General features: G+C 72.0%; 46 protein-coding genes (1 of these 46 running past the window's edge). 18 read left to right on the top strand and 28 right to left on the bottom strand.

Features of this window, described 5'->3' with window-relative positions; all coding sequences use genetic code 11:
* Nucleotides 1-1,491, top strand: the 3' portion of a protein-coding gene (locus IE278_RS32920) for a DUF8823 domain-containing protein (RefSeq protein WP_373312152.1). It extends 234 nt beyond the left edge of the window; the window shows 1,491 of its 1,725 coding nt (coding positions 235-1,725); its start codon lies beyond the left edge, outside the window; its stop codon occupies nucleotides 1,489-1,491.
* A gap of 151 nt (nucleotides 1,492-1,642) precedes the next feature.
* Here the strand turns inward: IE278_RS32920 and IE278_RS32915 are convergent, their stop codons facing one another.
* Entirely contained in the window at nucleotides 1,643-2,134 is a 492-nt protein-coding gene (locus tag IE278_RS32915) for a DUF6299 family protein (RefSeq protein WP_189777585.1), read from the bottom strand.
* A 256-nt stretch (nucleotides 2,135-2,390) separates the two neighbouring features.
* Here IE278_RS32915 and IE278_RS32910 point away from each other — a divergent pair, with 256 nt between their 5' ends.
* The 9 genes from IE278_RS32910 (at nucleotide 2,391) to IE278_RS32870 (ending at nucleotide 10,107) form a co-directional block, all read left to right on the top strand.
* Nucleotides 2,391-2,612: a DUF5999 family protein gene (locus IE278_RS32910; protein ID WP_189777583.1), complete on the top strand. Its 222-nt coding sequence runs from the start codon at nucleotides 2,391-2,393 to the stop codon at nucleotides 2,610-2,612.
* A gap of 245 nt (nucleotides 2,613-2,857) precedes the next feature.
* Nucleotides 2,858-3,700, top strand: coding sequence for a PaaX family transcriptional regulator (locus IE278_RS32905; protein WP_189777581.1), 843 nt, complete (start codon nucleotides 2,858-2,860; stop codon nucleotides 3,698-3,700).
* An 83-nt stretch (nucleotides 3,701-3,783) separates the two neighbouring features.
* Nucleotides 3,784-4,752 (top strand): sulfotransferase family protein, encoded by a 969-nt coding sequence (locus IE278_RS32900; RefSeq protein WP_189777579.1) that lies wholly within the window; start codon nucleotides 3,784-3,786, stop codon nucleotides 4,750-4,752.
* Complete coding sequence (locus IE278_RS32895) at nucleotides 4,749-5,159, top strand: hypothetical protein (RefSeq protein WP_189777577.1); 411 nt, start codon at nucleotides 4,749-4,751, stop codon at nucleotides 5,157-5,159. Before IE278_RS32900 ends, IE278_RS32895 begins: the two co-directional genes overlap by 4 nt.
* Entirely contained in the window at nucleotides 5,156-6,481 is a 1,326-nt protein-coding gene (locus IE278_RS32890) for a glycosyltransferase family 4 protein (protein WP_189777575.1), read from the top strand. The genes IE278_RS32895 and IE278_RS32890 overlap by 4 nt, the downstream gene beginning before the upstream one ends.
* Nucleotides 6,478-7,050 carry an adenylyl-sulfate kinase gene (gene cysC, locus IE278_RS32885; RefSeq protein ID WP_189777573.1) on the top strand — a complete coding sequence of 191 codons (573 nt, stop codon included), beginning with the start codon at nucleotides 6,478-6,480 and terminating at the stop codon, nucleotides 7,048-7,050. Before IE278_RS32890 ends, cysC begins: the two co-directional genes overlap by 4 nt.
* On the top strand, nucleotides 7,047-8,006 hold the full coding sequence (gene cysD, locus IE278_RS32880) for a sulfate adenylyltransferase subunit CysD (RefSeq protein WP_373312151.1): 960 nt from the start codon (nucleotides 7,047-7,049) through the stop codon (nucleotides 8,004-8,006). Before cysC ends, cysD begins: the two co-directional genes overlap by 4 nt.
* A gap of 2 nt (nucleotides 8,007-8,008) precedes the next feature.
* Nucleotides 8,009-9,292: a sulfate adenylyltransferase subunit 1 gene (locus IE278_RS32875; protein ID WP_189777571.1), complete on the top strand. Its 1,284-nt coding sequence runs from the start codon at nucleotides 8,009-8,011 to the stop codon at nucleotides 9,290-9,292.
* Nucleotides 9,293-9,654: 362 nt separating this feature from the next.
* The gene (locus tag IE278_RS32870; RefSeq protein WP_189777563.1) at nucleotides 9,655-10,107 is read left to right on the top strand and encodes an ATP-binding protein; all 453 of its coding nucleotides are present in this window, start codon (nucleotides 9,655-9,657) and stop codon (nucleotides 10,105-10,107) included.
* A gap of 65 nt (nucleotides 10,108-10,172) precedes the next feature.
* On the opposite strand, the gene argF is transcribed toward IE278_RS32870, so the two are convergent.
* Both argF and IE278_RS32860 read right to left on the bottom strand, forming a co-directional pair.
* On the bottom strand, nucleotides 10,173-11,180 hold the full coding sequence (gene argF, locus IE278_RS32865) for an ornithine carbamoyltransferase (RefSeq protein ID WP_189777561.1): 1,008 nt from the start codon (nucleotides 11,178-11,180) through the stop codon (nucleotides 10,173-10,175).
* Nucleotides 11,181-11,350: 170 nt separating this feature from the next.
* The gene (locus tag IE278_RS32860; protein WP_189777560.1) at nucleotides 11,351-12,583 is read right to left on the bottom strand and encodes an arginine deiminase; all 1,233 of its coding nucleotides are present in this window, start codon (nucleotides 12,581-12,583) and stop codon (nucleotides 11,351-11,353) included.
* A gap of 177 nt (nucleotides 12,584-12,760) precedes the next feature.
* Here IE278_RS32860 and IE278_RS32855 point away from each other — a divergent pair, with 177 nt between their 5' ends.
* Complete coding sequence (locus IE278_RS32855) at nucleotides 12,761-13,897, top strand: SPFH domain-containing protein (RefSeq protein WP_189777558.1); 1,137 nt, start codon at nucleotides 12,761-12,763, stop codon at nucleotides 13,895-13,897.
* The gene (locus tag IE278_RS32850; RefSeq protein ID WP_189777556.1) at nucleotides 13,894-14,889 is read left to right on the top strand and encodes a hypothetical protein; all 996 of its coding nucleotides are present in this window, start codon (nucleotides 13,894-13,896) and stop codon (nucleotides 14,887-14,889) included. The genes IE278_RS32855 and IE278_RS32850 overlap by 4 nt, the downstream gene beginning before the upstream one ends.
* Nucleotides 14,890-14,947: 58 nt before the next feature.
* Here the strand turns inward: IE278_RS32850 and IE278_RS32845 are convergent, their stop codons facing one another.
* The 4 genes from IE278_RS32845 to IE278_RS32830 form a co-directional block, all read right to left on the bottom strand.
* A complete protein-coding gene (locus tag IE278_RS32845) occupies nucleotides 14,948-16,783 on the bottom strand; it encodes an HEXXH motif domain-containing protein (protein ID WP_189777554.1) in 1,836 nt (611 codons plus the stop codon).
* A 77-nt stretch (nucleotides 16,784-16,860) separates the two neighbouring features.
* A complete protein-coding gene (locus tag IE278_RS32840; RefSeq protein ID WP_189777552.1) occupies nucleotides 16,861-17,088 on the bottom strand; it encodes a hypothetical protein in 228 nt (75 codons plus the stop codon).
* A 101-nt stretch (nucleotides 17,089-17,189) separates the two neighbouring features.
* Nucleotides 17,190-18,320: an effector-associated domain 2-containing protein gene (locus IE278_RS32835; RefSeq protein ID WP_189777550.1), complete on the bottom strand. Its 1,131-nt coding sequence runs from the start codon at nucleotides 18,318-18,320 to the stop codon at nucleotides 17,190-17,192.
* Nucleotides 18,317-19,501: an alpha/beta fold hydrolase gene (locus IE278_RS32830; RefSeq protein WP_189777548.1), complete on the bottom strand. Its 1,185-nt coding sequence runs from the start codon at nucleotides 19,499-19,501 to the stop codon at nucleotides 18,317-18,319. Before IE278_RS32830 ends, IE278_RS32835 begins: the two co-directional genes overlap by 4 nt.
* A 164-nt stretch (nucleotides 19,502-19,665) precedes the next feature.
* On the opposite strand from IE278_RS32830, the gene IE278_RS32825 reads away from it, so the two are divergent.
* Complete coding sequence (locus IE278_RS32825) at nucleotides 19,666-21,078, top strand: cation:proton antiporter (protein ID WP_189777546.1); 1,413 nt, start codon at nucleotides 19,666-19,668, stop codon at nucleotides 21,076-21,078.
* A gap of 86 nt (nucleotides 21,079-21,164) precedes the next feature.
* Here IE278_RS32825 and fxsT read toward each other — a convergent pair whose 3' ends face one another.
* From fxsT to IE278_RS32775, 10 genes are all read right to left on the bottom strand, one after another.
* Entirely contained in the window at nucleotides 21,165-25,802 is a 4,638-nt protein-coding gene (fxsT, locus tag IE278_RS32820; protein WP_189777544.1) for an FxSxx-COOH system tetratricopeptide repeat protein, read from the bottom strand.
* On the bottom strand, nucleotides 25,803-26,951 hold the full coding sequence (locus IE278_RS32815) for a MoxR family ATPase (RefSeq protein WP_189777660.1): 1,149 nt from the start codon (nucleotides 26,949-26,951) through the stop codon (nucleotides 25,803-25,805).
* 68 nt (nucleotides 26,952-27,019) lie between these two features.
* Nucleotides 27,020-28,561 (bottom strand): VMAP-C domain-containing protein, encoded by a 1,542-nt coding sequence (locus IE278_RS32810; RefSeq protein ID WP_246570996.1) that lies wholly within the window; start codon nucleotides 28,559-28,561, stop codon nucleotides 27,020-27,022.
* 159 nt (nucleotides 28,562-28,720) lie between these two features.
* The gene (locus IE278_RS32805; protein WP_189777540.1) at nucleotides 28,721-31,279 is read right to left on the bottom strand and encodes a polynucleotide kinase-phosphatase; all 2,559 of its coding nucleotides are present in this window, start codon (nucleotides 31,277-31,279) and stop codon (nucleotides 28,721-28,723) included.
* Entirely contained in the window at nucleotides 31,276-32,802 is a 1,527-nt protein-coding gene (locus IE278_RS32800) for a 3' terminal RNA ribose 2'-O-methyltransferase Hen1 (protein ID WP_189777538.1), read from the bottom strand. The genes IE278_RS32805 and IE278_RS32800 overlap by 4 nt, the downstream gene beginning before the upstream one ends.
* Nucleotides 32,803-32,957: 155 nt before the next feature.
* Complete coding sequence (locus IE278_RS32795; protein WP_189777536.1) at nucleotides 32,958-33,878, bottom strand: LLM class F420-dependent oxidoreductase; 921 nt, start codon at nucleotides 33,876-33,878, stop codon at nucleotides 32,958-32,960.
* 319 nt (nucleotides 33,879-34,197) lie between these two features.
* Nucleotides 34,198-34,659: a DUF6099 family protein gene (locus tag IE278_RS32790; protein ID WP_189777534.1), complete on the bottom strand. Its 462-nt coding sequence runs from the start codon at nucleotides 34,657-34,659 to the stop codon at nucleotides 34,198-34,200.
* Between the two features lie 323 nt (nucleotides 34,660-34,982).
* Nucleotides 34,983-35,309 (bottom strand): nucleotide pyrophosphohydrolase, encoded by a 327-nt coding sequence (locus IE278_RS32785; protein ID WP_189777532.1) that lies wholly within the window; start codon nucleotides 35,307-35,309, stop codon nucleotides 34,983-34,985.
* A complete protein-coding gene (locus tag IE278_RS32780; RefSeq protein WP_373312150.1) occupies nucleotides 35,306-36,553 on the bottom strand; it encodes an AAA family ATPase in 1,248 nt (415 codons plus the stop codon). Before IE278_RS32780 ends, IE278_RS32785 begins: the two co-directional genes overlap by 4 nt.
* Nucleotides 36,554-36,721: 168 nt before the next feature.
* Nucleotides 36,722-37,111: a cell division protein SepF gene (locus IE278_RS32775; RefSeq protein WP_107021571.1), complete on the bottom strand. Its 390-nt coding sequence runs from the start codon at nucleotides 37,109-37,111 to the stop codon at nucleotides 36,722-36,724.
* A 443-nt stretch (nucleotides 37,112-37,554) separates the two neighbouring features.
* Here IE278_RS32775 and IE278_RS32770 point away from each other — a divergent pair, with 443 nt between their 5' ends.
* From IE278_RS32770 to katG, 3 genes are all read left to right on the top strand, one after another.
* Nucleotides 37,555-41,736 carry a bifunctional nitrate reductase/sulfite reductase flavoprotein subunit alpha gene (locus tag IE278_RS32770; RefSeq protein WP_246571002.1) on the top strand — a complete coding sequence of 1,394 codons (4,182 nt, stop codon included), beginning with the start codon at nucleotides 37,555-37,557 and terminating at the stop codon, nucleotides 41,734-41,736.
* 240 nt (nucleotides 41,737-41,976) lie between these two features.
* Nucleotides 41,977-42,423 carry a Fur family transcriptional regulator gene (locus IE278_RS32765; protein WP_189777529.1) on the top strand — a complete coding sequence of 149 codons (447 nt, stop codon included), beginning with the start codon at nucleotides 41,977-41,979 and terminating at the stop codon, nucleotides 42,421-42,423.
* Nucleotides 42,424-42,455: 32 nt separating this feature from the next.
* Entirely contained in the window at nucleotides 42,456-44,687 is a 2,232-nt protein-coding gene (gene katG / locus IE278_RS32760) for a catalase/peroxidase HPI (RefSeq protein ID WP_189777527.1), read from the top strand.
* Nucleotides 44,688-44,793: 106 nt separating this feature from the next.
* On the opposite strand, the gene IE278_RS32755 is transcribed toward katG, so the two are convergent.
* From IE278_RS32755 to IE278_RS32705, 11 genes are all read right to left on the bottom strand, one after another.
* The gene (locus tag IE278_RS32755; protein WP_189777524.1) at nucleotides 44,794-45,138 is read right to left on the bottom strand and encodes a DUF3140 domain-containing protein; all 345 of its coding nucleotides are present in this window, start codon (nucleotides 45,136-45,138) and stop codon (nucleotides 44,794-44,796) included.
* Nucleotides 45,135-45,368 carry a hypervirulence associated TUDOR domain-containing protein gene (locus IE278_RS32750; protein ID WP_189777522.1) on the bottom strand — a complete coding sequence of 78 codons (234 nt, stop codon included), beginning with the start codon at nucleotides 45,366-45,368 and terminating at the stop codon, nucleotides 45,135-45,137. Before IE278_RS32750 ends, IE278_RS32755 begins: the two co-directional genes overlap by 4 nt.
* 140 nt (nucleotides 45,369-45,508) lie before the next feature.
* Nucleotides 45,509-46,522 carry a DNA topoisomerase IB gene (locus tag IE278_RS32745; RefSeq protein WP_189777520.1) on the bottom strand — a complete coding sequence of 338 codons (1,014 nt, stop codon included), beginning with the start codon at nucleotides 46,520-46,522 and terminating at the stop codon, nucleotides 45,509-45,511.
* 111 nt (nucleotides 46,523-46,633) lie between these two features.
* Entirely contained in the window at nucleotides 46,634-47,788 is a 1,155-nt protein-coding gene (locus tag IE278_RS32740) for a spore photoproduct lyase family protein (protein ID WP_189777656.1), read from the bottom strand.
* Between the two features lie 59 nt (nucleotides 47,789-47,847).
* Nucleotides 47,848-49,365 (bottom strand): cryptochrome/photolyase family protein, encoded by a 1,518-nt coding sequence (locus IE278_RS32735; RefSeq protein ID WP_189777518.1) that lies wholly within the window; start codon nucleotides 49,363-49,365, stop codon nucleotides 47,848-47,850.
* A 217-nt stretch (nucleotides 49,366-49,582) separates the two neighbouring features.
* Nucleotides 49,583-50,350, bottom strand: coding sequence for an ANTAR domain-containing protein (locus tag IE278_RS32730; RefSeq protein WP_189777516.1), 768 nt, complete (start codon nucleotides 50,348-50,350; stop codon nucleotides 49,583-49,585).
* A gap of 61 nt (nucleotides 50,351-50,411) precedes the next feature.
* Nucleotides 50,412-51,065 (bottom strand): ANTAR domain-containing protein, encoded by a 654-nt coding sequence (locus IE278_RS32725; protein WP_189777513.1) that lies wholly within the window; start codon nucleotides 51,063-51,065, stop codon nucleotides 50,412-50,414.
* A gap of 115 nt (nucleotides 51,066-51,180) precedes the next feature.
* Nucleotides 51,181-52,008 (bottom strand): glycosyltransferase family 2 protein, encoded by an 828-nt coding sequence (locus tag IE278_RS32720; protein ID WP_189777511.1) that lies wholly within the window; start codon nucleotides 52,006-52,008, stop codon nucleotides 51,181-51,183.
* Nucleotides 52,008-53,204 carry a glycosyltransferase gene (locus tag IE278_RS32715; RefSeq protein ID WP_189777509.1) on the bottom strand — a complete coding sequence of 399 codons (1,197 nt, stop codon included), beginning with the start codon at nucleotides 53,202-53,204 and terminating at the stop codon, nucleotides 52,008-52,010. The genes IE278_RS32720 and IE278_RS32715 overlap by 1 nt, the downstream gene beginning before the upstream one ends.
* The gene (locus IE278_RS32710) at nucleotides 53,201-54,307 is read right to left on the bottom strand and encodes a glycosyltransferase (RefSeq protein ID WP_189777507.1); all 1,107 of its coding nucleotides are present in this window, start codon (nucleotides 54,305-54,307) and stop codon (nucleotides 53,201-53,203) included. Before IE278_RS32710 ends, IE278_RS32715 begins: the two co-directional genes overlap by 4 nt.
* Nucleotides 54,304-55,440, bottom strand: coding sequence for a glycosyltransferase (locus tag IE278_RS32705; RefSeq protein ID WP_189777505.1), 1,137 nt, complete (start codon nucleotides 55,438-55,440; stop codon nucleotides 54,304-54,306). The genes IE278_RS32710 and IE278_RS32705 overlap by 4 nt, the downstream gene beginning before the upstream one ends.
* Nucleotides 55,441-55,628: 188 nt before the next feature.
* Between IE278_RS32705 and IE278_RS32700 the strand changes: the two genes are divergently transcribed.
* On the top strand, nucleotides 55,629-55,796 hold the full coding sequence (locus IE278_RS32700) for a hypothetical protein (RefSeq protein ID WP_189777503.1): 168 nt from the start codon (nucleotides 55,629-55,631) through the stop codon (nucleotides 55,794-55,796).
* A 262-nt stretch (nucleotides 55,797-56,058) separates the two neighbouring features.
* A complete protein-coding gene (locus tag IE278_RS32695; protein WP_189777501.1) occupies nucleotides 56,059-57,591 on the top strand; it encodes an FAD-dependent oxidoreductase in 1,533 nt (510 codons plus the stop codon).
* The last annotated feature ends 80 nt before the right edge of the window (nucleotides 57,592-57,671 follow it).

The raw sequence follows: 57,671 nt of genomic DNA, 5'->3' as shown, positions 1-57,671 counted from the left end.
CCCGGCACCGTGTACGGGCTCTTCTGGTACGGGGGCACGCACACCGTCAACTACAGCGTGCTGTCGCCTCCTTTGATGGCGGTGCTGGGAGTGCGTACCGTCTCCGTCCTCGCCGGGGTGGCCGCCACCTGGCTGCTGGGCGCGCTGCTGGCACGGACCGTGGCCAGGGCGCCCCTGTGGCCCGCGCTGCTCGGCGCGTTCGGGCTGTGGGCCAACGTCGCCTCGGGGCGTACGACGTTCGCCCTCGGACTGGCCTTCGGGCTCGGAGGTCTGCTCGCCCTGGCCGGTCGGCCTGCGCGGCGTAAGCGGCTGGCCGCGGGTGCGCTGGGTGCGCTGCTCGCCACCCTCGCGAGCCCCGTGGCCGGGCTGTTCCTGCTGGTGGCCGGCGCCGGATGGCTGTCGGACCGGCGGTACGCCAAGTGCCTCGTCCTGTCCGTGCCGACCGTCGCCGTCGTCGCGCTGACGGCTCTGCTGTTCCCCTTCGAGGGCGAACAGCCCATGGCGGGGGGCCGCGTGCTGATGCCCGTACTCCTGTCGGCCGCCGTGGTGTGGGCGGCCCCCCGCGCGTGGCGGGCGCTGCGGGCCGGGGCGGTCGTCCACGCCGTCGGCGTGGTGCTGACCTGGCTCGTCCCCTCGCCCATCGGCACCAACGTGGAACGGCTCGCGGCACTCTTCGCACCGGCCGTGCTGCTCGCCTGCCTCTTGAGCGGCACCGCCCCCCGTAAGCCCGGGTGCGGGTTCGGGTTCCGGTCCGGTGGCGGGGGCGTCGCGCATACCCTCGCGCTCGTCGTGTCGGTCGTCTGGACCACCATGTCGACCGTCAACGACCTGCGGGTCTCGACGTCCGTACCGGCCTGGGCCACCCACACCCACGGCGTCCTCAAGGAACTCGACCGCCTCGGCGCGCACCGCGACCGGGTCGAGGTGGTGCCCGCCCGCAACCATCGCGAGGCCGCCCTGTTCGCTCCGCACGCGCAGTTGATACGGGGCTGGAACCGGCAGTTGGACGTCGAGCGGGGGCGGCTGTTCTACGAGGGCGCCCTCGACGCGCCGCGCTACCACGCCTGGTTGCGTCACTGGGCCGTCGGGCACGTGGTCGTGGCGGACGGGAGACCCGACGGTCCCGCCGAGCACGAGGCGGCTCTGGTCGCCGCCGGACAGGACTGGCTGACGCCGGTCTGGCGGGACTCCCACTGGCGGATCTACCGCGTCCGGGACGCCGAACCGCTCGTCTCGCCGCCGGCCGACGTGGTGCGGGCGGGCGAGGCGGCCGTGGTGCTGAGGGTGCCGCGCGCCGGGTCGGTCACCGTACGGGTGCGGTACTCGCCTTGGCTGCGCGCCGACGGGGGCTGCGTGCGCCCGGACGGGCCCTGGACCCGGCTGACCGTGCCACGGGCGGGCCTCTACCGGCTGGACTCCAGCTATACGGCCAGGTCCATGGGTGGAGCGGGCTGCGCGCCGGGCCGGGACGAGGAGCGGCGGGGCCACTGAACCGGCCCCGCTCCTCCGGACCTCTCGCGGGGCCCGGAGGAGCGGCCAACTCGTGACGCGGACCGGATCACGAGGCGGCCGGGGCACGACGCCGGCCGACCTGAGCCGACGTCAGCCGACGTCGGCCCCTCGACGGCTTCGTGGACCGACGTCAGCTGACGAGCGTGACGTCCTGTTCCCGTGCCGCACGGAACATCGGCAGCGGCAGACCCGAGGAGCGCAGCTCCATGAGCGACGCCTCCACCTTCGCCGCGCCCGGCGCGAAGCGGCCCCGGTCGGTGTGTTCGGTGTTCGTCCAGCGGTGCTCGGCGCCGTCGCAGACCGCGGTGGTGCTGCCGATGCCCTTGCGCACACCGTTCCCGCCGTGGCCCAGGGACGAGTCGCCCTGGCTGAGGGAGGGTTTGTCCTGGCTCAGGGAGGAGCTGACGAAGACCGGGCCCGTACCGCCCTTGCAGCGGTACGTACCGGACAGGGTGACGGTGCCGTCCGCGGCGAGACGGGCCGTCGGGTCGACGGTCACCGTCTCCGCAAGGCCCACCGGCTCGGCGGACGCGGCCTGTTGGGGCAGCGCGCCCGCGGACGGAGCGGCGGCCAGCAACAGCGCCGCACCGGCGGCTGTGCCCATGACCTGGTGCAATCGCATCGGAATACCTCCTGGAGTGGGGCCTCCACAGGTACCGGCCCGGCGCGTCCGCAGGCGTGATCCTCACTCCTTTGGTGGCGAGTCCGCACCGTCCGTCCGTGGCGAGTCCGCACCGTCCGTCCTGGACTCGTCCGAGTGTTGTCCGCGTGTTGTCACGTTTCCCTTCCGGCTGTTCCGATGAGTTCGCGGCGGGCGCATGGTCTATCCATACGGGCGACGAAAACGCCGCCCGACTCCTCGCACGTGGAGGCCCACCATGTGTTCTCACCAGTCTTCGTGCCCGTCCGCCGCCCGCTCCGACCGCTCGGACGGTGCGCACCGCTCCGACGCGCACATCGTCTCCGCGCACCCCGAGCAGGGCTGGTACCTGCTGTGCGACGGCGCGATCGTCTTCGACGACACCGGCGCGCTCCTGCCCGACGGACGGGTCGTCGCTCCGCACCGGGTGCCGGTCGAGCAACTGGCCATCGCCGCCTGACCGTTCGGACGCCCCCACCGCATGACCGTTCGGACACCTCCACCGCCTGACCGTTCGGACACCCACCGCCTGATCGTTCGGACGCCTACCGCCTGACCGTCGCGGACCGTCAAGGACCACCGCGGGCTACCACGGACCGTCACGGGCTATCGCGGAGTGTTGACTGTCGTCATACAGTCGATACGCTCCCGATGCGACCCCCGCTGAGACCGGATGGTGATCTCGCGTGACGGTGACGATCTAGAGTGATCGACGTGTCCGAGCAGCACGCCCCCCGGTCCCTCATCGTCACCTTCTACGGCGCCTACGGCCGCTTCGCCCCCGGCCCCGTACCCGTCGCCGAGCTGATCCGGCTTCTCGCCGCGGCCGGCGTGGACGCCCCCTCCGTACGGTCGTCGGTGTCCAGACTCAAACGCCGCGGACTGCTCCTGCCGGCCCGTACAGCGGCCGGCGCCGCCGGGTACGTCCTGTCGCCGGACGCGCGACAACTCCTCGACGACGGCGACCGCCGGGTCTACGCGGCCTCGCCGCCCGAGGACGACACCTGGGTCCTCGCCGTGTTCTCCGTGCCGGAGTCCGAGCGGCAGAAACGTCACGTACTGCGCTCACGCCTGGCCGGCCTCGGTTTCGGAACGGCCGCCCCCGGCGTGTGGATCGCCCCGGCCCGCCTCTACGAAGAGACCCGTCACACCCTGGAACGGCTGCGCCTGGACGCGTATGTGGACCTGTTCCGCGGCGCGCACCTGGGGTACGCGCCGACCGCCGAGGCGGTCGCGCGCTGGTGGGACCTCGCCGGGATCGCCAAACAGCACGAGGCGTTCCTCGACCGGCACGCGCGCGTGCTGCACGAGTGGGAGAGCAGGGCCGACACCCCCGAGGAGGAGGCCTACCGCGACTACCTGCTCGCCCTCGACTCCTGGCGCCACCTCCCGTACACCGATCCGGGACTGCCCCCCTCACTGCTGCCCCCGGACTGGCCCGGCGCCCGCTCCGCCGCCGTCTTCCGCGCTCTGCACGAGCGGCTGCGCGATGCCGGGGCGGTCTTCGCGGGTGCGCCCGGGGACGCCCCCAAACCCGAACCCATGTGACGTGCGACACAAACCCAGTCGCTAAGGCAACGCTCAGGTCGCTCAGTCCCTCTTCTCATAATCCTTACTTAGCGTCGGGACGCATGAGTCTGATGGGCAATCTGAACCGGGCGCTCTCCGCCACCACCGGCCTTCAGGTGCGCCGGGCCACCCCCGCCGCGCCGCCGCAGCCGAACAAGGCCGGGGCGAAACCCGGCAAGCGGCCCACGCCCGTGTACCGATGTCCGGCCCCCGGAGATCTCGCCACGGACCGGTTGCTGCGGCGGCCGGTCTTCATCATGTCTCCCGTACGCTCCGGCTCGACGCTGCTGCGGATGCTCCTGAACGCGCACCCCCGGCTGCACTCCCCCCACGAGCTGCACATCCGCCGCCTCGAGGTCGACTTCGGCAGCAGGCTCTCGCGGCGCGCCATGAGCGCCCTCGACCTGGAGCGCGGCGACCTGGAGCATCTGCTCTGGGACCGGGTCATGCACCGCGAGCTGGTCAGGTCGGGCAAGGACGTCCTGGTCGAGAAGACGCCCAGCAACGCTTTCGTCCACCGGCGCATCCGGGACTGCTGGCCCGACGCCCGCTTCGTCTTCCTGCTCCGCCACCCGGTGTCCATCGCCCGGTCCTGGCACGAGGGCGACCCCGACAAGCGGACCTTCGACGAGGCCGCGGCCGACGCCCTGCGCTACATGAAGGCCGTCGACAACGCCCGCAACGCGGCCACCGCCGGCCACGGGGACCACGAGGACCACGAGGACCACGAGGACACTGACAGCCACGGAGGCAACGAGAGTCACGGGGGCCACTACACCCTGCGCTACGAGGACCTCACCGCCGACGCCGAGAAGGAGATGCGCGGCCTCTGCGCGTTCCTCGACGTCGGCTTCGAACCGTCGATGCTCGACTACGGCCGCCGCGACGACACCCAGGTCGTGAAGGGCCTCGGCGACTGGCGGGACAAGATCCGTACCGGCCAGGTGCAGAGCGGACGCGCGCTGCCCGCCGAGGACGAGATCCCGGAGCTGCTGCGGCCCATGTGCGCGGCCTGGGGATACAGCTCGTGAAGCCGCACGCCGAGATAGCGGAGGTGTGGCCGCGCGACGGGCGCGTGCGGCTCGTCGGCCGCATCCACGGACGGTCCGCCGAGGGCGACTGGCGGCTGCTGCTCACCCGCCGCGGCCACACCGGCCGCCCCCTCGACTACCCCGCGCATGTGAAGGGCGACCGCTTCGAGGGTGAACTGCCCATCGCCGACCTGATGACGCCGGACCCCGTCGGGATCGAGGAGTGGGACATCCATCTCACCGACGGCGAAGCCCGGTTGAGGGCCGGACGGCAACTCGACGACATCCACGGCAAGAAGAAGATCATGGTCTTTCCCGAGCAGCACGTACGCGGTCTGCGCGTGCGCCCGTACTACACGGTGAAGGACAACCTCTCCCTGGAGTGCCGTACCGGAGCCGCCTCATGACCGGCCATCAGACCGCCGGACACCGGACGGACGCGACCGGACGGCCGAAGGTCCGCTATCTCCTGCTGCACGCCTACGGCCGCGGCGGCACCATCCGTACGGTGATGAACCAGGCCAACTCCCTGGTGCAGGCGGGCTGGGAGGTCGAGCTGGTGAGCGCGCTGCGCCGCCGGGACGACATCCAGTTCCCGCTCGACCCGCGCGTCCGCGTCAGCACGGTCGTCGACCTGCGCGAGAGCGCCCACTCCCCCGGCCAGGGCGTGACCGGCCGCTGGCGGGACTGGCGCCGCGGGCGGCTGACCGAGCGGCCCGCACGGCACATCCCGTCGGGCGAGTTCGGCTACCGGTACTTCAACCGGTACGTGGAGCAGCGGCTGATCGCGTACCTCTCCTCGCTGTGCGACGGCATCCTCGTGACCACCCGGCCCGCGCTCAACTTCCTCGCCGCGGAGCACGCGACGGGCGGCGTGGTGCGGGTGGCGCAGGAACACATGAACCACGGCACGCACAAGCGTGATGTGCAGCGACGCATCCGGGAGACCTACTCGCGCTTCGACGCGGTCGCCGTCCTGACGGAACGGGACCGCGAGGAGTACGAGCAACTGCTGCCCGGAACCCGGGTGGTCCGCATCCCCAACGCCGTGCACTCCCTCGACCAGATCCCCTCGGACCACCGGTCGAAGATCGCGGTGGCGGCCGGGCGGCTGTTCCCGCAGAAGGGCTTCGACCTGCTGATCCCCGCGTGGGCGAAGCTCGTCGAGGCCTACCCCGACTGGCAGTTGAGGATCTACGGCAGCGGCGAGAAGAAGACCGAGCTGCGGGCGCTCATCGAGGAGCACCACCTCTACAACCATGTGCTCCTGATGGGTCACACGGACCGCCTGGACGACGAACTCGCCAAGGCCTCCTTCTACGTACTCAGTTCACGCTTCGAGGGACTGCCGATGGTGATGATCGAGGCGATGAGCCACTCGCTGCCGGTGGTGGCCTTCGACTGTCCGACCGGACCTTCGGACGTACTCACCCACGGCGTCGACGGCCTGCTGGTACCGCCCGAGGACCCCGAGGCGCTCGCCGCGTCCATGGCCAAGTTGATGGGCGACCGGGCGCTGCGCGCCGACATGGGCGTCGCGGCCGTGCTGACGGCGGCCTCGTACGGGCCGGACGCGGTGCACCCGCGCTGGGAGGCCCTGTTCAGCGAACTCGGCGGCAAGCCCGGCAACGGCCACGGTCACGGCCTCGCTCCCGGGATCTCCCCCGACTCCGACCTCCCCGAACCACGGCACCGCACCGCGGACGCCGCGAAAGGACACCACGCATGACCACCACGGCAAGGGGCCGTCAGAAGCCTCCCACCGCCCAGGGGGCCACGGTCTGGCTCACCGGGCTGCCGAGCGCGGGCAAGACGACGATCGCCCGCTTCCTCGCCGGCCGGCTGCGCGCCGAGGGCCATCGCGTGGAGGTCCTCGACGGCGACGAGATCCGCCGCTTCCTCTCCGCGGGACTCGGTTTCTCCCGCGAGGACCGCAACACCAACGTGCAGCGGATCGGCCTGGTCGCCGAGGTGCTGGCCCGCAACGGCGTCCTCGCCGTCGTCCCCGTCATCGCCCCGTACGCCGACAGCCGCGAGGCGGTGCGCAAGCGCCACGAGGCGAGCGGGACGCCCTACATCGAGGTGCATGTCGCCACACCCGTCGAGCTGTGCAGCGAGCGCGATGTGAAGGGCCTGTACGCGCGGCAGGCCGCCGGCCGGCTGACCGGGCTCACCGGGGTCGACGACCCCTACGAGCCCCCGCTCGACCCGGCGCTCGCGCTGGACACGCGGTCGCAGACGCCCGAGGAGTCGGCCGACTCGGTGCACGCGGTGCTGGCGGCCAGGGGGTTGGTGTGAGTACCACGACGACAGTGCCGGCGACGACGACTGTGCCGGCGGCAGCGGAGGCCGTGCGCCCGTACGCCCTGAGCCACCTGGACGCGCTGGAGTCCGAGGCGGTGCACATCTTCCGTGAGGTGGCGGGCGAGTTCGAGCGGCCGGTGGTCCTCTTCTCCGGCGGCAAGGACTCCATCGTCATGCTGCACCTCGCGCTGAAGGCGTTCGCGCCCGCCGCGGTGCCCTTCTCCCTTCTCCATGTGGACACCGGACACAACTTTCCGGAAGTCCTGGACTACCGGGACCGCACCGTCAAGAAGCATGGGTTGCGGCTCCATGTGGCCTCCGTACAGGAGTACATCGACCGTGGTGTGTTGAAAGAACGTTCCGACGGGACCCGCAACCCGCTGCAGACGCTGCCGCTGACGGAGAAGATCCAGGCCGAGCGCTTCGACGCCGTGTTCGGCGGCGGGCGCCGCGACGAGGAGAAGGCCCGCGCCAAGGAGCGCGTGTTCTCCCTGCGGGACGAGTTCTCCCAGTGGGACCCGCGCCGCCAGCGTCCCGAGCTGTGGAACCTCTACAACGGCCGCCACGCCCCCGGCGAGCATGTCCGGGTCTTCCCGCTGTCCAACTGGACCGAGCTGGACGTGTGGCAGTACATCGCCCGGGAGGGCATCGACCTGCCCGAGATCTACTTCGCGCACGAACGGGACGTCTTCCAGCGCGCCGGCATGTGGCTCACCGCCGGCGACTGGGGAGGACCCAAGGACGGCGAGACGGTGGAGAGGCGCCTGGTGCGCTACCGCACGGTCGGTGACATGTCCTGCACGGGTGCGGTCGACTCCGACGCCACCACCCTGGAGGCCGTGATCACCGAGATCGCCGCCTCCCGGCTCACCGAGCGGGGTGCCACCCGTGCCGACGACAAGATGTCCGAGGCCGCGATGGAAGACCGCAAGCGCGAGGGGTACTTCTAGCCATGACGAGCACCATCGAGCCCACCGAGCCCATCGAGCCGCTGTCGGTCGAGCAGCTGTCCGAGACGACGCTGCTCCGGTTCGCGACGGCCGGTTCCGTCGACGACGGAAAGTCAACCCTCGTCGGACGCCTCCTCCACGACTCCAAGTCGGTCCTCACCGACCAGCTCGAAGCCGTCGAGCACGCCTCGCGCAACCGCGGCCAGGACACCCCCGACCTCGCCCTGCTCACCGACGGCCTGCGCGCCGAACGCGAACAGGGCATCACCATCGACGTCGCCTACCGCTACTTCGCCACCGCGAAAAGGCGCTTCATCCTCGCCGACACCCCCGGCCATGTGCAGTACACCCGCAACATGGTCACCGGCGCCTCCACCGCCGAACTGACGATCATCCTCGTCGACGCCCGCAACGGAGTCGTCGAGCAGACCCGCCGCCACGCCGCGATCGCCGCCCTCCTGCGCGTCCCGCACATCGTGCTCGCCGTCAACAAGATGGACCTCGTCGGGTACGAGGCGAAGGAGTTCGACCGGATCGTCGAGGACTTCGCGGGCCACGCCGCCGAGCTGGACCTGCCGGGCTTCACCCCGATCCCCGTGTCCGCGCTGACCGGGGACAACGTGGTGGAGCGTTCCGCGCGCACGGACTGGTACGAGGGCCCCGCGCTGCTCGCCCATCTGGAGTCCGTCCCGGTCGGCGGCGATCCGACCGGCGCACCCGCCCGTTTCCCCGTCCAGTACGTGATCCGGCACGGGGAGGCCCGTCACTACGCGGGTCAGTTGGCCTCCGGCTCACTGCGCGTGGGCGACCGCGTGACCGTCCACCCCTCCGGCGGAACGTCCGCGATCGAGGGCATCGACGTACTCGGTGAAGAGGTCCGCGAGGCGTACGCGCCGCAGTCGCTGACCCTGCGCCTGGCGGACCACCTCGACGTCTCCCGCGGCGACATGATCACCAGTGGGCCGGACGCGCCCGCGCTCACCCGGGACGTCCGGGCCGCCGTCTGTCATCTGGCCGACCGTCCGCTGCGTGTCGGCGACCGTGTCCTGGTCAGGCACACGACCCGCACGGTGAAGGCGATCGTGCGGGAGCTGACCGCGGGTGAGGCCGGGCTGACCGCGAACGATCTGGGCCGGATCACCCTGCGCACCGCCGAGCCGCTCCCGCTCGACGACTACGCCGACTGCCGCCGCACCGGCGCGTTCATCCTGATCGACCCGGCGGACGGGGCGACGCTGACGGCCGGGATGGTCGACCTGGGCGGGGCGGACGCCGCCACGGTCTGACCACGATCCGAGCAGAGCCGTACGAGGCCGGGCACCGAGCGACAAGGTGCCCGGCCTCGCGCTGTCCCGGGAGCAAGGGGCTGCGGGGGCGCAAGAGGCTGCCCGGGGGCAGGAGACCGGTCACCCGCACCGGTCACCGAGTCACGACTCTTCGATAGCTCGGTAACGGCGGGAGCAGTCCGCGGGGGCCGAACCGTTCCCCTGGGTAGACAGCTCATCCGGGCAGACAGCCCATCCGGGTGGACGGCCCATCCGGATGGACAGCCCGAAACCGGGCCGAACGTCCTGAAAAAAGCCCACCGAGCGCCTCTGTCGGGATGCGACGTACCATTCCTAAAGTTGAAAGCAGGACATCCTGCTCCATGAACGGATCCGCCTTGCACGAGCCCCACGCCCCAGCCTCCTGGCGCATCGCCCTGCCGCACACCGTCGCGGCGGTGCCCGTCGCCCGCGCACTGGTCCGTACCGCGCTGGCGGAGATCGAGCTGACCGCAGACTGCGACACGGCGGAACTGCTCACCGCCGAACTGGTGGCCAACGCCGTGGAGCACACCAGAGGCGACGCCCCCATAGAGCTGGTCGTGGAGCTGCTGCCCACCGGATGCCAGGTCGAGGTGCACGACCCCGACCCGTCCCCGCCGGGCGACCTCACGATCCCCGATCCGTCGTGCGAGCCCGACCCCTGGCAGGAGCACGGCCGCGGGCTGCTGCTGATCCGCACCCTCAGCTCATCCTGCGGCCACCGCCCGACGGAGTCCGGCAAGGCGGTCTGGTTCCGGCTGCCGGTCGTACCCCACCAGCGCAGGCCCGCCTGACAGGGCACAGGACTCACAGCTCAGGGACCAGGCCCCAAGGCTCACGGCAGGGCCCGGTACGGGGTTCAGGACAGCGTCGCCACCAGGACCGCCTTGATCGTGTGCAGCCGGTTCTCCGCCTCGTCGAAGACGACCGAGTGGGCCGACTCGAAGACCTCGTCGGTGACCTCCAGGCAGTCCAGCCCGTGCCGCTCGTGGATCTCACGGCCGACCTTGGTGCCCAGGTCGTGAAAGGCGGGCAGGCAGTGCAGGAACTTGACGTCCGCGTTGCCGGTGGCCCGCAGGACGTCCATCGTCACGGCGTACGGGCCGAGGTCGGCGATGCGCTCGTCCCAGACCTCCTTGGGCTCGCCCATCGACACCCACACGTCCGTGGCGACGAAATCGACGCCCAGGACCCCCTCGGCGACCTCCTCGGTGAGCGTGATCCGCGCCCCGCTGCCCACGGCGAGCTCCCGTGCCTGCGCCAGGACCTCCTCGGCCGGCCAGTAGTCCCTGGGCGCGACGATCCGTACGTCCATGCCGAGCAGGGCGGCGGTGACCAGGTAGGAGTTGCCCATGTTGAGGCGGGCGTCGCCCAGGTAGGCGAAGGCGATCTCGTTCAGCGGCTTGTCGCAGTGCTCGACCATCGTGAGCACGTCGGCCAGCATCTGGGTCGGGTGCCAGACGTCGGTGAGGCCGTTGTAGACGGGCACCCCGGCGTGGGCCGCCAGCTCCTCGACGCCCTCCTGGCTGTCCCCCCGGTACTCGATCGCGTGGAACATCCGGCCGAGTACCCGCGCGGTGTCCTTCACGGACTCCTTGTGCCCTATCTGTGAACCGGACGGGTCGAGATACGTGGTCGACGCGCCCTGGTCCGCGGCGGCGACCTCGAAGGCGCAGCGCGTGCGTGTCGACGTCTTCTCGAAGATCAGCGCGATGTTCCGGCCCCGCAGGTGCTGGGTCTCCGTCCCGGCCTTCTTCGCCGCCTTCAGCTCGGCGGCGAGCTCGATCAGGCCTCGGAACTCCTCCTGAGTGAAGTCCAGCTCCTTCAGGAAGTGTCGGCCGGCGAGGGCGTACGAAACTGTCGCCATGAGGGCGCTCCAGGGTTACGTAAACAGGGACTCTTGGAATTCTATACGACGCCCCACATTTCTATACGGCCCCCTTTTCCGCACGACTCCCGCTTCCATGTGCCCCCGTTCCGTCCGCCCCCCTCCGTCCGACCCCGCTTCCGTCCGCCCCCCGCTTCCGTCCGGGCCGGTCAGCCCGCGGGCACGGCGTCCCGCTGGACCGGGCAGCTCATACAGCGCGGGCCGCCCCTCCCCCGTCCCAGTTCGCTGCCCGGGATCTCGATCACCTCGATGCCCTGCTTGCGCAGATGGGTGTTGGTGGTCTGGTTGCGCTCGTAGGCGACGACGACGCCCGGCTCGACCGCGAGGACGTTGCAGCCGTCGTCCCACTGCTCGCGCTCGGCGGCGTGCACGTCCTGGGTGGCGGTCAGCACCCGGATCCGGCTCAGCCCGAGCGCGGCGGCGATCGCGCGGTGCATGTGCTCCGGCGGATGGTCGGTGACCTTCAGCTCCTTGTCGCCGACGCCCGGTTCGATGGTGTACGAGCGGAGCATGCCGAGCCCCCCGTACTGGGTGAAGGTGTCGCCGTCGACCATCGTCATCACCGTGTCGAGGTGCATCAGGGCCCGCCTCTTGGGCATGTCGAGCGCCACGATGGACTGCGCCGAGCCGGTGGCGAAGAGCTTGTGCGCGAGCATCTCCACGGCCTGGGGTGTCGTCCGTTCGCTCATGCCGATGAGCACGGCGCCGTTGCCGATGACCAGTACGTCGCCGCCCTCGATGGTGGACGGGTAGTCGGCCTGCCCCTCGGACCACACATGGAAGGTCTCCGCACGGAACAGCGGATGGTGCCGGTAGATCGCCTCGAAGTGCACGGTCTCGCGTCTGCGCGCGGGCCAGCGCATGGCGTTGATGGAGACGCCGTCGTAGATCCAGGCGGAGGTGTCGCGGGTGAAGAGGTGGTTGGGCAGCGGCCCGAGGAGGAAGTCGTCGAGGTCCATGACGTGGAAGCGCACGGACGTCGGCTCGGGGTGCGCCTCCAGGAACTCCCGCTTGGTCATCCCGCCGACCAGCGCCTCGGCCAGCTCGCCCGCGGGCAGACCCTCGAACGCGGCCCGTAGGTGGTCCGTGGCGAGCGGCCCGTACTCCTTCTCGTCGAAGACCCTGTCCAGTACGAGCGACCGGGCCTCCGGGATGGCCATGGCCTCGGTCAGCAGGTCTCCGAAGAGGTGGACGGTGACGCCGCGGTCGCGCAGGACGTCCGCGAACCCGTCGTGCTCCGCGCGCGCCCTGCGCACCCACAGCACGTCGTCGAAGAGGAGGGCGTCCTTGTTGCTGGGGGTGAGCCTTTTGAGCTCAAGATCCGGCCGGTGGAGGATGACGCGGCGCAGCCGCCCGGCTTCGGAGTCGACGTGGAATCCCATGACTCCATCCTGACCACCCCGGGGCCGCTTGACCCACCGCTCGGCGGTTTCTTCGCCCACTCGTTCGCTTTCACGCCCTCACCACCCCCACCCCTTCTTTAATAGTCCTCTTGACTATAAAGAGGCGAACTGGTTATCGTCGAACAGACGACAAACGAGGGGGAACGAGGGAATCCGATGGCCGACATCACCCGGCGCCTGGGCTGGCGCCACCTGCGCGGCGCGCCGACGGCGCACATCCGGCACCACCGCGGCACAGAACTGCTGCACGACGGCCCCGGACTCAGCTTCTGGTACCGCGCGCTGAGCGCCGCGCTGTCCGAAGTACCGGTGGACGACCGCGAGTTGGCGATGACGTTCCACGCCCGTACGTCCGACTTCCAGGACGTCGCGGTGCAGGCGACCGTCACCTACCGGGTCAGCGACCCGGCGCTGGCCTCCGCGCGCCTGGACTTCTCCATCGACCCCGACACCGGGGTCTGGCGGGGCGCGCCCTTGGAGCAGCTGGGCACCCTGCTGACCGAGTCGGCCCAGCAGCACGCACTGGACGTACTGGCCCGTACGACCCTGGCGTCGGCGCTGGTCGACGGCGTGGCGGCGGTACGGGAGCGGGTCGCGGCGGGACTGGGCGCGGAGCAGCGGCTGCCGGCGACCGGCATCGAGGTGGTCGCCGTACGCGTGGTGGCGCTGCGTCCGGAGCCGGAGGTGGAGCGGGCCCTGCGCACACCGGCCCGCGAGCAGATCCAGGAGGAGGCGGACCGGGCGACGTACCAGCGGCGGGCCGTGGCCGTCGAGCGGGAGCGGGCGATCGCCGAGAACGAACTGGCGAGCCAGATCGAACTCGCGCGGCGCGAGGAGCAGTTGGTAGAGCAGCGCGGTACGAACACGCGCCGCGAGGCGGAGGAGAACGCGGCGGCGGACGGGGTACGCGCCGAGGCCGAGGCGGCCCGCACGGTGAAGCTGGCCGGGGCGGAGGCCGAACGGTCCGTGCAGCTGGCGGACGCCGAGGCCAGGCGGACCGAGCGGCTCGCCAAGGCGGAGGCCGAGCGGACGGTACGGCTCGCGGACGCCGAGGCGAACCGTGCCGTGCGGCTCGCACGGGCGGAGGCGGAGGCCGCGCGCGAGGTCGGGGAGGCGCGGGCGCAGGCCCAGGCCGCCTGGCTGCGGGTGCACGCCGACGTCGACGTCAGCACGTTGCACGCCCTGACCGGGTCGCGGCTCGCGGAGAACCTGCCGAGCATCGACAGCGTGACCATCTCGCCTGACGTGCTGACCGGCCTGCTGACCAAACTGGGTGTCCGGGACGGGACATGAGCCTCGCCCCACGGATCGTGCTGGTCCACCGCACCACGGAGTACGAGGAGTTGGTGGCCCACCACGGCACGCACGGACAGGCCGCCTTCTTCCTGTCCTCCCGGGGCCGGGACATCGAGGAGGTCGCCGAACGCCACCGCCGCACCCGGCGCGCGCTGACGGACGTGACCTCCGCGATCCCCCTGACATGGCGTCAGAGCCGGGTGGAGCGGGGCGATCTGGACCGCTTCCTGTTCGCACCGGAGGACGTGGTGGTCGTGGTCGGCCAGGACGGCCTGGTGGCGAACGCCGCCAAGTACCTGACCGGGCAGCCCGTGGTGGGCATCGACGCGGACCCCGGCCGCAACCCCGGCGTCCTGGTGCGCCACCGCCCGGGGGACGCGGCCAGGCTGCTGCCCGCGGCGCTGGCCACCGGAACGGGGGTGGACGAACTCACCATGGTGGAGGCGGTGGCCGACGACACGCAGCGACTGCTCGCCCTGAACGAGATCTACCTGGGCGCGGCCGGCCACCAGACGGCCCGGTACCGCCTGGGCGTCGAGGGAGGCGGTGCCTCCACGGGTGACGGGGGCGTCATGGAGGGAGGCGGGGCTTCCACGGGTGGCGCAGGTGTCGTCGAGGGAGGCGGGGCCCTCACGAGTGGCGCAGGTGTCGTCGAGGCGCAGGCCTCCTCCGGGGTGCTGGTGGGCACGGGGACGGGGGCGACGGGGTGGATCAGGTCGGTGTGGCAGGAGAGGGGCAACCCCCTGCCCCTCCCCCGCCCCACGGAGGACCGCCTGGTGTGGTGCGTCCGCGAGGCCTGGCCGTCCCCGACGACCGGCACATCACAGGTGGCGGGCCAGCTGTCGGCCACCTCCCACCTCACCCTCACCGCCGAATCCGAACGCCTGATCGCGTTCGGGGACGGGATGGAGGGGGACGCACTGGAACTGACGTGGGGGCAGTCGGTGCGGGTGGGGGTGTGCGGGCGACGGCTGCGGTTGGTGGGCTGAGCACGACTCGCCCCACTCGGCCGCGCACCTCACCCGGCCGCTCCCCGCACCGCACCGCTCAGCCGCTGGGCAGCGGCTGGAGGAGTTCCGGGCGGGCCAGCATCCGGCGCCCGGAGCGGCCCGGTTCGAGGGCGGCGCGGGCGACGATCCAGCCGGCGAGAACGTGCGGGTCGGCCGGGTCAAGGGCCAGGGCCTGGGCGTACGCGGCCATCGCGGCAGCCGGGTCCCCGGCGGCGAGGTGCTCGTCGGCGGTGCGGGGCACGCGCGGCCGGGCGGCGAAGGCGTGGGTGCGCAGGTCGGGCCAGGGATCACGGTCCGTACGGAAGCGGGACGTCTCCGCCCCGCTCCCCCTGCGCCACGCGGCCCCACCCTCCTGCGCCTCCCCGCCCTCGGGGGACGGTGCCTCGGGGGGCGATCCCTCGCGGGGCGGCACGACGTTGCGCAGCCGCCATTCGGTGCGGTGCAGCATGGCCGCGGTACGGGCGCGCGCCCGGGCCGCCGGGTCCACGGGTTCGCGCAGCCAGCCGTCGAGGGTCCGGGCGAGACCCGTGACGATCCTGCGGCCGGGAGCGGTGAGCCGGCCGCTCAGCTGCAGCGTGCGCACGACCAGGCGGGTCTGCGTGCGCCGCAGGGCGAAGTGGTAGGCGGCGACCGCTGCCTGCTCCTCGTGCTCGGCGTCCGCCATGCGGTCCCGCCAGAACCCGCTGACGCCGGTGAACGCGTAGACGCCGTGCAGCAGACCGGTGAGGTGGCGCGGGTCGGGCCGCCAGGGCGCGTAGTAACGCTCCTCCCGGTCGTCCTCCACCAGCGGGAAGAGGTGGAGGAGGGCGGCGAGTTTGCTGTGCTGGAACTCGTGGACGAGGATCTCGGCGAGGACCGGCGCGGTGGCGGGGCGTGAGATGTTCATGGCGCCGAAGGCGTCACCGCTAGACGCTGATCCCCGCACTCCCGGCCGCACCGGGGGCATGGTGCTGGTGCGGCCCCACGGTACGACGGACCGGATCACGGCGGGGTCGAGCCGCCCGGGGCCGTGCCCGCCGTCCGGGTTGGCGAGGATGCCGACGGCGTCGTCGAACAGTTCCTGCCACGCGGAGGCCTCGTCCGCGTCGAGCCTGGCCGGGGGTATCGGCTCGTCGAGGTCCCGGTAGGGATCCAGGTCGTCGAGGGGGATGGAGACGGAACCCGAGGCCGTGACGTGGGTGAGGGTACGCAGCGGAATCCAGTGCGCCTCGGCCGGCGCGGGGGCCCGCACGGGGGTCGACACTCCCTCGGCGGCTGCCGTCGAGGGGGGCGGTGCGTCCAGGACGCGCACGGGCACAGTGGCGGGCCGGCAGCGGACGGAGTCGGCCCGCCCGTCGGATTCCGTCCCGGTCAGGGTCAGTTCGCCCGCTCTCGTACGGGCCCGGCCGACGGTCGGACCGGGTTCCGCGGCGGGCAGGCGGACCAGGCCGAGGCCGGGCAGGTTCAGCGCGCCGTCGGTGAGGGGGACGAGGAGTTCCGCCTCCGTGCGCGCCCGTAGCGCCGCGGCGACGGCCAGAGCACTCAGGTGTCCGGCCTCCACCCACAGGGGCGGACCCACCGCGGTGCCGTGCAGACGGCGCAGCATATGGGCCAGCCAGCCGCCGGTGGCCGGTGCGAGCAGCAGTTGTTCGACCTGCTCGGGGGCCCGGCCGGCTGCCTCCTTGAGGGTGCGCCAGGCCTCGGCCGGCGGGTTCAGCGGGGTGGAGATCCCGTCGACGCTGGCGAGGAGGGTGCGCAGGAGCAGCAGTCGACGGGCCCGTTCGCCCCGTTCCAGGAAGGCGAGCGCCTCGGCCGAGCCGCCCCCGACGGCGAACTCGGCGAAGAGGCGGTCCGGCATCCGGAGGGGCCGCCCAGCGTGCTGCTGGCTCGTCATGCCAGGTGACCTCCGATGGTGAGTGCGTTCGTCCTTCCGTCCGGTCCGGCCTCGTAGGAAGCACCGATGCGGCTCGGCTACTCCGCCCTGCCCTGCGGTTCGCCGTCTCCCCAGATGCGGTCGCGGGAACGCAGCACCTCCGCGAGGACGCGTGCGGTGGGCCGGAGCGGGGAGAGGCTCTCCACGGCGACGAGCGGCACCGTCTCAAGATCCGCCAGATCCGACTCCCAGACGGGGGCGCCCGCGGCGGGGGCCGTCCCCAGGGCTGCGGCTTCGGCTTCGTGCGGAGCGAGCGACTGGTCCAAGATGCGTCCCCCTTCTCGCACGGTGGCACGCGATGCCCCGTGTCCTGTCCATCATGGCGAACCCTGCCCGTATGGGAAACCCGTACGATCACGCCAGTTGATCACCGGCGGCCGTGTCCGTGTTCGTCCGCTCCGCCCAGTTCCCTCAGGGCTTCGGCCAGTTCCCTCCCCAGGTCGGGATCGTCGTCCAGGGCCACGACGGCGTCGTAGAGCTCCCACAGCGCCCCGGGGTGACGGCGGGCGAGCCCGGTGAGGATGACAGTGGCGTCCGTGCGGGCCTTGGGGTGACGGGCGAGCGTTCCCGTGACCCGGGGGTTCAGCGCGGCGACCACGGCCTGCCGCTCGGTGGGGTCGTTCATCAACGGATAGGCCACCAACGCGTCCACGGCGCGCAGCAGTGGAGTGGCGGGACGTGCCTTCGGTGGCGGTGCGACGATCTCGGTCCGCTCGGGACTCTGCAGCCGGATCTCGGGATACTGCGCCGTGCGGCCCGCCTTTCTGAGAGCCGAGATCCGGGCCCTTACGGCCGGAAACAGCTCCTCCGGATCGGGCGGCGCGGGCAGCGTGCCCGAACGCCCGGCGAGCAGATCGAGAAGGATCTCCGAAAAGAGCCCCGTGGCGCGTGCGGGGTCGTTGGCCGCCTCCCGGCCGCGGCCCGCCGCCCGGAGCAGGGTCTGCCGGTGCACGAGGGTGCGATGCCCCGCGGGCAGCACGTCGGGCGGCAGCGGGTCGCGGAAGGCGAGCACTTCCTCGAAGGTCTCGCAGGCGTCCACGATCCACAGCTGTTCGGCGAAGCCGGGCACGGCGTCGCTGGCGTAGCGGGTCAGCGCGGACTCCAGGTCGACGGCCACCTTGTCGGCGGTGGTGGCGTCCGCGCAGAACAGCCGGGTGTGCCCGGCCCGGTCGAGCACACCGTGGCCGCCCCACCACACCCACAGCACGTCGCCGGGGTGCGCGGGCAGTTCGCGTACGAGAACACGGCGCAGGGTGGAGTGGTCGGCGGGGGCGTGCCCGGTGTCGGGCACGAACGGGGGCAGCGGGGCCAGATGCAGCCGCAGGTTGACGTCGGGAACCCCCGCCGCGCGCAGCAACCGGTGGAACGCGAGGGCGTCACGGGCCGGGCCCGGCAGGTCCCAGGCATGGCCCGCGTCGTACGTCTCGATCCCCACGATCAGGGCGTGGACCCGGGCCGGATCCACCTTCCGTGCGGTCCGCGGCTCCGGCGTGGTCATGGCAGGCGATCCACGATGTGCCGGTACACGACGGGGTTGGTCCAGTAGGCGCTGTGGGCTGCCGGGAACGGCTGACGGCTGTCGACGCGGACGTCGGTGACCCGGCCGGGGAAGAGTCCGCCGCCGAGGTAGCCGAGCAGGTCGCGCGGGTCGTAGAAGTTCAGCCAGTCCGGCATGTGCGGCGGCAGCGGGGCGGGGTGTTCGAGGGAGGGCAGCGCCCCGGACTCGTACAGGAACGGGCCTTGGGAGCCGGCTGTCACCAGGAGCTGTACCTGTGGGAGCGGGGTCGTGATCAGCGTGTCCAGGGCGATGATGCCGCCGAGGCTGTGGCAGACCAGGGTGACGGGCGGGTCGAGGTCGGCGAGCAGCGCGCGCAGGCCGGCGCGGAGCGCCTCGCCGCGGCTGAGGTAGCGCAGGACGTCCCCTGCGGCGGGATGTGCGGCCTCGGTCAGGGCGCGCCGTCGGCGCACGACGGCGCGGGAGGCGGCCGAGGTCCCCATCCTCAACAGCACGGCGCGCAGCCCGCGTTCCGTGCCCCGTGGTGGCGCTCCGAGCGCCCTGGCCAGCCGGCCGACGACGGCGTCGCGGGTGTCACCGGCCGGGACGAGGGGGCTGTCGGCGGCGAGTGCTTCGGCGATGAGGCGGGCGGCGAGCCACCGGGCCGCGAGAACCGCGAGGTCGTCGGGTGCGAGGGCGGCCGCGGCCGGGCCGAGCAGCGGGTGGCCGGCCAGTTCCGCGGCGGCACGCCCCAGTCCGGGGCCCAACTCCGCTGCCGGTACATCCCCTTGGGCGGCCAGTTCGAGCAGACACGTGCGAAGCCCCTGCTCCGGGACCGGGGAGCCGGGCGGCCGTTCGGCGTCGGGTCGCGCCCCGGCCGCGGCGAGTGCGAGTTCGGCGTCGGGGTCCGCGTACAGGACCGCCCAGGCCTGCGCGTCGTCCGGCTCGTCCGGACCGGCGCCGGGTACGGACGGCAGCTCCGCGAGTCCTCGGGAGGTACTCCCTTCGGGTGGCAGGCTCGCCCCGCCCGCGGCGAGTGCCGCGCCGTGCGTGTCTCCCCAGGAATACGGCACGAAACGGAGTCCCGCGCGCAGGGCGTTCAGACCGGCGGCCACCCGGTCCGTCAATATCGAGATGTGCGGTTCGCGTACACCTGTCCCATGGACGAAGACGACCGTCGACATGCGCCCCCCATGACACGGGGCCGAGTCCCCGTACGACTGCCGTTACGACTGCCGTCGCGGCGTCAACTCCACGATATTGCAGAAAAGTTGGTTCTGCCCGGAACCTGCGTACAGCGTTCGGGGCCGGCCAGGCTGTCCGACTTCTGCTCTATCGGGGGGACGCCGTGAGCCCTGACGCGATGATCACGCATTTCGTAGGAGCCTCGGCTCTCGTCCTGGTGGCCGCGCACGCCGCGGGCTGGCTGGCGCGCAAGCTCAAACAGCCCTACATCGTGGGTCAGTTGACCGCGGGGATCGCTCTCGGCCCCTCACTTCTCGGTGCGGTGGCACCGGGCGCGTACGCAACCCTGTTCCCGCCGGGCATCGGGCCCGCGCTGACCGGTTTCGCGCAGTTCGCCCTCGTGGTGTTCCTGTTCGCCGTCGGGTACGAACTGGATCTGAAGATCCTCGGGGCCAGGGCCCGCACCTCGGTGACCGTCGCGCTGACCGCGTTCGTGGTGCCGATGGCCGTCGGCAGCGGCTGCGCCCTGCTGTTCGGCGAACAGTTGCGGAGTCTCGGCATGCCACGCCATCTCTCCCCCTCGATGATCGTTTTCATCGGTGTCGCCCTGTCGATAACGGCGGTGCCGGTACTGACGGCGATCGTGCGGGAGAACGGGCTGGCCCGCACGGTGCCCGGGGTGGTCGCCGTCTCGGCCGCCGGACTGCTCGATGTGATCGGCTGGACGGTCCTGGCCGGCACCCTGCTGGAGAACGGACACGGCCAGGCGCTCGGCTGGCCGGTGCGGCTCGCCGTCGCCGTCGTCTTCGTGGCCGCGATGCTTCTGGGGGCCCGGCCCGCGCTGCGGCTGCTGCTGTGGCGCACCCGAATGGAGCCTTCACTCCGCCTCGCGCTGCTGATCGGCTTCGCCCTGGGGTCGGCCTGGCTGACGCACGCCATCGGTCTGCATGTGATCTTCGGAGCGCTGCTGGCGGGAAGCGTCGTCCCGCGCGAGGAGGGCGGGCGGCTGGATCCGGACCTGCTGCGGCCCCTGCACGGCGTCAGTTCGCTGCTGCTGCCGTTCTTCTTCGTGGTGTCGGGCCAGTCCGTGGCGCTGAACAGCATGGACGCGACGGGCTGGCTGGCGTTGCTGGTGGTGACGGCGCTGGCCGTCGTCACGAAGATCGGCAGCGGGACGGCCGCGGCCCGGTTCGGTGGTCTCGGTCGGCAGGACGCGTGGACGGTCGGCGTGCTGCTGAGCGCTCGGGGCCTGACCGAACTCATCGCCCTGAACGCGGGCCTCCAGGCCGGGCTGCTCAGCACTCAGCTGTACACGGTCCTCGTGTTCATGGCGCTGGCCACCACGCTGTTCACGCAGCCGCTCCTGCTCCTGGTACGACGGCCGCGGAGGGGTCCCACGGACCGCCGCACGGCCCGCCGAACAGACCGTCACGCGGCTCGCCCCACGGACTGGCTCACGGACCGCCGCGCGGTCGTCGGTGAGGCGGCGCACGCCGATGTGCCGTCCCCGGCCGGGGAACAGGATCTGTGGCATCCACCGGGTGACAGCCCGAGTCCCGTCCCGGAAGCGGGCTGACGCGACCGGGGGCGGCACCGGGTGCCACCCCCGCCGGGCCGTCGTCGGACCTGCCGGGGCGGCCCGGCGCCGCGTCGGCTCCGGTACTACATCGGCACCGGCGCCAGGTCGCACTCGATGCGGCGGCGCTGACGGGCCGACAGCAGCCACGGGTGGTCGCTCCGGACCACCCGGGTGAAGCCCTCCACCGCCTTGCGCTCCAGTTCGTCGGCCTCGGCCCTGCGCCCCAGACCTCGAAGATCGACGGCGAGGTTCGCGGTGCACGACAGGGTCAGCGGATGCTCCTCACCGGCGATCTCGGCCAGCAGGGGCAGGGTGGCCTCGTCGATCTCCCGGGCCAGGTCGAAGTCCAGTCCCGCGTACGCCGTGTTGGCCTGGCCGAGTGCGACCGTCAGGGTCGTCACATGGCGGGGTCCCAGGGTGTCACGGAGCCGGCGGGCCGTGTCGTCGTCGAGTTCCCGCGCCGCTTCCAGGGCGCCGAGGGCCCGCATGGTGGCGGCCAGGTTGGCCTTCGTGATCAGGGTGTAGGCGTGGTTCTCGCCCAGGCGGTGCTCGTAGCTGCGCACCGTGGCCTCGCCCAGTTCGCGCGAGCGGTCGAGGTCGTTCGTGAGGCGGCGGTCGACGACCACGTTGATCGCCGTCGACAGCGTGTCGTAGTGGTCGCGCCCGTAGCCCGGCACGAGACGGCGCAGTGTCTCCTCGGAGAGCTTGGCCGCCTCGGCGACGGCTCCGTCACGGCGCCTGCAGACGGCCAGGTTCCGCGCGACCCGCAGGGTGGTGATGTTCTCGTCGCCGAACAGCTCGCGCACCCTGCGGTAGACGTCCTCCTGGAAGTCGCGGGCTCCCGGGTAGTCGCCCGCCTCGCGCATGTCGATCGCGAGGCCGTTGAGGGTGTTCAGGGTCAGGCCGCTGTTGGGCCCGAAGAGCCGGTCACGCAGCCGGGCCGTCTCCTGGTCCAGCGGAACCGCCTGGGCGTACTCGCCGCACAGGCGCAGCGAGACGGTCCAGCCGTGCGCGGCGTTCAGGGTGCTGGGGTCCTCCGGCCCGAACAGGGTGCGGGCCCGCTCGGTGGCCTCCCGGTCCAGCACCTCCGCCTCCGTGAACCGGCCCTGGTGACGCCGTGCGGCGGCGAGCTGCGTCATGGAGTCGATGAGGTCCTCGGCGTCGACGTTCCCCCGGCGCGAGACTTCCAGGGCGCGCTCGTTGAGCAGGATGGACTCCTCGACCTCACCGACGACGCGCAGCACGAAGGCGAAGATCTTCGCGATCCTGATGACGTGGATGTCCTCCTCGCCCGAGGCGGCGAGCCAGGTGCGCCAGGCCTGCCGGGCCAGTTCGACCGCGTTCTCGTGGTCGCCCCAGTAATAGAGGAACAGCACGGTGTCGTAGACCAGTTCGCGTGCCCAGGTGTCCGTGCTGGTGATGGCCTCGGAGGCCTGCACATGCGGCAGCAGCGCCTGGTAGGCGGGCCACTCGTTGGACGAGGCGTAGTGCCCGGGCTTGGCCGCCGACAGCAGCTGGTGGGCGGCGTCCCGCATACGGTCGCGCTCCTCGGTGCTCAGTTTGGCGAGAAGTACGTTCTGCAGGAGGCGGTGCATCTGCAGGGTGTCCGAGCGCAGGTCCAGCTTCACCAGGGAGAACTGGTTGAGGTCCCGGATGGCCCGGCTCAGCTTGATGGACTCGCGCAGGAGCGGATCGACGTCGGGTGTGATGTCGACGCCGCGTTTGCCGCGGAGCATGGACAGCGGTACGGGTTCGGGGGCCATGCAGGCGCAGATGTCGAGGAGCTCCCGCGCACCCGGGTTGTTCTCCTTGATCCGTTCCAGTGAGATGTCCCAGGCGGCGGCGACCGAGACCGGATAGTCGGGAGCCGGGTCCAGATGCAGGATCTCGGGGCTTCGCTCGCGCAGCAGCGCGAGGTAGTCGTCCACGAGCATGCCCGTGACGGCGCGCCAGGCTCCGGCCTGCTCGACGGCGAGCGGCAGATCGCCCAGGGCCTCGGCCAGCCGGTCCGCGTCACGCTCCGACAGGTCGGGGGAGCGCTTCTGCAGCAGCTGGATCGACTCCTCGCGCTCGAAGACGTTGACCGGCAGCGGCGTCGCGACCCTCTCCCAGTCGCGGTTCCGGGAGGTCACGATGATCTTCCCCGGTCCGTTGGCGGGAAAGTACGACCGGACCGCCTCGACGTTCTCGGCGTTGTCGAAGACAAGCAGCCAGTTGTCGTAGGGCACTCCGGTACGCAGCGCCTCCAGGACGGCGGGCACCGCCGTGTTGGCCGCCGGGAGACCGCCCTCCGGCCCCGACGGGGTGATCCGCAGGCGCGCGGCAAGACCCGCGAGGGCCGCCAGGATGAGGCTCTCGCGCTCGGCCGGGATCCAGCAGATCACCTTGTAGTCGAGCTGGTGCCGGTAGACGTACTCGAGCGCGAGCTGCGACTTCCCCACGCCCCCCATGCCCTGCAGGGTGTGCGGCAGCACGGCTGCCGTGTCCTGGGCTCCGAGTTGGTCCTCCACGGCACGGAGCAACGCCGTGCGGCCCACGAACGAGGTGTTCCGCAGGGGAACGCTCACCAATAGGGCCGACGTTCCGGTCGTGGTGCTCTGCATGGGTGGCTCAGCCTCCGGGGCTTCTGTTCGGGACATGTCGGTAACCAGCGGCACAGGTTCTCCAGGTGGATCGAGGACGTCCAACCCTGGATCACTCCCCTCCCCGCCACCGGCCGACCCGCCACTTTCCGGGTGGTTTGGGGTCACGGGAGGAACAGCTGCGGGCCCGGGCCCGCCAGGGGGCCCGAATCCGGCGGAGTCCGCGTCGATGCGTTTCGCACGTTCGGAGTAGGGGCCGGCCAGCGCCCGCATCACGGCGAGCTCGGTCCGCAGCCAGCCCCGCGCGGTGGGGTCGGGGAGCGTGGCCCCCGCCGGATCCCGTAACGCGGCGCGCAGTGCGACGCCGCGCTCCCCTGCGGCCGGGAGGTCCCCCAGCATGCTGACGGTGAGCGCGAGTTGGGTTCTGGTGGTGGCCGCGAGGAGGGCTTCCCGGACGCCGTCCGCGAACTCCGGACGGCCGTCGCCGCCGTCCCAGTCGATCAGACCGCCCATGAGGATCTCGGCCACATGGGCGGGGCCGGTCTCCGGCATGATCCGTTTGCGCAGCTGCTCGACCAGGTCGAACTCGAAGGGGACCGCGGCCAGCTGGGTGGCGAGACGACGGGCCGCCGGTGTGGCCAGCGTGAAGAACCGGCGCACGGCGGCCGTCGCGGCGCGCGGAAGTCGTGGGGGGCGCAGTCCCGGTGCGGGCGCCCCCTTGGTGAGGGCGCCGGCCAGCACGACGGGCAGGGCGCGGCGCACTCCGCGCTTGCCCGTGACGAGGTCGGCCCAGGCGGCGATCGAACCGGGTTTCAGGGAGAGCACCGGCACGGGAACGGACCCGTCGCCCGCCTCCGGCAGTGGACGCATGGGATCGGAGCCGCCTGGCGACGCCCAGTCCGCCAGGCTCACATTGGCCGCGCCGAAGCCGCCGGCCTCCAGCACGGCCGGATACGGGTAGAGGGAGGAGCGATGGCGCAGATGGGGCGGAAGCAGGTGCACCAGAGCGGTGGGCCCGGCGCCCGCGAGGCGGCAGAGCAGCGCGTCCGCGGCGGCGGAGATCCAGCCGTGGCCCAGTCCGTCGGTGACGACCAGGAAGACCCGGCTCCCGCCTCCGTCGAGCAGTTCCGCGGGGGACGCCAAGGTCCGTCCGGTGGACCAGCGGAGGAGGGGACCGCCCGATCGCGGCAGGTCGACCTTGACGGTGCGTACGACCCGGAAGGCGCCGCTCTGTTCGGCGGCCTCGGCGAGCCCGGCCGTGGCGTCCTCCCAGATCTTCATCGTGGGAGCGTCGTCGACGAGGAGGACCAGATCGAACGCCGAGGTGCGGGCGGGCCGCAGAAAGGGCATCCACATGCCGTCCACGACTCCGCGTTCCGCGGTCGTCTCCTCGTCGAGTTCCATCGTGGTCCGGGAGGGCACGCGGCGTGCCAGCCGGTGCATGGCGCGGGCGAGCAGGGCCGTGCCCCCGCCCGGGCTCTGCACGGCGGTCCCCGGCCCGGACACGGGCAGCAGAGGCCGGCCCGGGTGCGCCCTTTCGGGTCCCTCCGGATCGGGGACCGGTAACAGGCGGGAGAACGCCGACGGGTCCGGCACCCGGTCGCCCGTCTGCCAGGGCCGCGTCAGGGGATCGCCGTGCGACAGCTGTCCGTACGGGAGGGCTTCGCCGACGAGGGCCCCGCCCGGCGGCGGTGGGTCGTCCCGCGCCTCACCGGAGAGCGGCCCCGCGGGCCCGTCCGACGGCCCGTCCGGCGCCTCTCCGTCCTCGCCGGTCTCGCGTCCGACGGTGTCGGAAGCCGGGGGCAGGCCGTCCGGCCGGTGCTCGGTTACGCCGTCATCGGTCACCGGGGCCTTCCGGCCCGCCAGGGGGCGGCCGTGCCTCATCCAGTGAGCCGCCAGAAAGACCGCGTCGGCGACCGTCTGCCAGTGCGGTGAGGCGGCCTGCGCGGCGTCCGGGTGCCGCTCCCCGGTCTCCGTGTCCCCTCGGGAGGCGTAGTGCGCGTCGGGGGCGTGGCCGGGCCGCGCTCCGTGCCGACTCGTGTACTCGACGGACTCGGGATACACCGAAGGGGACGACGGCCCCGAGATGGGCTCACCGTCGCCGGGTCCGGATGCGCGCTCCCTGGGAAACCCGGTCATTCAGCGGCCCTTCGCGAGGTCGCGTAGGAGCATTTCCAAGAGCTTACGCCCGCCACCCTCGGCCTGGAAACCACCCGCAGTAGTCAACTGGACAGCGTTGAGCAACTGATCGAGTGAGTGCGTCCCACCCGCCTGCACCCGTTGTACGAACAGGTCCACGAGCCCTTCCGTGTCCCGCGGAGAGGCCCCCAGATGCCCTTCCACAATGGCCAGAAGCTGCTCTCGGGTCGGGGTGGGCATGTCCAGCGGCAGACAGCGCCGGCGAAAGGCGGCCGGGAACTCCCGTTCCCCGTTGCTCGTGATCACTACGACCGGGAACTCACTGCACTCGACACGGCCACCGGCCACGACGGCACGTCCTCCCGGGTCGCTGGTGTGCACGAGCGCGCTGTCGGCGGCGTCGCGCACCAGCTCCGGGATGTCATAACTGCCGTTCTCCAGGACGTGCAAAAGATCGTTGGGCAGGTCGATGTCGCTCTTGTCGAGCTCGTCGATCAGGAGGACCCGGGGTCGATCGTAGGGCAGAAGGGCCGTCCCCAGAGGCCCCAACGTGATGAAGTCCCCGAGAACAGGGGCACTCTGATGTGCCATCACCTCTCTGTTCTCGCACATGATTTCGGTGGTGCCGGTGTCCGTCTCCGCCGTCTGCGCCCCTCCCGCGCCCCGGTCGGCGGGCACCGCCGCGGCCGTGCCCGCCGACGCCGCCTCCCGCAGGCCGGCCTGCCAGGCCGCGATGGCCTGGGCCCGGCCCATGGCGTCGTGGATGTGCAGGCCGTCGCGCAAGGTCGTACGGCTGACGATGTTCCACTCCAGAACACGGCCGAGACCCAGTTCGCGGGAGATCAGATACGCGAGCGTGGACTTGCCGATACCGGGCGGCCCGGTCACCAGGAGCGGCCGGCGCAGCAGCAGGGCGGCGTTCACCGCGTCGATCTCGTCCTCGCCCAGCTGGGGCATGGCGTCGCCCGAGCCGAGGCGCCGCAACGCGGCCTCCTCGTCGTCCGGCGGCGACGGCTGGGGCGGGGCACCCCGGAAGCGCCGCCACGGCGGGGCCTCGGGCAGCCCCGGCCGCGGTTCGCCGGGGACGCGGCCGGTGGCGTGGAACACCCGCCAGCCGTGCGGATCCGACTGCTCCTGTTCGTCCGGCACACCCGTGTCCGGGCGGCCCGGCTCTCCCGACGCGCCCAGATCCTGGTGCTCCTGCTGCTCGTGCGCGCTCACGCGGGTGCCTCCTCGCTGGCGAGATCGCCGGGATCAGTGCTCTGGATGTCGACGAGTCGAGTGGGGTCGTCCCAGAGGAAGGCAATGTGCCGCCCGAGCAACAGGGGTCCCTGGGTGTTGAGTTCGGCTTTCCGGCGGAGGCGGTGAACGGCCAGGGGAATCTGTGCGGGCGTCGGAACCGACGCGAAGACGGCGGTGACGACCTCCCGCCGCTCCTCGATGAAGACCCCCCTGCGGTCCCAGATCGCCAGGCCGATCCCCTCGGCGATGGCGGCTTTGAGCGCCTCCATGGCGGAGGCACCGGCCGGAGCGTCGAGAACCACGGCCGTATGTCTGCTTTCCCCGGCGAGGGAGGTCTGCCACTCGTCGAGCCGGTGGGCGTCCGGCTCGCTCCAGCCGTAGACGGCGACCCCTTGCCGGCGCAGGGTCCGCCAACGCTCCAGCCACTGCAGCCTGACCAGCACGTCGTCGGTACGCATCCGTTCCAGGCTGCGTAAGTGAATCCCGTACTTCAGCCCGAGCGGCATCGGCCTTCCGTCGCCCGAACTGAGCCTCAGACCGGCCACATCATGGTTGAGGAGGTCGTACGGAAGGACGAACTCTATGTACGGCGGCGGCTGCTCGCGTCCACCCGGCTCGGCGTCCCGCTGCGCCGGCCACAGCCGGGCACCCTGGCGCAGGGCGTCCTCGACGGCCGCCCCCAGACCGTCGAGGTCCGTCGTGGCGGGTTCACCCGGCTGCGGGTCCCAGCGGCCCGGCGCGGTGTTGAGCCAGGCGCGTACGACGATCTCGTCGGAGCCGTCCCGGGCCGGTTCGGCCGCCACGATCAGACAGCGCGGGATCTCCGGGTCGTACTCCGCCGCGGCGTGCCGGTTCCGGCGTGCCTCCAACGCCTCGGTCAGGTCGGCACGTTGGGCCCATCCGTCGGCCCAGGCGGACAGTTCGGCGCGGTGCCCCGGCACCCCGGCGAGCCGCGCGGCCAGGTCGACCAGGAGCACGGCCGGCGGCAGGCCGTCGGGCTGGACGTTCAACTCGGCCACATAGGTCAGGAGTTGCTCGGGGGCCAGCCCGATGGGCAGATCCACCCCGTGCAGTTCCTCGACCAGCTCGTCACGCAGACGGATCGCGGAGACCTCCCCCTTGGCCGCGTCCAGAAGGGCGCGCGCCTTGTTCTTCTCGTACTCGGACAGCGGGCCGGGCAGCGCCACGGAGGCGGCGGCCGGAACGACCGGGACAAGCAGCCGCTCGAACCCGGCAGCCGCTTCCTCCCCCTCGAAGACCCGCACCACCCCTACCAATACGTGCTCTCCGCCCGTGACACTCAAGGCCATGCGCACCATCGTCACGGCGTCCTCGCGCAGCTTGCCGCCCCGCACGTCGACCTGCTGGGTCAGCTGCTCGCCGAGGACCACGGCGAACTGCACACGCCCCTGCGGGTCCTCCAGGCAGCTCAACTCGCACAAGGCCTCGGTCAGCTGAAACAGCAGCTGGAGGCCCGGCACACGCCCGGACTCGCCACCGGGCTCACCGAAACCCACCCCTGCCTCCACCGACCGTCCCCCATGAGCCGGTATGCCTGCCTGACCGACCTGCGAAGCTAGCACGCCAAGTGGGCCTTATCCAGGGACATTTGGAACCCCGGGGCGCGATGTCCGGACGAGCGTCACTGTGGGGGCGAGCTGACCGGATTCCGACACCTACAACCGAGGATCCACCGGCTCCGACTCCAGCGCCAGCACCCCGAACACCGCCTCGTGCACCCGCCACAGCGGCTCGCCGTCCGCGAGGCGGTCCAGGGCCTCCAGGCCCAGGGCGTACTCGCGCAGGGCCAGCGAGCGCTTGTGGTTCAGGGAGCGTCCGCGCAGGCGGTCGAGGTTCTCGGGACGTGTGTACTCCGGCCCGTAGATGATCCGCAGGTACTCCCGGCCCCGGCACTTGATTCCGGGCTGGACCAGTCGGCCGTTCGCGGCGCGTGCCGCGGCCCGGACGGGCTTGACGACCATGCCCTCGCCGCCGCGGCCGGTCATCTCCAGCCACCAGTCGACCCCGGCCCGGACCGACGCCGGGTCGTCCGTGTCGACGAACAGGCGCCGGGTGGTCGCCAGGAGCCCGGACGGGTCGGCCGTCACCAGCCGGTCGATCAGGGCGAGCTGCTCGTCGTGCGGTACGGCCGCCAGGCTCCGCCCCTGGGTGGCGAGGATCTGGAAGGGGGCGAGCCGCACTCCTTCCAGGCCGGACGTGGGCCAGCAGTAGCGCCGGTACGCGTCGGTGAAGGAGGCCGCGTCGGCGGCCCGTTCCCGCTGCTTGGCCAGCAGGTCGCCGACCTCGACGCCACGGGCCGCCGCTCCCTCCAGCGCGGCGATCGCCCCCGGGAACACCGCCCCGGCCGCGGCGCCGACGGCCGCGTACTGCGCGCGCAGCAGTCCGGATGCCTTGAGCGACCAGGGCAGCAGTTCGGCGTCGAGCAGGAGCCAGTCCGTCTCCAGTTCCTCCCACAGACCGGCCTCCGCGGCGGCGTCCCGCACCCGCCCGAGGATCTCCTCGGTGAGGGAGACACCGGCGGCCGGCTCCGGGAAGAAGGGGCGGCCCGTACGGGTGTACAGCGCGCCGGTGACCCCGGTCGTCGCCCCGAACCGTTCGCGGGCGGTCTCCGCGGTCCGGCACACCAGCGCCACCGCCCGCGACCCCATGTGCTTCTCCTCGCACACGACCCGCGTGACCCCGTCGACCCGGTACTGCTCGAAGGCCTCGGCCGGGTGTTCGAGATAGCCGTCCGCGCGGGAGGTCGGGGTGGGTGCCATCGTCGGCGGCAGGTACGGCAGCAGACGGGGGTCCACGGCGAAGCGGCTCATGACCTCCAGGGCCGCGGCCGCGTTCTCCTCGCGTACGGAGACGCGACCGGCGTGCCGGGTCTCGACGACCCGGCGGCCGTGGACGTCCGCGAGGTCGAGCGGCCGTCCCTCGTGGCCGCCCGGCGCCTCGGAGGCCAGCGGCCTGACCGGCTCGTACCAGACCCGCTCGGCCGGTACGTCGACGAGTTCGCGCTCCGGCCAGCGCAGCGCGGTGAGCTTGCCGCCGAACACGGCCCCGGTGTCCAGGCAGATGGTGTTGTTGAGCCAGGTGGCCTCCGGGACGGGGGTGTGGCCGTAGACGACCGCCGCCCGGCCCCGGTAGTCCTCGGCCCACGGATAGCGCACGGGCAGCCCGAACTCGTCGGTCTCGCCGGTGGTCTCGCCGTACAGCGCGTGCGAGCGCACCCGGCCCGACGTACGGCCGTGGTACTTCTCCGGAAGTCCCGCGTGGCAGACGACGAGGCCGCCGCCGTCGAGGACGTAGTGGCTGACGAGCCCGTCGACGAACTCCCTTACCTGCTGCCTGAACTCGTCGCTCTCGTGCTCCATCTGCGCGATGGTCTCGGCGAGGCCGTGGGTGGGCTGGACCTTGCGGCCCTTGAGGTGACGGCCGTACTTGTTCTCGTGGTTGCCCGGTACGCACAGGGCGTTGCCGGAGCCGACCATGGACATCACCCGGCGCAGGACGCCCGGGGAGTCCGGGCCGCGGTCGACGAGGTCGCCGACGAACACGGCCGTACGCCCCTCGGGGTGCACGCCGTCCGCGTAGCCCAACTTGCCGAGCAGCGACTCCAGTTCGGACGCGCAGCCGTGGATGTCGCCGATGATGTCGAAGGGGCCGGTGAGGTGGGTCAGGTCGTTGTAGCGCTTCTCGGTGCGGACCTCGGCGCTCTCGACCTCCTCCACGCCCCGCAGGACGTGCACCTTCCTGAAGCCCTCGCGCTCCAGGCTCCGCAGCGAGCGCCGCAGTTCGCGGACGTGCCGCTGGACGACGCGGCGCGGCATACCCGCGCGGTCGGTGCGCGAGGCGTTGCGCTCGGCGCACACCTCCTCGGGCACGTCCAGCACGATGGCGATGGGCAGCACGTCGTACTTCCTGGCGAGCTCGATCAGCTGCTTGCGGCTGTCCGACTGCACGCTGGTCGCGTCCACGACGGTGCGCCGGCCCGCCGCGAGGCGCTTGCCCGCGATGTAGTTGAGGACGTCGAAGGCGTCCTTGCTGGCGCTCTGGTCGTTCTCGTCGTCGGCGACGAGGCCCCGGCAGAAGTCCGACGAGATCACCTCGGTCGGCTTGAAGTGCCGCCGCGCGAACGTGGACTTGCCCGAGCCGGACGCCCCGATCAGCACGACGAGGGAGAGGTCGGTGACGGGCAGAGTACGCACCTTGTTGTCGGTACCGGTCATGCGACCTTCTCCTCCTTCGCGTTCTGGACGGGGGTGTGCTGGGCGCGCGAGTTCTGAGCGTGCGTCTTCTGGCCGCGTGTGTCCTGGGCGCCCGCCGTGAAGACGGCCATCTGGGTCGGTGGTCCGACCTCGGGGTCGTCGGGCCCGACCGGGCGGAACTCCACTGCGTAACCGTGCCGTTCGGCCACCGCGCCCGCCCAGCCCCTGAACTCGGCGCGCGTCCACTCGAAGCGGTGGTCGCCGTGCCGTACATGGCCGGCCGGGAGAGTGTCCCAGCGGACGTTGTACTCGACGTTCGGTGTCGTCACGATCACCGTCCTGGGGCGCGCGGAGCCGAACACCGCGTACTCCAGGGCGGGCAGCCGCGGCAGGTCGAGGTGTTCGATCACCTCACTGAGCACGGCGGCGTCGTAGCCCTTGAGCCGCTTGTCGGTGTACGCGAGCGAGCCCTGGACGAGGTTGACGCGCTCGGACTGCCGCTCCCCCATCCGGTCCAGGCCGAGCCGCCGCGCGGCGACGGTGAGCGCCCGCATCGACACGTCGACCCCGACGATCTCGGTGTACCGCGTGTCCTTCAGCAGCTCCTGGACCAACTGGCCCTGTCCGCAGCCGAGGTCGAGCACCCTGGCCGCGTCGGTCGCCCGCAGCGCGGCGACGATCGCGTCCCGCCGCCGGACGGCGAGCGGTACGGGCGCCTCCTCGGTGTCCGTCCGCTCGTCGACGGCGTTGTCGATCTCCTCGACCGCGCTGTCGTCCGTCTCGGCGAGCCGTACGAGTTCCAGCCGCTCCATGGCCTGCCGGGTGAGCGTCGAACGGCGCGCCAGATAGCGGCTGGTGATCAGCTCCTGCTCCGGGTGGTCCGGCAGCCAGCCCTCCCCGGCCCGCAGCAGCTTGTCCACCTCGTCGGAGGAGACCCAGTAGTGCTTGGCGTCGTCGAGCACCGGCAGGAGGACGTACAGGTGCCGCAACGCGTCGGCGAGGCGCTGCTCACCTTCGAGTACGAGGCTCACGTACCGGGAGTCGCCCCACTCGGGGAACTCCGTGTCCAGCGCCACCGGCGCCGCGCCCACCGCCCACCCGAGCGGTTCGAAGAGCGCGCGTACGAGACCCGGGCCGCCGCTGGCCGGCAGTGCGGGCACCTCGACGCGCAGCGGCAGCGGGCGTGCGGGCAGCTCCGGCTTCGCCCGGCAGTCGCCCTTCATCGCGCTGGAGAACACACTGCTCAGCGCCACGGCGAGCAGCGAGGAGGCGGCGTACGGGCGGTCGTTGACGTACTGCGCGAGAGCCGCGTCCGGTGCTCCGCCGCGGCCCTTGCCCTTGCCGCGCCGGACCAGTGCCACCGCGTCCAGCTCCAGGAGCAGCGCCGCCGTGCAGCGCTCCGCGCTCGCCTCGGGGTAGAAGACGTGCGCCGTGCCGTAGGAGGTGCTGAAGGCCTGTGCGTTGTCGGGATGCTTGTGCAGCAGATGACCGAGGTCGGTGGCGGGGCGCTCCGGCGTGCCGGTGGTACTGATCGAAAGGAACACTGTTCTGCCTCGAAACGTCATCTGAACTGCGGAAACCTACCGTCTCCGCGCGCCCGCCCAACGTACAGCGAACACTCCTGACGCACGCAGGCATTTTCGAGGGCGCGGGGCCGCCTGCACAGCCCCGCGCCCGCGCCTCTGTGGGGCAGCGCCGCTCAGAGCTGGGACTGGACCTGGGAGGAGATGAGGTCCAGGTGGTCCAGGTCGTCGAGGTCGAGGATCTGGAGGTAGATCCGCTGGGAACCGATCTCCGCGAAACGGCCGATCCTGTCGACGACCTCGGCCGGGGAGCCCGCGAGGCCGTTGGCCTTCAGCTCCTCCACCTCACGGCCGATGGCCGCCGCCCGGCGGGCCACCTCGGCGTCGTCCTTGCCGACACAGGCGACGAGCGCGTTCGAGTACACGAGGTCGGAGCCCTTGCGGCCGGCCTGCTCCGCGGCGGCCCGCACCCGGCCGAACTGGCGCTCGCTGTCCTCGACGGACGCGAACGGCATGTTGAACTCGTCGGCGTACCGGCCCGCGAGGCGAGGCGTACGGGACGCTCCGTGGCCGCCGATGAGCACCGGCACCCTGGACTGCGCGGGCTTGGGCAGCGCGGGTGAGTCGGTGAGCTGGTAATAGGTCCCGTCGTAGCTGAAGGTCTCGCCGAGCTTGGTCTCCCACAGCCCGGTGACGATCGCCAGCTGCTCCTCCAGGCGGGCGAACTTCTCCTTCGGGAACGGGATGCCGTACGCCTTGTGCTCCTCCTCGAACCAGCCCGCGCCCAGGCCCAGTTCGACCCGGCCGCCGGACATCTGGTCGACCTGGGCGACCTGGATCGCCAGGACGCCGGGGAGGCGGAAGGTGCCGGCGGTCATCAGCGTGCCGAGACGGATCCGCTTGGTCTCGCGGGCGAGTCCCGCGAGGGTGATCCAGGCGTCCGTCGGGCCGGGGAGGCCGTCCGCGGAGCCCATGCGCAGGTAGTGGTCGGAGCGGAAGAAGGCGTCGAAGCCGAGGTCTTCGGTGGCCTTCGCCACGGCGAGCAGGGTGTCGTAGGTCGCCCCTTGCTGGGGCTCGGTGAAGATTCGAAGATCCATGCCTCCATCCTGCACGGTCGGGGGCCGGGCGACCCCATCGGCACCACCGACCGCCCGCGCCCCCGGGGCCGGCCCCCGCTTCTCTCCGCCCCCGCCGCCCCTACCCTCCCCCACTCTCGGCTTCGCTCGAGCGGGGGGACCCCCATCGTCCACGCATGGGGGCTGCGCCCGCTCGCCCCCGTTGTCCTCAAACGCCGGACGGGCTGAAAGACAAACGCCCGTCCGGCGACATCTCAGCCCCTCCGGCGTTTGAGGAGCGGGGGTTCGGGGGCAGCGCCCCCGAGGTAGGGGCGGCGGGGGCGAGGAAACGATCCGCCCACTACCCCGTCGCCGCCCCCTGATCCCGCACCGCAAGTCTTCGCAGCATCTCGAGGACCCGGTCCCGCGACTCGTCCGCCGCGTCGATCGCCTCCATGCACTGCCAGTACGTCCCCTCGTCCGCAGCCGCACACGCTATGCCGACCAGCGTGATCCCGACCTCCCCCAGCAACCCCCCGAGTTCGAGAAGCGCCAGCCGCGCATCACCCAGCTCGGTCAGCTGCGCCGCCCGTAAGCTGCTGACATCGAGCGCCGGAGCGCCGAGAACCCCGCACCCGCGACCTGCCAGCTCCGTCAACCCCAGCGCCTCGCCCCGTAGTTCGGGAGGTCCGGACACCGCCAGCCGACTGCCTATCGCCTGGGCGAGGGCCTGGGCCTGCCAGGCCTCGGCCATGGTCTCGGAGGCGTCGCCGCTCCTCATCAGGGCACGCCTGCTCGCACCGATGAGCCGCACCGCATCCATCCACTGTCCCCGTCTGTCCCGACGCGTTGTGCACACGCCTGCCCGAACTCCGCCTGCCACTACCCAGAGTGAGCTGCCTCGGGACGAAAAGCCAGAGGAAGTCTGAAATCTGCGGACACGGAATCGAATAAAAGCAGATCAACAACTCCGGAGAGTGACAATCGGAATTGTTGGTCCGCTTTTCCGTCCACAGCCGGGGAGTTGGCACGGTTGGTCGAGTTGGCAGTGCCACGCGGCCAACGCCAGTCATCGACGGTCGTCGGCAGTCGTCGGCAGTCGTCGGTCATCGTTAACGGTCGTTGGCCGTCGTTGGCCGTCCGGGGTCACCCCTCCACCGGAAACCTCCCCTCGTTCCGGTCGATCTTCGCGTCGAGCGCCGCGAGGAGGTCGATCCCCAGCACGTCACACAGCTGGAGCAAGTACGCGAGCACGTCCGCGACTTCGTCCCGTACGCGAGGCGCCCTCTTCGGGTCGTCCATCACCCGGGCCGACTCCTCGGGCGTCAACCACTGGAAGATCTCGACGAGTTCGGACGCCTCCACGCTGAGCGCGGCGACGAGGTTCTTGGGCGTGTGGTAGCGCTCCCAGTTCCGCGCCGCGGCGAACGCGGCCAGTCGGCGTTGCAGGGTCGCCACATCAAGTTCGGTCACGGTCCAAGGTCTACCACCGTCACACCGTCCACCCCCGCCGCCCAGGAGGCGTCGCTCACGGCCCCCACCAGCCGGATGTGCCCCCGTTCGCACATCCGGGCCGCCAGCCGTACGAGCCCTTCCCGCTGCCGGGCGTCCAGATCGCGGTCGAACCCGTCGACGAGCACGGTCAGCGTCTGCAGCGCCGCGGGCACCTCCCCCGCCAGGTCGACCTCCAGTACACCGGGCCCGGTGAGCAGCACCAGCGCCAGCGCGAGATAGCGCAGTTCCCCGTTCCCCAGGCGGCCGAGCGGTGTCCGCAGTCCGTCACCCCGGTCGAGCAGCGCCCGGACCGTGCCGTCCGCCCCGGCGATCACGGTCTCCGCCAGGACGTCGCGCACCGGCCCCGCGCACCCCGCCCGCACCGCGTCGACCAGCAGCCCGTGCCGCCGCCCGCACTCGGAGCGCGTACGCCGCAGCACTTCGGCGAGGTTGCCGCAGCCGCGCAGCAGCCGTCCCGCGCCGAGCGGTACATCGGGGCGTATGGCGTGGGGCAGCGGGTCGCACACGAAGACCGAGCGCAGCGCCACCACCATCTGCTCGGCGGCGGCCAGGACTTGGCGCTGGCCGTCCGTCCTGCCCGCGACCCGCAGCGGCAGGAGCGCGGTGCCGAGCCGGTCGTCGGGCAGCGGCGCCCTCGTCACGAGGGACGAGCCCGCGGTGTGCCAGGCCGCCTGTACCGCCCGGCGGTCCGGATCCCGCAGGGCCGTCTCCAGCAGGGTGCGCCCGCCGGCGGTCAGCCGCTCGCCCACGATTCGAAGGTGCGGCTCGACCTGTACGGCCACATCGAGCCGCACGGGACCCTCGGGGCCGTCCGCCGTGCAGCCGATACGGAACCCGCGGCGCCGCTGGGCGTCGGGCCTGGCCCGCTCGGGCACACAGGCGGCCGGGTCCGGGAACACCTCGCCGAGTTCGGCGCCGCCGCCGAGCCGGGCCAGTGCCTCGTAGGCCCGCAGAGCGCTGGACTTGCCGCTGCCGCTGGGCCCGACGAGGAGGCTGAGAGGGCCGAGCGGGAATCCCGCGCCGCGGTGTGCGGCGAACGCGGACAGCCTCAGTTCGGTGACGCGCGGCCGGTCCGCATGCGGCCGGTGCGCCTCCGCGTGGGGCCCGCCAGGTGCTGCGGCTTCGTCGGGGCCGGCCGCGCCGTTCCCCGCGCCACTTACGCCCCCCACGCCCTCCGCGGGGCGCGATGTCCCCGGCCCCATCAGGGATGCCCCGTCAGGGGCGCGGGGGACGGCGCAGTCTGTTCGCCCTCAGGAGGGCGGGGAGACACGGTCATGACCGGACCGTAGGACTCCGCCGCGAGGCGGAACCGTTTCGTCCGCGGACCTTCCTACGATCGGGGGATCAGGTGTCCGCGGTTGCCGGGAACGTCACACGCCGGGAATCCCGGCCCCCTGCATCAGTCCCGCCACCTCGGTGCCCGGCGGCGTCAGCAGGAAGACGTTCTTGTCGACCCGGTGCATCCCGCTCGCCAGGCCGAAGACCACACCCGTACTGAAGTCGAGTACGCGCTTGGCGACGTCCGTCTCCGCGCTGGTGAGATCCAGGAGGACCGGGATACCGGCCATCAGGGTCTCGGCGACCTCGCGGGCGTCCGCGAAGATGTTGATGCGCAGCACCACGAAACGGCGCCGCGTCTCGGTCTCCGCCTCGGGAAGCGCCCGATGGCCGACCGCCGACGGCCAGGCATCGCGGCCGCGCAGAGGAACTACCTGGGCGAGCCCTTCCCACTGTTCATCGGTGACGTCGTGGCTGTTCACCGGCTCCCCCCGCCCTGTCGTGCCTTGAATACCGTCCTGAGCAGTGCCCGGAATCGTGCTGATTGCCTGCACCGGTCACTGTCGGCCCATTGTTGCGCATGGTCACCCGTTCGGCCGAATGCGACACGGTCCGCAGCCGACCGCCGTAGGCTTCGAAGCCCGCGCACCGACCTTCGAACCGGCCCGCGTACCCGCCCCCGCACGGCACCCGTACCGCCCCCTCACACCGGGTCGGCCGCCGTTGTGTGACAGGCGTAACCCTTCATGATCGCGCCACGTGACACAGGCGTAACGGGCAATTCGTACAGTCGGAGCGCCGTACAGGCACAGGCCCGAGAAGAGCCGGAGAAAGGCAGCGTGTGAGCACGACCTCCCCCACGTCCCAGGTGCGCACGGTCTGCTCGTACTGCGGCGTCGGCTGCGGCCTGGTCCTCGACATCGGCATGGGTCCCGACGGGCGGCGTACGGTCCTGAAGGCGTCCGGGGACAAGGCGCACCCGGCGAACCACGGCCGGCTGTGCACCAAGGGGGCGACCACCGCCGACATGCTCGCGGCGCCCGGCCGGCTCTCCACCGCGCTCGTACGGGCGGACCGCGGGGCCGAGCCGGCGGCGGCGCCGGTGGACGCGGCGATCGCCGAGACCGCGCGGCGGCTGCGCGCGGTCATCGACGAGCACGGCCCCGACGCCTTCGCCTTCTACGTCTCGGGCCAGCTGAGCCTGGAGGCCCAGTACCTGGCGAACAAGCTGGCCAAGGGCTTCGTAAGGACGAATCAGATCGAGTCCAACTCCCGGCTGTGCATGGCGAGCGCGGGCGCCGGCTACAAGCTGTCGCTGGGGGCCGACGGGCCGCCCGGCTCGTACCAGGACTTCGAGTCGGCGGACGTCTTCCTCGTCATCGGCTCGAACATGGCCGACTGCCATCCGGTCCTGTTCCTGCGGATGATGGACCGGGTGAAGTCGGCGGGCGCGAAGGTGATCGTCGTCGACCCGCGCCGCACCGCCACCGCCGACAAGGCCGATCTGTATCTGCGGATCAAGCCGGGTACGGATCTCGCCCTGCTGAACGGGCTGTTGTACCTGCTCCACGAGAACGGGCACACCGACCCCGGCTTCATCGCGGCCCACACGGAGGGCTGGGACGCCATGCCCGGCTTCCTCGCCGACTACCCGCCCGCCGCCGTCGCCGGGATCACCGGCATCCCGGAGGACGACATCCGCGAGGCCGCGCGGCTGATCGGCGAGGCGGGCGAGTGGATGAGCCTGTGGACCATGGGCCTCAACCAGTCCACACACGGCACCTGGAACACGAACGCCCTGGTCAACCTGCATCTCGCCACCGGCGCGATCTGCCGTCCGGGTTCCGGCCCCTTCTCGCTCACCGGGCAGCCCAATGCCATGGGCGGGCGCGAGATGGGGTACATGGGGCCCGGTCTGCCGGGGCAGCGTTCCGTGCTGGTCGACGAGGAACGTGCCTTCGTCGAGGAGCTGTGGGAGCTGCCGCCCGACACCCTCCGGGGCGACGGGGTCGGCAAGGGCACCGTCGAGATGTTCCGGAAGATGGCCGACGGCGAGATCAGGGCCTGCTGGATCATCTGCACCAATCCGGTCGCCTCGATGGCCAACCGCCGGACCGTCATCGAGGGCCTTGAGGCCGCCGAGTTCGTCGTCACCCAGGACGTGTTCGCCGAGACCGAGACCAACGCGTACGCCGATGTCGTGCTCCCCGCCGCGATGTGGACCGAGACCGAGGGCGTCCTCATCAACAGCGAGCGCAACCTCACGCTCGCCCGGCCCGCCGTCGACCCGCCCGGCGAGGCGCTCGCGGACTGGCGGCTCATCGCGCGCGTGGCCTGCGAGATGGGTTACGAGAAGGGGTTCTCTTACGAGAGCGCGGAGGACGTCTTCGAGGAGATCAAGCGCGCGTGGAACCCGAGGACGGGGTGGGATCTGCGGGGTGTCACGTACGAGCGGCTGCGGGGTACGTCCGTGCAGTGGCCGGCCTCGGACGAGGACGGGCCCGACCGGAATCCGATCCGGTACGTCGGCTCGTCCTCCGGCCCATCCTCCGGCTCGCCCTCCGGGGGCGGGGGTCCTGTGTTTCCCACGGCCAGTGGGCGGGCCGTGTTCCATGCCCGGCCGCACATGCCCGCCGCCGAACTGCCCGACGAGGACTTCCCGTTCGTACTGAACACCGGGCGGCTGCAGCATCAGTGGCACACGCTGACCAAGACGGGGAGGGTCGCCAAGCTCAACAAGCTCGATCCCGGGCCGTTCGTGGAGGTGCACCCGGAGGATGCGGCCGAGCTCGGCGTGGTCGACGGGGACCGGGTCGAGGTCGCTTCCCGGCGGGGGCGGGCCGTGCTGCCGGCCGTCGTGACGGATCGGGTGCAGGTGGGGTGTCTGTTCGCGCCGTTCCACTGGAACGATCTGTTCGGGGAGTATCTGAGTGTCAATGCCGTCACCAGTGACGCCGTTGATCCTGTGTCCTTTCAGCCGGAGTTGAAGGTGTGTGCGGTGGCTGTGGGCCGGGTTTCCTCCCCCACCCCGCCCCTTCCCGTAACCGGGGCGCTGCCCCGGACCCCGCTGGGGGCTCCGCCCCCGGACCCCCGCTCCTCAAACGCCGGAGGGGCTGAGATCGCCGGCGCCAGGAGGGCTGGGAGTCTCCCCGCGGGAGGAGCTGAGGGCATCCGCGCCGGAGGGGCTGAGATTGCCAGCGCCGGGAGGGCTGAGGGTGGCCGCGCCGGAAGGGCTGAAGTTGCCGGGGACGCCGGAAGCGTCTTCGGGCTTGAGTCCAGTCCCCCGCCCGTTCTCTCCGCCTCCGAGCGGCAGTACCTCACCGGGTTTCTCGCCGGGCTGCCCGCGGGTGTGGCCGGTGTGCCCGTGCTTCCTTCGGACGCGCCCTTCGCGGCTGAGCACGCGCTCTGGGTGAACGGCGTGCTCGCCGGGATGTACTCGCGGGCCGCTGAGACCCCACGGGAAGCGGTCCCCGCCGCTCCCCTGCGTGAGGTCGTCGTCCTGTGGGCCTCGCAGACCGGGAACGCCGAGGAGTTCGCCGCCGCGACCGCCGAGCAGCTCAACGCCACCGGTCACAAGGCCACGCTCCTCGGCATGGACGACGCCGACCCGCGTGCCCTGCCGCCGGGCGCGGACCTGCTGCTCATCACCAGTACGTTCGGCGACGGGGACGCGCCCGACAACGGCTCCGGTTTCTGGGCGGCCCTGGAGATGCCCGAGCCGCCCCGCATGGACGGTGTGCGCTATGCCGTGCTGGCCTTCGGCGACTCCTCGTACGACGACTTCTGCGGGCACGGGCGGCGGCTCGACCGGCGGCTGGACGAGCTGGGCGGGGTGCGCCTCGCTCCGCGTGCCGACTGCGAACCGGACTACGAGCCCAGCGCGCGGGCCTGGCTCGACCAGGTGGTCGGCGCGCTCGCGCCCGGCCAGGAGTCCGCCCCGGCAGCGGTGGCCGCGGCGGCCCCCGTGTCCGGGAAGCCCGCAGCCGTCACCGCGCGGCTCGTCGGGAACCGGCTGCTCAGCCTGCCCGGTGCGGGCAAGGAGGTGCGCCGGTTCACCTTCGACACCCGGGACAGCGACATCCCGCTGACGTACCAGGCCGGGGACGCGCTCGGCGTACGGCCGCTCAACTCACCCGCCCTGGTCACCGAATGGGTGGCGGTGGCCGGGCTCGATCCCACAACGACGGTCGATGTGGCGGGGGTTGGGCGCACCACCGTCGCCGATGCTCTTCTACGGCATCTGGACATCACCCGGATCTCCGCGGACCTGCTGCGCTTCGTCGCCGAACGGACGGGTGACAATCATGAGTTGAAGCGGCTGCTGCGGCCCGACAACAAGGACGGGCTGGCCCAGTGGAGTTGGGGGCGGCAGGCCGTCGACGTCATCACCGAGCACCCGGTGCGGGCGAGCGCCCAGGAATGGGCCGGCGTCCTGAAGCGGCTCCAGCCCCGTCTGTACTCCATATCGTCCAGCCCGCTCACCGACCCGCACCACGTGTCCCTGACGGTCTCCGTCGTGCGGTACGAGAACCTCGGCGGACGGGTCCGGGGCGGCGTCTGCTCGTCCTTCCTCGCCGATGCCGATGCCGGCATCCAGCTGGGTACGCCGGTACCCGTGTTCGTACAGCGTTCTCCGCATTTCCGGCCCCCGGCCGATCCTGCGACCCCGATGGTGATGGTCGGGCCCGGCACCGGCGTCGCCCCCTTCGTCGGCTTCCTTGAGGAGCGGCGGGCCCTCGGGCACCGGGCGCCGAACTGGCTGTTCTTCGGCGAGCAGCACCGGGCGACCGACTTCTACTACGAGGAGGAGCTGGCCGGCTTCCTGGCCGACGGCACCCTCACCCGGCTGGACACGGCCTTCTCCCGCGACCAGCGCGCCAAGGTCTACGTCCAGGACCGGCTGCGCGAGCACGGGCCGGAAGTCTGGTCGTGGCTCCAGGACGGCGCCCGCTTCTACGTCTGCGGCGACGCCTCCCGCATGGCCAAGGACGTCGACCGGGCCCTGCGGGACATCGCGGTCGCCCACGGCGGGCTGGGCGAGGCGGAGGCCGCGGCGTACGTGAAGCAGCTCGCGGCGGAGAAGCGGTACGTCCGCGACGTGTACTGAGGTGTGCCGAGACCGGCCCGTACCGCGCCCTTCAAGGGAGCGGGGAACTGCGCGGCCTGCTCCCACCGGGCCCGCGGCCGGATCGCCTCGGTCCCGAGCCACACCCCTTGCGGGACAAGGCCTCCACTGACCTGCGCCGATACCCCCACCGGAAGGTGAACGGCACCCCACGCCCACGCGTCTAAACCTGTACCGTTCATTTACTTGAACTGTTCGTGTTTATGTCAGTAGGTTGGTTCCATGACCGCACCCGGGACTCCGACGACCGCCGAGGATCTGCGCGGTGCCGGCCTGCGGGTGACGGCCGCCCGTGTCGCGCTGCTCGAAACCGTCCGGGCCGGTGATCATCTGGGTGTGGAGGCGATCGCCACCGAGGTACGGGCCCGCGTGGGCCACATCTCGCTGCAAGCCGTGTACGAGGCGCTGCACGCGCTGACCACGGCGAAGCTCGTCCGGCGCATCGAGCCGCCCGGCAGTCCGGCCCTCTTCGAGGGACGCGTCGGGGACAACCACCACCATCTCGTGTGCCGGTCGTGCGGCGTCGTGGCCGACGTCGACTGCGCGACCGGTCACGCCCCCTGCCTCACCGCGTCCCAGGACCACGGCTTCTCGGTCGACGAGGCCGAGGTCATCTACTGGGGCCTGTGCCCCGCCTGTGTCACCGCTTCCACCCCCCTCGGTTCCTGAGCATGCGAACCACCCGTTCGGAAGGATTCCCCATGACCGACAACCATGACGCGATCGTCACGGACCCCGAGCCGCAGGAGTCGGGCGGCTGCCCCGTCGCGCACGACCGCGCCCCGCACCCGACCCAGGGCGGTGGCAACCGTCAGTGGTGGCCCGAGCGCCTCAACCTGAAGATCCTTGCCAAGAACCCCGCCGTGTCGAACCCCCTCGGTGAGGAGTTCGACTACGCCGAGGCGTTCCAGAGCCTCGACCTCCCCGCGGTCAAACGGGACATCGCCGAGGTGCTGACCACCTCGCAGGACTGGTGGCCGGCCGACTTCGGCAACTACGGGCCGCTCATGATCCGGATGGCCTGGCACAGCGCGGGCACGTACCGCATCAGCGACGGCCGCGGTGGCGGCGGCGCCGGTCAGCAGCGTTTCGCGCCGCTGAACAGCTGGCCGGACAACGTCAACCTCGACAAGGCCCGCCGACTGCTGTGGCCCGTCAAGAAGAAGTACGGCCAGAGCCTGTCCTGGGCCGACCTGATGATCCTCACCGGCAACGTCGCCCTGGAGACGATGGGCTTCGAGACCTTCGGCTTCGCCGGTGGCCGCGCCGACGTGTGGGAGCCCGACGAGGACGTCTACTGGGGTCCCGAGACCACCTGGCTCGACGACCAGCGCTACACGGGCGACCGCGAGCTGGAGAACCCGCTCGGCGCCGTCCAGATGGGCCTCATCTACGTCAACCCCGAGGGCCCGAACGGCAACCCGGACCCGCTGGCCTCGGCCCGCGACATCCGTGAGACGTTCCGCCGGATGGCGATGAACGACGAGGAGACGGTCGCCCTGATCGCGGGCGGTCACACCTTCGGCAAGACCCACGGCGCGGGCCCGTCCGAGAGCGTCGGCGACGACCCCGAGGCCGCCTCGTTCGAGGAGCAGGGCCTCGGCTGGAAGAGCACCTACGGCTCCGGCAAGGGCGGCGACACCATCACCAGTGGCCTCGAGGTCACCTGGACGAGCACGCCCACCCAGTGGAGCAACGGCTTCTTCAAGAACCTGTTCGAGTACGACTGGGAGCTGACGCAGAGCCCCGCGGGCGCCCACCAGTGGGTGGCGAAGGACGGCGCCGGCGCCGGTACGATCCCGGACGCGCACGACCCGTCGAAGAGCCACGCCCCGAAGATGCTGACGGCCGACCTCGCGCTCCGGTTCGACCCGGCGTACGAGCAGATCTCGCGTCGCTTCTACGAGAACCCCGACCAGTTCGCGGACGCCTTCGCCCGTGCCTGGTACAAGCTCACCCACCGTGACCTGGGCCCGAAGTCCCTCTACCTCGGCCCGGAGGTCCCGGAGGAGACCCTGCTGTGGCAGGACCCGCTCCCGCCGGTCACCCACGAGCTGGTCGACGCGGCCGACATCGCCGAGCTCAAGAGCCAGATCCTCGCCTCGGGCCTCACGGTCTCCGAGCTGGTGTCCACCGCGTGGGCGTCGGCCTCGACCTTCCGCGGCAGCGACAAGCGCGGCGGCGCCAACGGCGCGCGCATCCGCCTTCAGCCGCAGAGCGGCTGGGAGGTCAACAACCCCGACCAGCTCGCCTCGGTGCTGCGCACCCTGGAAGGCGTCCAGGAGTCCTTCAACTCCGCGCGGACCGGTGGCAAGCAGATCTCCCTCGCCGACCTGATCGTCCTCGCCGGTGCGGCGGGCGTCGAGAAGGCCGCCAAGGACGGCGGCGTCGACATCGAGGTGCCCTTCACGCCGGGCCGCACCGACGCGACGCAGGAGCAGACGGACGTCGAGTCGTTCGCCGCGCTGGAGCCGACCGCCGACGGGTTCCGCAACTACCTCGGCAAGGGCAACCGCCTGCCGGCCGAGTTCCTGCTGCTCGACAAGGCGAACCTGCTCAAGCTGAGCGCTCCCGAGATGACCGTCCTCGTCGGCGGTCTGCGGGTCCTGGGCGCCAACCACGGCCAGTCCACGCACGGCGTCTTCACCGACAGGCCGGGCACCCTGACGAACGACTTCTTCGTCAACCTCCTGGACCTCGGTACGACGTGGAGCTCCACCTCCGCCGACCAGACCGCCTTCGAGGGCCGCGACGCCTCCACCGGCGAGGTCAAGTGGACCGGCACCCGTGCCGACCTGGTCTTCGGCTCGAACTCCGAGCTGCGCGCGCTCGCCGAGGTCTACGCGAGCGACGACGCGAAGGAGAAGTTCGTGAAGGACTTCGTCCAGGCATGGGTCAAGGTCTCGAACGCGGACCGCTTCGACCTGGTCTGATCCCCGAAGTCCGCTCAGGCTGAGGGGTGAGGGCTGATGCCCGGGCCGGTCCACCTGGACCGGCCCGGGCATCGTCGTCCCACCACCCCCACGGCTACGTCGGCGCCTACGACTTCGGGTCGTGGCCCCAGTTCATCAGCGAGTAGCGCCACCGCGTGTCCGTGACGTCGCCCGAGGGGCGCTGCTTGAGGTGGCGGTGGACGTAGCCGACGACCTTGCGCATATGGGCGACGTCGTCGTCCGTCAGGTCGGCCTTCTTCTTCTCCAGCAGGCGGACGATACGGCGCCCGGACGCGTGCCCCACGCTCTCGCCGTCGCCGTCCGACTGGCCCACGCTCTTCGAGTCGTCCGTGTCCAGCCACTTCTTGAGCGCACCGGGCGTCATGTTGACGGCCTCGCCGAACTCCTTGACCGTGTCCGCCCGATCCGTGTCGGTCCCGCCGCCGCTCATGAACCGCTGCTCTTCTTGCGCAGCGACTTGGGCTTGTGGACGGCGTTGCGGCCGGACTTGTCGCTCTCGACCTCGTACTGCGGTTCGTCCTTCGAGGCCTTGACCGTACGGCCCGCCACCTCGGCGTCTGACGTGATCTTCTTCTTCACCTTGCCGGGGACGGTCTGCCCGTGACTGCTCCAGGAGACCTTGTCTCCCTTGCTGAGCTTCTTGTCCTTGTCCTTCGCCACGATCCGTACGCTCCCTCTGCTCCGGCCCCCGCGATGAACGGCGTCTCCCACTTTCCGGCCCCGCACGGCACGGCGCACTTCGGCGGCACGGCGACCGGACAGGTCCTAGGGCCAGGCAGACGGGAATTGTCAGACAGGTCCTAGGGGCTGAGCAGTCGCAGTACCGCCTCCTCCACCGGCTGGGTGGCGAGTGCGCCCGCCACCGGGACGGAGCCCAGGGACGCGAGGGCGGGGGCGATCGTCTTCCCCTCGTCGAAGAGTTCGAACAGGCGCGGGTTGATGTAGGAGGCCCGGCAGACGGACGGCGTGTTGCCGAGATAGCCGGCGACCTCGCGGACCGCCCGTGCCGCGGCCCGTTTGCGGGCGGTCGGCGAGGTGTCCGCCACCTCGGCGGACACCGCCAGCGCGACCGCGGCGAGCACCGTGGCGTGCCAGGTCCTGAAGTCCTTGCTGGTGATGTCCAGGCCCGCGAGGTCGCGCAGGTGCCCGTTCAGATCGGTCGCGTCGATCATGTGCCAGCGGCGCGACTGCCAGTACGCGAAGAGGTGGTCGTTGTCGTCGCGGCGGCGGAGCAGGGCCCGGACGCCGCTGTAGACCTGTTCGTCGACGATCTCCCGGCAGTAGCGGCGCCCGCTCTTGGCCGCGTAGTCGAAGCCGACCGCGCCCTTGTCGCAGGTCACCTGGTGACGCCGTACGGTCGTCAACCCGTAGGACTCGTTCGTCTTCTGGTACCGGTCGTCGCCCACGCGGAAGAAGCCGAGGTCGAGGAGCCGGACTCCGAGCGAGAGCACCCTTTCCCGGCTCAGGCCCCTGCCTTCCAGGCCCTTGCCGACCTGCCGGCGCACCTCGGGCAGGGCGGCGCCGACCTCCAGGACGCGGGTGTGCTTGGCGGCTTCCTGCCGCTCGCGGAAGAGCGGGTGGTAGAGGTACTGGCGGCGACCGGCCTCGTCCGTGCCGACCGCCTGGATGTGGCCGTTCGGGTGCGGGGAGATCCAGACGTCCTGCCAGGCCGGCGGGATGACGAGATCGCGTACGCGCCGCGCCTCCGGGCCGGCGGGCAGGGCCCGGCCCTCGGTGTCGAGGTAGCGGAAGCCGCCGCCGTGCCGGCGCCGGCCGTAACCGGGGCCCGTGAGGTCACTCGTCCGGAACCGCATCACGCTGCTCCCTCTGTCACCAGGAACCTTCTGAACCACTGAACAGCTGAACCCCAGAACCGCAGAACCGCTGCACCGCCGCACCGCTGAAGCCGCACCTTCCTTCCTTCTTCAGAAGGCGTACCTGATACGCAGCCACGGCGCATGCGCTGCCAGCAGTTCCCGCAGCCGCGCGAGGGCCCGCTGCTTGGTCTCCAGGTCGTAGCGGACGTTGAGCGCCCCGTTCTGGGAGCGCTTGGTCTCCTGGATCTCCGGCTGCCACAGCACGTCCTCGGCGCGCGGGTGCCAGCCGAGGTTGACCTCGTGGAGCTGCTGGTTGTGGGTCAGCATGATGACCTCGGCCGCCGCCTGCTCCTTCACCCGGGCGGGCAGGACGTCGTCGAGGTGGGTGAGCAGACCGGCCCAGTCCCGCTCCCACCCCGGGCGCAGCACCACGGGCGAGAGGTTGAAGTGGACCTCGTACCCGGCGTCGAGGAAGTCGGCCGCCGCCGCGATCCGCTCGGGGACCGGGCTGGTGCGGATGTCGAGGAGCCGGGCGTCGTCGGTCGGCATGACGGAGAAGCGCACGCGGGTACGGCCCTGCGGGTCGAGTGCGAGCAGGTCGGGGTTGACGAACTTGGTCGCGAAGGAGGCCTTGGCCGTGGGCAGGCGGCGGAACGCGGCGACGAGGTCCGCGGTGTTGTCGCAGACCAGGGCGTCGACGGAGCAGTCGCCGTTCTCGCCGATGTCGTAGACCCAGGCCGCCGGATCGCACTGGTTGGGTTCCGGCTTGGGGCCCTGGGCCCGTACGTGCCGCTGTACGTGGGCCACGATCGCCTCGATGTTGGTGAACAGGGTGATGGGGTTGGCGAACCCCTTGCGGCGGGGGACGTAGCAGTACGCGCAGGCCATCGCGCAGCCGTTGGAGGGCCCTGGGGCGATCCAGTCGGCCGACCTGCCGTTGGGGCGCGTGCTGAGGCTGTGCTTGACGCCGAGGACGAGCGTGTCGGTCTTGATGCGGACCCAGCGGGCGATGTTGCCGTCGTTGCCGTGCAGGGAGGGGATGCGCCAGTGGCCGTCGACCTCGGTCACCCGTACGCCCGGCAGCCGGGCCATGATCTGCTGCCCGCGCGGCGAGTCGAGGGCCGCCGGTTCGGCGTACACCTCCCGTACGTCGAGCATCCGGCGGGCCTGCGGGCTGTCCCGGAACGCCCCGTCGGCGGTCTTCGCGGGGTGCGCCGGCGCCGCGTCCGACCAGTCGAAAAGCGCCTGCTGCTCGGGCTCCACGTGCTGTTCCTCTCCGGGCGGGGCGTACGGGCGGGGGCGTACGGGGGCGTACACGGAGCTCAGTCCTTGCGGTCGCGCTCCTGCTCCAGCAGCTCTTCGAGATCGGCGAGGCGGTCCAGCCCCCGTACAGCCTGCGTCATCCGCGGGTTGTGTTCGAACCGGCCGCGGTGGCGGTGCAGGAGGTTCCAGTACCCGGCGGTGAAGGGGCACGCGTCCTCGCCCACCCGCACGGTCGGCTTGTAGCGGCAGGGGCCGCAGAAGTCGGTCATGCGGTTGATGTACGCGCCACCGGACGTGTACGGCTTGGTGGTCATACGGCCCCCGTCCGCGTACTGGGACATGCCGACCACGTTCGGGACCATCACCCAGTCGTAGCCGTCCACGAAGCTGCGGTGGAACCAGTCGGTGACGGCGCCGGGCTCCCACCCCCGCTGCAGGGCGAGACTGCCGAGGATCATCAGGCGCGGGATGTGATGCGTCCAGCCGGTCGCCCCGACCTGCCGGAGGACATGGCTGAGGCAGTTGGCGTCCGTCGCGTCCGGGGACAGGTCCGTGAACCAGGCCGGCAGCGGCTCGTGGTGGCCCAGGGCGTTGCTCTCCCGGTACCGCGCGCCGAAGCGCCAGTACACGTGCCAGACGTACTCGCGCCAGCCGGTGATCTGCCGTACGAACCCCTCGGCGCTGTTGAGCGGCACGTCGCCCGACCGCCAGCGTGCCTCCGCGCGCTCGGCGCATTCGGCGGGGTCCAGCAGGCCGAGGTTGAGCGAGGAGGACAGCAGGCTGTGGCTCATCGTCGCGTCCCCGGCGAGCACCGCGTCCTCGTACGCGCCGAAGGTCGGCAGCCGGTGCTCGACGAAGCGGTCGAGCGCGGCCAGTGCCTCCCGGCGGGTGGCGGGGAACCCGCGCGGCCCGTCCTCGCCGACGAACTCGACGTCCCCGTCGCGCGACCAGCGGTCGAGGTCGGCCCGCACCTCGTCGTCGATCTCGCTCTCACGGGGCCGGTACGGGCCCGGAACGCCCAGGTCGGCGGCGCCGCGCGGCGGGGGCCGGCGGTTGTCGTGGTCCAGGTTCCAGCGGCCGCCGGCCGGCTGGTCGCCGTCCATCAGCAGGTCGTGCGTCTGGCGGACCCAGCGGTAGAAGTCCTCCTGGCGGAGGTGTTTCGAGCCGCGGCCGTCCGCCCAGAGCTTGAACTCGTCGTGCGTCACGAGGAAACCGCGCGCGGGCAGGACGCGTACGGAGGGCAGGGAGCGTACGAAGGCGAGGGCCGCGTGGGAGGTGGGGTGGTGGACCGTCACCGGGGCGTCCCCCACCGCCTCGCGCAGCCCCTCGCGGTAGGTGTCCGCCTTGACGTACCGCACGCGGTCGCCCAGTTCGGCGGCCCGGTGGCGCATCGCCGACAGGATCAGGTGGGCCTTGGCGCGGTGGAACCGTCGTCGGCGCAGCACACTGCGGGCCTCGATCATCAGCAGCGGGGCGTCCCGGCGCGGGCCGCCGCGCGCGGGATCGATGAAGTGGGGGCCGAGCTGGTCGCCGAAGAGCCAGTGGTGGGTGCCGGGCTCTGCCACGTTCTTCGTCATGCCGAGCGCTCCGTCGACGAGTCGTCGCCTCGTCGGCGCCCTGCGCGGCGCGACGCTTTCCTCCGCAGATCAAAGCGCACGACAGCACGGGCGGTACGCGGCACACGCCGCGCGCCGGGACATGGTTACGCGGCCCCGCCCGACCTCACCCGGCCACCGCGGTCGTCTTCACCCGGGTTCACTCGGGTCGCTTGCGGTCACTCGGCTTCGCTCGGCGTCAGTCGGCGTCGGCCGGGCTCGGCCGGGGCAGTACGGCTGAGCTGCGCAGCGTGGAGCCGGTGTCGATGACGTCCCGGGCGACATTGCTGAGCAGGAGCCGGTGCCGGCGGGCGTGGCGGCGCATGATCTCGAAGGCCTCGTTCAGGTTGATGTCGCGGCGGACGGCGAGCAGTCCCTTGGCCTGTTCGATGATGATGCGGCTCTGCAGGGCGGTGTGGAGTTGTTCGTTCACGGTGTCCTGCTGCCGGATGGTGCGGGCGTGCAGCAGTCCGATGGTGGCGGCGTCGGCGAGGGCCTGGGCGAGGGCCAGGTCCTCGGCGTCCAGGGGCCGGTCGGCGGAGCGCAGGAGCAGCAGGCTTCCGATGGTCTCCTGGCGCAGCCGCATCGGCAGGGCGGTGGCGAGGGAGTAGCCGGCCCGCCGCAGGTGCGCGGTGAACTGTGGCCAGCGGGAGGCCTCGTCGTCCGGCCCGTGCGCCTCGACGGCCCGGGCGGTGTCGACCGCCCGGGCGGTCCGGTGGGCGTCCACCGCCGGTCCCTCAGCGCAGGCGGATTCCAGTACGCGTTCCAGGGCCGGGCTGGGGTCGCACGGGGCGGGGCTGTACAGCCGGTGGCCCGAGTGCGACAGGAAGACCGCGGCGTCCGTGACGTCGAGGAGTTCCTGGCAGCGGACGGTCATCTGCTGCAGGAACCCGATGACGTCGAAATCCTCCACCAGTGTGTCGGCGAGTTCCACGAAAGTGCGAGCGATGTGTTGCTCCCTGCTCATGGGTAAGCTCCTTGTCCCCCACACAGCGTTTCCTCGGTGTGGTCGACCGGGTCCGGTGGTGTCATCGCGGTAGCTGCTGCTGGATGATGTCCTGGGCGGTTTCCGTGAGGGACCGCCCGGACGTGTAGGCCTGGCTCCGCAGCCGGTCCAGGGCCTCGGCCAGCGACACTCCGAGTCGTGCGCTGAGGACGCCGGTGGCCTGGTGCACCTCGGCGCGGTGCAGGTCCACCGTGCCCATGTGGCCGGGGCCGTTGTGTCCGGCAGAACTGGCCGGCCAGTTCTGCAGCACCTGCTCGGCGAGCGCGTCGGCGACCAGCCAGCCCTCGGTCAGCTGCTGCCGGGTGAGCGGGCCCGGCGTACGCCGGTAGCCGGTCATCGTCCCGGTGCGGACGGCGCCGATGTGCACAGGCCAGACGAAAAGTGCCGCGATGTCGAGTTCCTCCGCCTCGGCGGCGAACTGCGGCCACTGCCGTGCCAGCAGCCGTCCGAGGTCGGGCACCTGCCGTACCTCCGTCTCGTCCTCGATCAGCAGTCCCGGGCCCTGGCCCAGGACGAACTGCAGGTCCTCCAGCCGTGCGCTGGTGCTGTCGCTGAACCACACCAGCTCCCGTCCCAGAGAGACCGCTATTCCGCCGAGGCCCAGGGCGTGTGCGCAGGCGGCGGCCCACGCACGGCGCTCCTCCTCGTCCGCCGCCGGATGCAGGCTGTCCAGCAACCCTCTGACAGTGGCTCCCACGTCGCCGCGCACCGCCTTCCTGAACGCTTTCTGTGCGGGGTCGGCCGCGCCTCCCAGCGTAGCGACACTCACACCCTGCGTAACAGCGCTTGGCTCAACGGGTGTGCTCCCAGCGGAGGGTGGTGCCGTTCCAGCGGATCAGTCCACGCTCGGCGAACGCGTCGAGCCAGCCGCTCATCGGCCACCAGCCCCAACGGCGGTGGAAGATCTCGCTGTTGCGCAGGATGTCGCACAGATGCTCCAGCGGCGGGCTGGAGGTCGGGTGGTACTGGTGGAAGGCCGGTGCGCCGCCCACCCAGGTGAGCCGGACACCGGCCGAGCGGGCCCGCTGGCCGTAGTCGGTGTCCTCGCCGCCGTACCCCTCGTACTCCTCGCAGAAGCCGCCGACCGCGTGCCAGGTGTCGGCGGTCAGCGCGAAGGACAGCGACCAGAACAGGGTGTGGTCGGTACCGTCCTGGGTCTCGCCGGGTCCGGGAGCGGGGCGGGCGGGGTGCGGTGCGGCGAGCGCGGGGAGGTCGGCGAGCCGGTAGCCGCCGGCCGGGTCCGGCGGCGGGAGGTACGCGACCGTGCCGCAGAGCAGGGAGCGGGGGTGGGGCCGGGCCACCTCGGCGTACCGCTCCAGCAGCCGGTCACCGGGCACGCAGTCGACGTCGAGGAAGACCAGCAGCTCGGCGCCGTGGGCGAGGGCGTGCGCGGCGCCGAGGTTCCGGGCGCGGGCCAGCGGCAGCCTCCCGTCCCGCACCGGGCAGTCGACGACCGCCGCGTGGGGCCGCCGCCCGTCGAGAACGGCGCCCACCCCGGGGTCCCCCATGGCGACGACGACGTACTGCTCCGGCACACACGACCCGGCGCCGAGCCCGGCCTGCTGCAGAGCGAGATGCCGGTGCCGGCCGGCGGCGAGGGTGATCACGGCGGTACGCATCAGGGGGCGCCGGTGTCTCGAACGGCCCCGGAGTTTCCCACGGCGCCGGGGTCCCGTACCGCACCGGTACCGCGTACCTCGCTGGCATCGCCTGCCGCGCCGGTATCCCGTACCGCACCGGCATCCTCCGCTGCGCCCGCGCCCGCGGCCCGTCCGGTGGGGGGCGGGCCTGCCCCGGTCGCCTCCCCCGCCGCGTCGGTCAGGGCCGTCGCCGCCCGGGTGGCGCCGTCGCCCGGTGCCCAGAGGGACCAGCGGTCGCCGCCCCGGTCATGGGCTTGTTCCAGCAGGGCGGGCCAGGACTCGGCCGGGGGCCAGTGCGGGACGACGACCGCGAGGCGACCGCGTGTCAGGGCGCGGGCCGTGGCGGCCTGTTCGCCGAAGGGGCGTTCCTGGGGGACGACCACCGCGGGGCGGCGCGCGGCGGCGCACTCGGCGAGCGCGTTCTGGCCCGCGTGGGTGACCACGACGTCCGCCGCGCACAGGGCGGGCCAGGGGTCGGCCGACCAGCCGCCGTCCGCACCGCCGAGCGTCGTCCACTCCCAGCCGGGGGTGGCCGCCCGCGCCGCCTTCACCTCACCGGGTGAGACGTCGGTCCCGCCCGAACCCATCAGGAGCAGCACCCTGCGGGGCGTACTCGACCGGTCCGTACGCCCCGGGGCGCGTGCGGGGCGCGGGCGGCCGTCGAAGCGGGAGAAGGCGCCGGTGTGGACGGTCTTGGCCGTCCAGTGCGCGGGCCAGCCCGGTTCGGGCAGCGCGGCCGGCCAGGGGGCGATGAGGAGTCCGGCCAGGTCGTACGCCATCCGGTGCGGCGGGTCGGTGCGTTCGCCGCGCATCGCCGCCACCGCGACGGGTGTGCCCAGCAGCCGGGCCAGCAGGGCCACTTCGACGGAGACGTCGGACATCAGGAGCCGGGGCGAGGCCTCCTCGATCCACCGTGCGATCAGTGCCATGCGACCCCGGAGCCCGGCGTGTCCGACGGGCGCCCAGTGCAGCCGTCCGCCCGCCGTCACGTCGCCGAAACCGCTGCTGTCGCCGTCGTCGTCCCTGGGCAGCCGCACCCACAGGCCCGGCCAGGGCCAGTCCTGCGGCTCGGGAAGGGTGGACAGACCCGTCACCGGGACGGGGCAGTGCGCGGCGACGGTCCTGGCGCGGTTCAGATGACCGCTGCCCTGGTGATGGACGTAGTAGCCGATCACGCCGACACCGAGCGGTAGAAGCGCTCGTACCTGCGGGTCATGACCTCCATGGAGCAGAAGGCCTCCGCGTGGCGCCGCGCGGCGGCCCGGGACAGGCCGATCGTCGGCTCGACGGCCGCCGCGAGCGCCGCGCGGTCGCCGGGCGGTACGAGCCGGGCGCAGTCGTCCGTGACGATCTCCGGCAGCGCGCCGCGGGCGAACCCGCACACCGGTGTGCCGCAGGCCAGCGCCTCCGCGATCACCAGTCCGTACGGTTCGTCCCAGCAGGGCGAGACGACGGCGGCGGCCGAGGAGCCGACCAGCTCGCACAGTTCCGGCTGGGAGAGGTGGCCCACGTAGGTGATCGTGCGGTCGAGGTGGGGGCGGACGCACGCCTCGAAGTACTCCGTGTCCCCGACGGGCCCCGCCAGCCGCAGTCCCCGCCCCGCGAGACGCGCGGCCTCGATCGCGTAGTGCGCGCCCTTCTCGGGCACGATCCGCCCCGACCAGACGAGTTCCTCGCCGCCGGGCCCCGGGTGCCAGCGCTCGGTGTCGATGCCGTTGCGCACCACGGTGGCGGCGGGCACCACGTGCCGCCAGGCCGCGGCGGTGTGGTCGCTGACCGCGCTGAACCGCATGGGACAGTACGGCGGCGCCTGGATGGCCGACTCCAGCCACGGGGTGGGCGGGGTGTGCAGAGTGGTGACGACCGGCACGGAGAGCACGGCGGCCATCGCCACCGGCAGGTAGTGCAGGCTGTTGTTGTGCACGATGTCGTACCGCGTCGGCGGACGGGAGAGGTCGAGCATCAGCTGCAGATAGGCGTGGTGCTCCGCCAGCCAGTGCGCGGCCACCATGCTCGTGTCCCGGCAGGCGGCCGCACTGATCCGGGGCGGCCTGAACGGTATCTCCACCACCCCGAGACCGGGGTCGGAGCCGGGCCCCGCGAAGATGGTGACCTCGTGGCCGCGGGCGCGCAGGGCCTTGGACAGCGTCCAGGTGTGCGCTTCGAGACCGCCGGCGAACGGGTCGCGGATGGGATGCCGGGCGGAGGCGATCAGGGCGATCCGCAGCGGCGCGACGGGGGCGGGCCGCGGTGGGGGCCGTACGGCGGACGCCGTCACAACAGGGCCGCGTAGAGCGCTTCGTGCTCGCGGGCGAGCATGAGACGTTCGGCCCGGCGGTCGGCCGGGTCGGCCCGCCAGAGGGGCCGCTCCTCGTAGGCGGTGCGCACCGCCTCCCGCAGCGAGGCCTCGTCGAGCCCGTCCCGGTCGTGGCCGTAGCCGAGGCAGGGCCGTTGCTCCGCGTAGAACCCGCAGGACGGCGCGACGACGGTCGTCCCCAGGTCGTGGCACGCCTCCAGCCACCCGGAGTGGGTGCCGAAGCGGTAGGGCAGCACGGACACGTCGAGGTTGATCAGATAGTCGTAGAGCGCGTCGTCGTCGAAGTAGTCGTGCACGTACAGCCGCAGCCGCTCCTTGCGGTCCATCTCGCGCAACTCGTCGAGCACTTCGGGCGCGTACCAGTGACTCGTCGGATCGCCGATGTCCGGGTGGCAGTCGACGCGCAGCACCGCGTCGGGCAGTTCCGACAACGCGTCCGCGAGCACCCTGGCCACCGGCAGCGGGTCCATGTTGGCGCGGATGCTCTTGGCGTGCAGACCGACGGTGAACGTGTCGCGCACGGGCCGGGGGCGTACGAGTCCGGCCGCTCCGACGACGTGCGGATGCGGCAGGACCAGCGCGGTACGGCCCCAGCGTGCGGCGATCTCCCGCGCGGCGCCCGGGGTGAGCGTGATGACCCGGTCCGCCGCGGGGACGAGCACGTCCAGCTGCGCCCGGTGCTCGGCCTCGTCCCGGTGGTGGGGGTTGACGAGGTCGTGGACGGTGTGGACGAGCGGTTTGCCGTTCCGGCGCAGGGCTTCGACGAGGGCCGCGAGCGTCTGCGGGGTCTGCGCGTCGAAGCCGAAGTGGAGGTGGAGGACGTCGAACGTGTCGGCGTGCTCGTCGACCCAGTCCGGGTCGAGCATGACCGGCGGCCACCACTGGCCGGACCCGCTGGGGACTCCGCCGGGGCGGGGGTCGGCCAGACGGATCACACGGTCGCCGCCCGGCGGGGACAGATGGCGCACGTACACATGCCCGGCGGGAACCGAGGCGACACGGATGACACCACCGGTCCCGGCGCCCGGACCGGGCGCGGGATCGGGCGCGGGATCGGGCGTCGCGGAGTGGTGGCGGGTGGCCGGTTCAGGCACGGGTGTCTCCTTGCTCGGTCACGCCGGTCACGCCGGGTCCTGGCCGGTCCGTCGGTCACACCGGTCACGTCGGAGACGCTGGTCACTTCGGTCACACCGGGGACGCCGGTCGCTTCGGGGACGCCCGTGGCCGCCTGGGGCATCGCGTCTCTGCGTACCCCACGGTCCCCCGCCGGACGGTTCGGAGCATGCCGGACACGACCGTCCGGGCGAGGGCGGGCCCGCGCCGCCGCATGCTTCCTGGCCGGCCGGAGGGGTGGCACGCCACCGGCCGGGGCGGCGGGGCGTGCCACGGCCCCACGATCGGACACGCTTCCGAGGACCACCGGGCCGCCGGGATCACCGGGACCGCCTGACTCCCCGGGGCCACCGGAACCGCCGGGACCTCCCGGCCCGCCGAGACCACCGGGACGGGGCAGGACCATCGGGGTCGGCAGGATTACCGGTGCCGCCTGGGCCGCCTGGGCCGCCGGGACTACCGAGCGCCAGGGGTACCGGGAGCGCCTGGCCCGGCTCCCCTGGCCCGGACGCTCCCGAAGCGGCGGCGGCGGGAGGTCCACTCAGGGGAAGAATCGCTCCCCCACGTCTCCTTTCGGCCGGTGCGGGAACCCGTGGTGCATGACCACGCCAACTGAACTGCCGGGCACCGCCGAGTCGTACTGGATGGCCACCGCACCGGGCGGCCGGTGGCCGGCGCTGGAGACCGACGTGACGGCGGACGTCGTCGTGATCGGCGCGGGCATGGCCGGCCTGTCCATCGCCTGGGAACTGACCCGGGCCGGACGCGGCGTCCTCGTGCTGGACGCGGACCGCGTCGCCGCCGGGGTGAGCGGCTATACGACGGCGAAGCTCACCGCGGCGCACTCGCTCGTGTACGAACGCCTGCGCCGCACCCGCGGGAAGGAGGGCGCCCGCCAGTACGCCCACTCCCAGCAGGCCGCGGTGGAGCGGGTCGCGTCCGTGGCGGCGGAGCTGGGCGTCGACTGCGACCTCGAGCGCTCGTCGGCCCTGACCTTCACGGTCGACCCGGGACAACGGGCCACGTTCGCGGCCGAGGCGGAGGCCGCCGCCGAAGCGGGGCTGGCCGCCGACCTCGTGACGGAGACGGATCTGCCGTTCCCCGTGGCGGCCGCGGTACGCGTCGCGCACCAGGCGCGCTTCCATCCGCGCAAGTACCTGCTGGCCCTGGCGGACGACATCACCGCGCGAGGCGGTGTCATCCACGAACGGACCCGGGTGACCGGCCTCTCCGAGGGCACCCCGTGCGAACTGACGACCGAGCGGGGAGCGACGGTCACGGCGAACGACGTCGTCGTCGCCACGCACTACCCGGTCTTCGACCGCGCCCTGCACTTCGCGCGCCTGTCACCGCGCCGCGAACTGGTCGTAGCGGCTCCCCTGCCCGCCTCGGCGGCACCGGAGCACATGTACATCACGGACGACCTGGGCAAACGTTCCGTACGCACCGCTCCTTTCGACGAGGGCCGACGGCTGCTCATCGTCACCGGCGAGAGCTTCACCCCCGGCACGGGCGACACCAACGAGCGCTTCCTGCGCCTCGACGCGTGGATGCACGAGCACTTCCCGGTCGGCGACACGGCGTACCGGTGGGCGGCCCAGGACAACGACGTGAGCGACGGCGTGCCGCTGGTCGGCCCGTACCATCCGGGCGCACGCCATGTGTACGTGGCGACCGGCTTCGGCGGCTGGGGCATGAGCGGGGGCGCCATGGCCGGCCAGCTGCTGGCGTCGACGCTCACCGGCACGGAACCGGAGTGGGCGGGGCTGTACGACCCGCGTCGGCTGTGGAGCACCGTCCGGGAGGGCTCGGCGCTGCTGAAACAGCAGGCGGAGGTGGCCAAGCACTTCGTGGGCGACCGGCTGAAGAGCACCCACGTCGACTCCGTGGACGAGATCGCCCCCGGCTCGGGTGCGGTCGTACGGGTCGAGGGGCGGCGTTGTGCCGTCTACCGCGACGAGACCGGCACGGCCCACGCGGTGTCGGCGCGCTGCACGCATCTCGGTTGCCTGGTCGCGTTCAACGAGGCCGAGACCGCGTGGGAGTGCCCGTGCCACGGTTCCCGGTTCGGCGTCGACGGCAAGGTCCTCCAGGGCCCGGCCGTACACCCACTGCCGCCGCGGACGGTATGAGTACGTACGCCTGAGGCCCGCAGCCGGGTCCGAGCCTGCGGACGTGGTCCGAGCGCGGGCGCCGAACGGCCACCCGACCG

The organism is Streptomyces tauricus, assembly GCF_014650955.1.
GTDB lineage: Bacteria > Actinomycetota > Actinomycetes > Streptomycetales > Streptomycetaceae > Streptomyces > Streptomyces tauricus.
This window is presented reverse-complemented; position numbering and strand designations above follow the sequence as displayed.

Coding starts and splice junctions, on each gene's coding strand:
- IE278_RS32915 (WP_189777585.1), bottom strand. CDS start 2,134: ATGCGATTGCACCAGGTCATGGGCACAGCCGCCGGTGCGGCGCTGTTG.
- IE278_RS32910 (WP_189777583.1), top strand. CDS start 2,391: ATGTGTTCTCACCAGTCTTCGTGCCCGTCCGCCGCCCGCTCCGACCGC.
- IE278_RS32900 (WP_189777579.1), top strand. CDS start 3,784: ATGAGTCTGATGGGCAATCTGAACCGGGCGCTCTCCGCCACCACCGGC.
- IE278_RS32890 (WP_189777575.1), top strand. CDS start 5,156: ATGACCGGCCATCAGACCGCCGGACACCGGACGGACGCGACCGGACGG.
- cysC (WP_189777573.1), top strand. CDS start 6,478: ATGACCACCACGGCAAGGGGCCGTCAGAAGCCTCCCACCGCCCAGGGG.
- IE278_RS32875 (WP_189777571.1), top strand. CDS start 8,009: ATGACGAGCACCATCGAGCCCACCGAGCCCATCGAGCCGCTGTCGGTC.
- IE278_RS32870 (WP_189777563.1), top strand. CDS start 9,655: ATGAACGGATCCGCCTTGCACGAGCCCCACGCCCCAGCCTCCTGGCGC.
- argF (WP_189777561.1), bottom strand. CDS start 11,180: ATGGCGACAGTTTCGTACGCCCTCGCCGGCCGACACTTCCTGAAGGAG.
- IE278_RS32860 (WP_189777560.1), bottom strand. CDS start 12,583: ATGGGATTCCACGTCGACTCCGAAGCCGGGCGGCTGCGCCGCGTCATC.
- IE278_RS32855 (WP_189777558.1), top strand. CDS start 12,761: ATGGCCGACATCACCCGGCGCCTGGGCTGGCGCCACCTGCGCGGCGCG.
- IE278_RS32850 (WP_189777556.1), top strand. CDS start 13,894: ATGAGCCTCGCCCCACGGATCGTGCTGGTCCACCGCACCACGGAGTAC.
- IE278_RS32845 (WP_189777554.1), bottom strand. CDS start 16,783: ATGACGAGCCAGCAGCACGCTGGGCGGCCCCTCCGGATGCCGGACCGC.
- IE278_RS32835 (WP_189777550.1), bottom strand. CDS start 18,320: ATGACCACGCCGGAGCCGCGGACCGCACGGAAGGTGGATCCGGCCCGG.
- IE278_RS32830 (WP_189777548.1), bottom strand. CDS start 19,501: ATGTCGACGGTCGTCTTCGTCCATGGGACAGGTGTACGCGAACCGCAC.
- fxsT (WP_189777544.1), bottom strand. CDS start 25,802: ATGACCGGGTTTCCCAGGGAGCGCGCATCCGGACCCGGCGACGGTGAG.
- IE278_RS32805 (WP_189777540.1), bottom strand. CDS start 31,279: ATGACCGGTACCGACAACAAGGTGCGTACTCTGCCCGTCACCGACCTC.
- IE278_RS32795 (WP_189777536.1), bottom strand. CDS start 33,878: ATGGATCTTCGAATCTTCACCGAGCCCCAGCAAGGGGCGACCTACGAC.
- IE278_RS32790 (WP_189777534.1), bottom strand. CDS start 34,659: ATGGATGCGGTGCGGCTCATCGGTGCGAGCAGGCGTGCCCTGATGAGG.
- IE278_RS32780 (WP_373312150.1), bottom strand. CDS start 36,553: ATGGGGCCGGGGACATCGCGCCCCGCGGAGGGCGTGGGGGGCGTAAGT.
- IE278_RS32770 (WP_246571002.1), top strand. CDS start 37,555: ATGGGTCCCGACGGGCGGCGTACGGTCCTGAAGGCGTCCGGGGACAAG.
- IE278_RS32765 (WP_189777529.1), top strand. CDS start 41,977: ATGACCGCACCCGGGACTCCGACGACCGCCGAGGATCTGCGCGGTGCC.
- katG (WP_189777527.1), top strand. CDS start 42,456: ATGACCGACAACCATGACGCGATCGTCACGGACCCCGAGCCGCAGGAG.
- IE278_RS32755 (WP_189777524.1), bottom strand. CDS start 45,138: ATGAGCGGCGGCGGGACCGACACGGATCGGGCGGACACGGTCAAGGAG.
- IE278_RS32745 (WP_189777520.1), bottom strand. CDS start 46,522: ATGCGGTTCCGGACGAGTGACCTCACGGGCCCCGGTTACGGCCGGCGC.
- IE278_RS32735 (WP_189777518.1), bottom strand. CDS start 49,365: ATGACGAAGAACGTGGCAGAGCCCGGCACCCACCACTGGCTCTTCGGC.
- IE278_RS32730 (WP_189777516.1), bottom strand. CDS start 50,350: ATGAGCAGGGAGCAACACATCGCTCGCACTTTCGTGGAACTCGCCGAC.
- IE278_RS32720 (WP_189777511.1), bottom strand. CDS start 52,008: ATGCGTACCGCCGTGATCACCCTCGCCGCCGGCCGGCACCGGCATCTC.
- IE278_RS32700 (WP_189777503.1), top strand. CDS start 55,629: ATGCCGGACACGACCGTCCGGGCGAGGGCGGGCCCGCGCCGCCGCATG.
- IE278_RS32695 (WP_189777501.1), top strand. CDS start 56,059: ATGACCACGCCAACTGAACTGCCGGGCACCGCCGAGTCGTACTGGATG.